At 42.4% G+C, this 57,671-nt stretch carries 48 protein-coding genes, 1 tRNA gene and 1 riboswitch (2 of these 50 cut by a window edge); of the genes, 28 read left to right on the forward strand and 21 right to left on the reverse strand.

Going from position 1 to position 57,671, the window contains the following annotated elements:
• The 3 genes from Q4592_RS01035 to Q4592_RS01045 form a co-directional block, all read left to right on the forward strand.
• Positions 1 to 329, forward strand: partial view of a hypothetical protein gene (locus Q4592_RS01035; protein ID WP_303508658.1) — the end only. The gene continues 709 nt to the left of window position 1, outside the view; the window shows 329 of its 1,038 coding nt (coding positions 710–1,038); its start codon lies off the left edge, out of view; its stop codon occupies positions 327 to 329.
• 27 nt (positions 330 to 356) lie between these two features.
• Entirely contained in the window at positions 357 to 3,194 is a 2,838-nt protein-coding gene (locus Q4592_RS01040; RefSeq protein ID WP_303509134.1) for an ABC transporter substrate-binding protein, read from the forward strand.
• A gap of 64 nt (positions 3,195 to 3,258) precedes the next feature.
• Entirely contained in the window at positions 3,259 to 4,395 is a 1,137-nt protein-coding gene (locus Q4592_RS01045) for a DUF1835 domain-containing protein (protein ID WP_303508660.1), read from the forward strand.
• 38 nt (positions 4,396 to 4,433) lie between these two features.
• Here Q4592_RS01045 and Q4592_RS01050 read toward each other — a convergent pair whose 3' ends face one another.
• Positions 4,434 to 5,681, reverse strand: coding sequence for a catalase family protein (locus tag Q4592_RS01050; protein ID WP_303508663.1), 1,248 nt, complete (start codon positions 5,679 to 5,681; stop codon positions 4,434 to 4,436).
• A 1-nt stretch (position 5,682) separates the two neighbouring features.
• Entirely contained in the window at positions 5,683 to 7,794 is a 2,112-nt protein-coding gene (locus tag Q4592_RS01055) for a di-heme-cytochrome C peroxidase (protein ID WP_303508665.1), read from the reverse strand.
• Positions 7,795 to 8,242: 448 nt separating this feature from the next.
• Between Q4592_RS01055 and Q4592_RS01060 the strand changes: the two genes are divergently transcribed.
• The gene (locus Q4592_RS01060) at positions 8,243 to 8,692 is read left to right on the forward strand and encodes a DUF2846 domain-containing protein (protein ID WP_303508667.1); all 450 of its coding nucleotides are present in this window, start codon (positions 8,243 to 8,245) and stop codon (positions 8,690 to 8,692) included.
• A 92-nt stretch (positions 8,693 to 8,784) separates the two neighbouring features.
• Here the strand turns inward: Q4592_RS01060 and Q4592_RS01065 are convergent, their stop codons facing one another.
• From Q4592_RS01065 to pabB, 3 genes are all read right to left on the reverse strand, one after another.
• Positions 8,785 to 10,143, reverse strand: a complete 1,359-nt coding sequence (locus tag Q4592_RS01065) for an L-serine ammonia-lyase (protein ID WP_303508669.1) — start codon at positions 10,141 to 10,143, stop codon at positions 8,785 to 8,787.
• A 67-nt stretch (positions 10,144 to 10,210) separates the two neighbouring features.
• A complete protein-coding gene (locus Q4592_RS01070) occupies positions 10,211 to 10,777 on the reverse strand; it encodes a CoA pyrophosphatase (RefSeq protein ID WP_303508671.1) in 567 nt (188 codons plus the stop codon).
• A gap of 34 nt (positions 10,778 to 10,811) precedes the next feature.
• A complete protein-coding gene (gene pabB, locus Q4592_RS01075) occupies positions 10,812 to 12,182 on the reverse strand; it encodes an aminodeoxychorismate synthase component I (protein WP_303508674.1) in 1,371 nt (456 codons plus the stop codon).
• 204 nt (positions 12,183 to 12,386) lie between these two features.
• Here pabB and Q4592_RS01080 point away from each other — a divergent pair, with 204 nt between their 5' ends.
• A complete protein-coding gene (locus Q4592_RS01080; RefSeq protein ID WP_303508675.1) occupies positions 12,387 to 13,913 on the forward strand; it encodes a fumarate hydratase in 1,527 nt (508 codons plus the stop codon).
• 29 nt (positions 13,914 to 13,942) lie between these two features.
• Here the strand turns inward: Q4592_RS01080 and Q4592_RS01085 are convergent, their stop codons facing one another.
• The 4 genes from Q4592_RS01085 to Q4592_RS01100 form a co-directional block, all read right to left on the reverse strand.
• Entirely contained in the window at positions 13,943 to 14,398 is a 456-nt protein-coding gene (locus Q4592_RS01085) for a DoxX family protein (protein WP_235836183.1), read from the reverse strand.
• On the reverse strand, positions 14,382 to 15,161 hold the full coding sequence (locus Q4592_RS01090; RefSeq protein ID WP_303508688.1) for a DNA-binding domain-containing protein: 780 nt from the start codon (positions 15,159 to 15,161) through the stop codon (positions 14,382 to 14,384). Before Q4592_RS01090 ends, Q4592_RS01085 begins: the two co-directional genes overlap by 17 nt.
• Positions 15,154 to 15,996, reverse strand: a complete 843-nt coding sequence (locus Q4592_RS01095) for a DUF692 domain-containing protein (protein ID WP_303508690.1) — start codon at positions 15,994 to 15,996, stop codon at positions 15,154 to 15,156. The genes Q4592_RS01090 and Q4592_RS01095 overlap by 8 nt, the downstream gene beginning before the upstream one ends.
• Positions 15,997 to 16,069: 73 nt before the next feature.
• Positions 16,070 to 16,324, reverse strand: coding sequence for a DUF2282 domain-containing protein (locus tag Q4592_RS01100; protein ID WP_137672921.1), 255 nt, complete (start codon positions 16,322 to 16,324; stop codon positions 16,070 to 16,072).
• Between the two features lie 530 nt (positions 16,325 to 16,854).
• Here Q4592_RS01100 and Q4592_RS01105 point away from each other — a divergent pair.
• The 3 genes from Q4592_RS01105 (at position 16,855) to Q4592_RS01115 (ending at position 20,696) form a co-directional block, all read left to right on the forward strand.
• Positions 16,855 to 17,457, forward strand: coding sequence for a hypothetical protein (locus tag Q4592_RS01105; RefSeq protein WP_303508694.1), 603 nt, complete (start codon positions 16,855 to 16,857; stop codon positions 17,455 to 17,457).
• Between the two features lie 247 nt (positions 17,458 to 17,704).
• Entirely contained in the window at positions 17,705 to 18,331 is a 627-nt protein-coding gene (locus tag Q4592_RS01110) for a TetR/AcrR family transcriptional regulator (RefSeq protein WP_137672919.1), read from the forward strand.
• Positions 18,332 to 18,371: 40 nt separating this feature from the next.
• Positions 18,372 to 20,696, forward strand: coding sequence for an acyl-CoA dehydrogenase (locus tag Q4592_RS01115; protein WP_303508698.1), 2,325 nt, complete (start codon positions 18,372 to 18,374; stop codon positions 20,694 to 20,696).
• 275 nt (positions 20,697 to 20,971) lie between these two features.
• Here Q4592_RS01115 and Q4592_RS01120 read toward each other — a convergent pair whose 3' ends face one another.
• Positions 20,972 to 21,820 (reverse strand): MurR/RpiR family transcriptional regulator, encoded by an 849-nt coding sequence (locus tag Q4592_RS01120; RefSeq protein ID WP_016401844.1) that lies wholly within the window; start codon positions 21,818 to 21,820, stop codon positions 20,972 to 20,974.
• 327 nt (positions 21,821 to 22,147) lie between these two features.
• On the opposite strand from Q4592_RS01120, the gene Q4592_RS01125 reads away from it, so the two are divergent.
• A complete protein-coding gene (locus Q4592_RS01125; RefSeq protein WP_303508710.1) occupies positions 22,148 to 23,113 on the forward strand; it encodes a glucokinase in 966 nt (321 codons plus the stop codon).
• Positions 23,114 to 23,291: 178 nt separating this feature from the next.
• Positions 23,292 to 23,379 (forward strand) — tRNA-Ser (locus Q4592_RS01130).
• A 399-nt stretch (positions 23,380 to 23,778) separates the two neighbouring features.
• Here the strand turns inward: Q4592_RS01130 and Q4592_RS01135 are convergent.
• From Q4592_RS01135 to Q4592_RS01150, 4 genes are all read right to left on the reverse strand, one after another.
• Positions 23,779 to 25,215 (reverse strand): hypothetical protein, encoded by a 1,437-nt coding sequence (locus tag Q4592_RS01135; RefSeq protein ID WP_303508712.1) that lies wholly within the window; start codon positions 25,213 to 25,215, stop codon positions 23,779 to 23,781.
• Between the two features lie 71 nt (positions 25,216 to 25,286).
• Positions 25,287 to 28,361 carry an efflux RND transporter permease subunit gene (locus Q4592_RS01140; RefSeq protein ID WP_303508713.1) on the reverse strand — a complete coding sequence of 1,025 codons (3,075 nt, stop codon included), beginning with the start codon at positions 28,359 to 28,361 and terminating at the stop codon, positions 25,287 to 25,289.
• A gap of 48 nt (positions 28,362 to 28,409) precedes the next feature.
• Positions 28,410 to 29,480: an efflux RND transporter periplasmic adaptor subunit gene (locus tag Q4592_RS01145; RefSeq protein WP_303508714.1), complete on the reverse strand. Its 1,071-nt coding sequence runs from the start codon at positions 29,478 to 29,480 to the stop codon at positions 28,410 to 28,412.
• Between the two features lie 29 nt (positions 29,481 to 29,509).
• A complete protein-coding gene (locus tag Q4592_RS01150; protein WP_303508715.1) occupies positions 29,510 to 29,812 on the reverse strand; it encodes a hypothetical protein in 303 nt (100 codons plus the stop codon).
• A 381-nt stretch (positions 29,813 to 30,193) separates the two neighbouring features.
• Between Q4592_RS01150 and Q4592_RS01155 the strand changes: the two genes are divergently transcribed.
• The 5 genes from Q4592_RS01155 (at position 30,194) to Q4592_RS01175 (ending at position 37,228) form a co-directional block, all read left to right on the forward strand.
• The gene (locus Q4592_RS01155) at positions 30,194 to 30,625 is read left to right on the forward strand and encodes a TetR/AcrR family transcriptional regulator (protein ID WP_303508717.1); all 432 of its coding nucleotides are present in this window, start codon (positions 30,194 to 30,196) and stop codon (positions 30,623 to 30,625) included.
• Between the two features lie 588 nt (positions 30,626 to 31,213).
• Complete coding sequence (gene aspT, locus Q4592_RS01160; protein ID WP_303508720.1) at positions 31,214 to 32,926, forward strand: aspartate-alanine antiporter; 1,713 nt, start codon at positions 31,214 to 31,216, stop codon at positions 32,924 to 32,926.
• 581 nt (positions 32,927 to 33,507) lie between these two features.
• Positions 33,508 to 35,094, forward strand: coding sequence for a bifunctional aspartate transaminase/aspartate 4-decarboxylase (locus Q4592_RS01165; protein WP_303508722.1), 1,587 nt, complete (start codon positions 33,508 to 33,510; stop codon positions 35,092 to 35,094).
• Positions 35,095 to 35,170: 76 nt separating this feature from the next.
• Complete coding sequence (pdxY, locus tag Q4592_RS01170) at positions 35,171 to 36,028, forward strand: pyridoxal kinase PdxY (RefSeq protein WP_303508725.1); 858 nt, start codon at positions 35,171 to 35,173, stop codon at positions 36,026 to 36,028.
• A 30-nt stretch (positions 36,029 to 36,058) separates the two neighbouring features.
• Positions 36,059 to 37,228 (forward strand): patatin-like phospholipase family protein, encoded by a 1,170-nt coding sequence (locus Q4592_RS01175; RefSeq protein ID WP_303508727.1) that lies wholly within the window; start codon positions 36,059 to 36,061, stop codon positions 37,226 to 37,228.
• Positions 37,229 to 37,248: 20 nt separating this feature from the next.
• On the opposite strand, the gene Q4592_RS01180 is transcribed toward Q4592_RS01175, so the two are convergent.
• On the reverse strand, positions 37,249 to 38,148 hold the full coding sequence (locus Q4592_RS01180) for a LysR family transcriptional regulator (protein ID WP_303508729.1): 900 nt from the start codon (positions 38,146 to 38,148) through the stop codon (positions 37,249 to 37,251).
• A 97-nt stretch (positions 38,149 to 38,245) separates the two neighbouring features.
• Between Q4592_RS01180 and Q4592_RS01185 the strand changes: the two genes are divergently transcribed.
• The 6 genes from Q4592_RS01185 to Q4592_RS01210 all read left to right on the forward strand — a co-directional run bounded on the left by Q4592_RS01185 (position 38,246) and on the right by Q4592_RS01210 (position 45,565).
• On the forward strand, positions 38,246 to 39,577 hold the full coding sequence (locus Q4592_RS01185; RefSeq protein WP_303508732.1) for a serine hydrolase domain-containing protein: 1,332 nt from the start codon (positions 38,246 to 38,248) through the stop codon (positions 39,575 to 39,577).
• Positions 39,578 to 39,659: 82 nt separating this feature from the next.
• Positions 39,660 to 39,905, forward strand: coding sequence for a DUF1656 domain-containing protein (locus Q4592_RS01190; RefSeq protein ID WP_303508735.1), 246 nt, complete (start codon positions 39,660 to 39,662; stop codon positions 39,903 to 39,905).
• Positions 39,906 to 39,921: 16 nt separating this feature from the next.
• A complete protein-coding gene (locus Q4592_RS01195; RefSeq protein ID WP_303508738.1) occupies positions 39,922 to 40,797 on the forward strand; it encodes an HlyD family secretion protein in 876 nt (291 codons plus the stop codon).
• Positions 40,798 to 40,814: 17 nt separating this feature from the next.
• The gene (locus tag Q4592_RS01200) at positions 40,815 to 41,822 is read left to right on the forward strand and encodes an FUSC family protein (protein ID WP_303508740.1); all 1,008 of its coding nucleotides are present in this window, start codon (positions 40,815 to 40,817) and stop codon (positions 41,820 to 41,822) included.
• A gap of 578 nt (positions 41,823 to 42,400) precedes the next feature.
• A complete protein-coding gene (locus tag Q4592_RS01205) occupies positions 42,401 to 44,029 on the forward strand; it encodes a hypothetical protein (protein ID WP_303508743.1) in 1,629 nt (542 codons plus the stop codon).
• 66 nt (positions 44,030 to 44,095) lie between these two features.
• Positions 44,096 to 45,565 carry a phosphatidylserine/phosphatidylglycerophosphate/cardiolipin synthase family protein gene (locus tag Q4592_RS01210; protein ID WP_303508745.1) on the forward strand — a complete coding sequence of 490 codons (1,470 nt, stop codon included), beginning with the start codon at positions 44,096 to 44,098 and terminating at the stop codon, positions 45,563 to 45,565.
• A gap of 3 nt (positions 45,566 to 45,568) precedes the next feature.
• Here the strand turns inward: Q4592_RS01210 and Q4592_RS01215 are convergent, their stop codons facing one another.
• Positions 45,569 to 46,042: an SRPBCC family protein gene (locus Q4592_RS01215; RefSeq protein ID WP_303508749.1), complete on the reverse strand. Its 474-nt coding sequence runs from the start codon at positions 46,040 to 46,042 to the stop codon at positions 45,569 to 45,571.
• A gap of 324 nt (positions 46,043 to 46,366) precedes the next feature.
• On the opposite strand from Q4592_RS01215, the gene Q4592_RS01220 reads away from it, so the two are divergent.
• Complete coding sequence (locus Q4592_RS01220; RefSeq protein ID WP_303508751.1) at positions 46,367 to 47,557, forward strand: BamA/TamA family outer membrane protein; 1,191 nt, start codon at positions 46,367 to 46,369, stop codon at positions 47,555 to 47,557.
• A gap of 3 nt (positions 47,558 to 47,560) precedes the next feature.
• On the opposite strand, the gene Q4592_RS01225 is transcribed toward Q4592_RS01220, so the two are convergent.
• A complete protein-coding gene (locus tag Q4592_RS01225; RefSeq protein WP_303508754.1) occupies positions 47,561 to 48,181 on the reverse strand; it encodes a LysE family translocator in 621 nt (206 codons plus the stop codon).
• Positions 48,182 to 48,470: 289 nt separating this feature from the next.
• Here Q4592_RS01225 and Q4592_RS01230 point away from each other — a divergent pair, with 289 nt between their 5' ends.
• A complete protein-coding gene (locus Q4592_RS01230) occupies positions 48,471 to 48,953 on the forward strand; it encodes a peptidylprolyl isomerase (RefSeq protein ID WP_303508757.1) in 483 nt (160 codons plus the stop codon).
• A gap of 10 nt (positions 48,954 to 48,963) precedes the next feature.
• On the opposite strand, the gene Q4592_RS01235 is transcribed toward Q4592_RS01230, so the two are convergent.
• On the reverse strand, positions 48,964 to 50,511 hold the full coding sequence (locus Q4592_RS01235) for a phospholipase D family protein (RefSeq protein ID WP_303508759.1): 1,548 nt from the start codon (positions 50,509 to 50,511) through the stop codon (positions 48,964 to 48,966).
• Positions 50,512 to 50,688: 177 nt separating this feature from the next.
• On the opposite strand from Q4592_RS01235, the gene Q4592_RS01240 reads away from it, so the two are divergent.
• Positions 50,689 to 52,824 carry a YgiQ family radical SAM protein gene (locus tag Q4592_RS01240; protein ID WP_303508762.1) on the forward strand — a complete coding sequence of 712 codons (2,136 nt, stop codon included), beginning with the start codon at positions 50,689 to 50,691 and terminating at the stop codon, positions 52,822 to 52,824.
• A 42-nt stretch (positions 52,825 to 52,866) separates the two neighbouring features.
• Here the strand turns inward: Q4592_RS01240 and Q4592_RS01245 are convergent, their stop codons facing one another.
• Genes Q4592_RS01245 through Q4592_RS01255 form a run of 3 tightly spaced genes read right to left on the reverse strand, consistent with a single transcriptional unit; the run spans position 52,867 to position 55,445 of the window.
• Positions 52,867 to 53,097: a hypothetical protein gene (locus Q4592_RS01245; RefSeq protein ID WP_303508765.1), complete on the reverse strand. Its 231-nt coding sequence runs from the start codon at positions 53,095 to 53,097 to the stop codon at positions 52,867 to 52,869.
• Between the two features lie 9 nt (positions 53,098 to 53,106).
• Positions 53,107 to 53,742: a two-component system response regulator NarL gene (gene narL / locus Q4592_RS01250; RefSeq protein WP_137672910.1), complete on the reverse strand. Its 636-nt coding sequence runs from the start codon at positions 53,740 to 53,742 to the stop codon at positions 53,107 to 53,109.
• Positions 53,743 to 53,756: 14 nt separating this feature from the next.
• Positions 53,757 to 55,445: a histidine kinase gene (locus Q4592_RS01255; RefSeq protein ID WP_303508768.1), complete on the reverse strand. Its 1,689-nt coding sequence runs from the start codon at positions 55,443 to 55,445 to the stop codon at positions 53,757 to 53,759.
• A 100-nt stretch (positions 55,446 to 55,545) separates the two neighbouring features.
• Positions 55,546 to 55,686, forward strand: a riboswitch (molybdenum cofactor riboswitch).
• Here Q4592_RS01255 and moaA point away from each other — a divergent pair.
• The 4 genes from moaA to napA form a co-directional block, all read left to right on the forward strand.
• On the forward strand, positions 55,675 to 56,649 hold the full coding sequence (gene moaA, locus Q4592_RS01260) for a GTP 3',8-cyclase MoaA (protein WP_137672908.1): 975 nt from the start codon (positions 55,675 to 55,677) through the stop codon (positions 56,647 to 56,649). It overlaps the preceding riboswitch by 12 nt.
• Positions 56,650 to 56,819: 170 nt before the next feature.
• On the forward strand, positions 56,820 to 57,308 hold the full coding sequence (napF, locus tag Q4592_RS01265) for a ferredoxin-type protein NapF (protein WP_137672907.1): 489 nt from the start codon (positions 56,820 to 56,822) through the stop codon (positions 57,306 to 57,308).
• On the forward strand, positions 57,305 to 57,571 hold the full coding sequence (locus Q4592_RS01270; RefSeq protein WP_137672906.1) for a chaperone NapD: 267 nt from the start codon (positions 57,305 to 57,307) through the stop codon (positions 57,569 to 57,571). The genes napF and Q4592_RS01270 overlap by 4 nt, the downstream gene beginning before the upstream one ends.
• On the forward strand, positions 57,568 to 57,671 hold the beginning of the coding sequence (napA, locus tag Q4592_RS01275) for a nitrate reductase catalytic subunit NapA (RefSeq protein WP_137672905.1). Its footprint extends 2,386 nt past the window's final position; only the first 104 of its 2,490 coding nucleotides appear in the window; it begins with the start codon at positions 57,568 to 57,570; its stop codon lies beyond the right edge, outside the window. The genes Q4592_RS01270 and napA overlap by 4 nt, the downstream gene beginning before the upstream one ends.

Below are 57,671 nucleotides of genomic sequence, written 5' to 3' on the forward strand. Positions count from 1 at the left end.
GCGGCGAGGGTGAAGAGTTTGTATCTGCCAAAGATGTCGCACAATGGACCGAACAACATTCGCCTTTACCAATAATTGGTATTAATGCCTTTAATTCAGAAGACGGCATGATGCTGTCTATTGGCGCTTCTCCATTCGAGCAAGGAGAAGTCGCATTTACTCGCGCGATGCAGTTGGTGGATAAACCCTCTAATTTGGCACAAATGCCAGTAACAGTATCTAAGCAATACATTGTCGCGCTGCGCCGCGAGGCATTGCTTAAACGTGAAATCCAAGTGCCTAAAGTATTAGAGGCATTTGCGCGTGCTACCGATAATTATTTTGAATAAAAATAGCAAAGGAAGACTATTTTGACGATGAGATGGACCTTACGCAGACGCATGTTAGTACTGGGCTGCTTAGTGGTGTTAATCAGTGCTGTAGTGACCAGTTACGAAAACTTACAGCATTGGTTGAGCAACAGCAGTACCAACACTCTGGTATTAGCTGTTGTTGGGCCAATGACTGGGCCTGAAGCCGACAAAGGCTTGGCCATGGTGAGAGGCGCTGAACTATTTGTTAAACAATACAATCAGCAACGTTTAGACAGCCAAATAGCGCTGTCTGTTCAGCAGTACGATGATGCTAATAACATCGCCAAAGCTGAGCAAATAGCCAATCAATTTGTTAATAGCTCCAATGTTATAGCGGTTCTTGGCCATCGCGATTCTGATACCTCAGTTGAGGCAGCCAAAATCTATCAACGTATTGGTATGCCAATGATTGGCGCTTCCGCCACCGCACCTGAAATTACTCAAAACAATGATTGGGCGTTTCGCGTTATTCCAGATAACAAGCTACAAGGGCGTTTCGTAGCCGATTACATTGCCAGTTTGGCCAAAGACAAAGTTGTAATGATTTTTAGCAACGATAAATTTGGCGTATCCCTGGCCGATGCATTTTTAGCTCGCACCGACCTGTTTGGTATAGAAACTAAACCCTTTATGGTTGAACCAAGCAGTAACATTGAGAAACAGGCCCACAAAATAAGCCGAGAAATTAGTCAATTTGGCCATACCGGCGCGGTGTTTTTAGCGGTAGGCGATGTTCAAGGTGAAGTATTAGTTAGCCAACTAAAACATCAACATCCTAACTGGACGTTTATTGGTAGCTCATCAATCGGTAAACAGAGTTTTCCAGAGCGGTTTAAACAGCGTAGCCAAGAGCAAGAAGTGTCTGGTTACTTCACTAATGGCATGTTAGCGGTTAGCCCCATGTTGTTTGATGTGGCCAGTGAATCTACTCAGTTGTTTTATCGCAATTTTCATCAAGATTTTGGGTATGAACCCAGCGGTGTGTCTGCAGCGTATTTTGACGCGACTACTATCGCCTCTGCAGCCTTAAGCGCAGCCATTGTTGATGTTGGCGGAACAGAGCTGTTTAGCCAAAAGAGCATATCAAGCCAACGTGCAGCGGTAAAAAATAAACTGGCAAGTTTTAACTCTCAAAGCGCGTCTGTACGGGGGCTAACTCATTCCTTGTATTTTGACCATCAAGGAAATGTTCAGCGCCCCATGCAAGTAGGACTATTTAGTGGTGGGGCGTTTGTATCAGCGCCACTGCAGTTGCAAATTTCTCCCGAAAGTCAGCTCAGCACTCGCCGAACCGATGTGGTGTATACCGGAGTAGAGATGCAAAGCATTAATCAGTTCTCTACGCTAGACATGACTTTTCAGGCGAAATTTAAAATCTGGTTTAGAAATACTCCTGGTGTTAAAGCTGAAGACATCGTATTTCTAAATTCCGTGGGTGAGCTGGAGCTGTCTAAACCTATAGAATCTTCGTACACCAGTTTAAGTACTTACCAACTCTATCAAGTTGAAGGAACGTTTATTGCCGATGCAAAACCTGGCAGAGCAGCTTTTGGTGAGTATCAATTAGGAGTGAGCTTTCGCCACAAAACGCTGCCTAGAAGCGAACTCATTTATGTTTCAGATATTGTTGGCTTAGGCCAAACAAGCCTTCACAAAAACGTGAAAAACCAGCACAAGGTTCAATTCGATAATAGCCAATGGCGTCAAAAAGCATCACTGTCATTTCAAGATACCCTGCGTAAGCGAAGCTTGGGAGATCCAAAGTATCTGCACTCAGACAGACAAGCTGTGGAGTTTTCTCGATTTAACTCGGTAACGCCAGTTTATGAAAACGCCCTTAGCCTGCGCGGACGTATTCCTGCCCAATGGCAGCAAATCATCTTTTATACCAGTGTACTAGCATGGTTGTTATACGCTCTAGTACTTGATTTTAAGATACTTGGTCAGTTGTCGAGAGCCTACGGCTTGGGCAATAAGCTACTTTACGCCTTATTTATCGCCTCGGCAGAACCGCTATTTTTAGATTGGTTGGCACAGGCTTATCCAAATACTAATCAATTATTTGCTAGCAACTGTTTTGATGTGCTGTGGTGGCTATTGTTCGCCTCAACTTTAGCGTTGTTAGTGGATGTATTGTTGTGGGATCCCATCGAGCGACGCAGTGGCCGCCAAGTGCCAAAAATTATGCGCCACTTTACACGAGGCATTACCTATATAGGTGCTGTATTTGCGATTTTGTCCTTCGTATATCAACGAGAGCTCACCAGCTTGTTGGCGACCTCTGGTTTGGTGGCAATGATTCTCGGTTTGGCATTGCAGTCAAACCTGGTGAATATATTTTCTGGGATTGCGATTAGTTTAGAGAAGCCGTTTAAGTTAGGAGATTGGATTAGCCTTGGTAGCTCTGGTGGGCCAATAGTGGGCGAAGTAATTGACATGAATTGGCGAACCACCAAAGTGAAAACAGCCGACAATACTTTGTATTCTATTCCAAATAATACCTTGGCAAATGCGAATTTAAACAATGTGAGTAGTAGTGGCCAAATTGTAACTGGTGGTTTTTCAATGTCGGTGAGTAAAGAGATTGAACCTCTTAACGTAATCCCTAAGATCGAAGCCGCTTTAATCGCCATTGATGCGGTAAAACGTGTCTATACCGATGTATCTAATATTGGCTTTGACACGGTTGATTACCAAATGAAATTGGTACATGGGGTAGACGACACCGCGCAAACGACCGACTTAGTGTGGCAAGCAATTTGGCGATTAGACAGTGAGCTAAAGAAAGAGTTAAGCGGCAACTCACTGCTTATCGATAATCAAACCGCTGAACAAGGCTAAGCTGATTGTACTTAAACAGGCTAGCTTGCTAAAGTAACTCGCCTGTTTAATTAGGAGTTTCGTCGTGCAATTACATATTACCAATGGCGACTCTGTTGGCGACATGCTTGCTGAGTTATCATTACTTGATGGCCAAGTGCTTTGCTGGCGAGATGTCCTTCACGATGGTCCTATCATCGCTGCTGAAGGTGAAACTCACCTTCAGGCTCGAGCTGATTTCATTTATCAGACTATGTTGTTAGACAGTCCATTTCCTCTAACAGAACTGACTAAAAATCAGATCTTGGAAAGCTTTCAACAGCGCCAGCAAGTATTAGATAAACTCGATAGTTTTAGCGAGATAGTGCTGTGGTTTGAGCATGATCTCTACGATCAGTTGCAGTTGGTTGAATGCCTGTATCACCTGGCTAAGTCGCCGTCACTTATAGATAAAACGCAATTGATCTGTATTGGAGAACACCCAGATACTCGCTACTTTCATGGTTTGGGTAATCTCAATATTGCCCAGTTGGAAGCGCTATATCCTCAGCGCACTGCATTAACCAAGGCGCAATTAAATTTGGGTAAACGGGTTTGGCTCGCAATCACCGAGCAATCCCCTCATGGTATTACAAATCTTTTGAATGAAGATCTAAGATGTTTGCCGTTTATGGAAGAAGCATTGCTGCGTTTTGGCAAAGAGTATCCTTCTAGCTTAACCGGCTTAACCTTGACTCAACGCTATATTTTGCAATCGTTAGCCTCGCCATTCGCTGAGTTACCAATATTACTGGCTAACTTTGAAAGCAGTGAAAGCGAAAAACTAAAAGCTAGCCAGGTAGAAACCACTACGCCGAGCGCAGCTGAGCGATACCAACAAGTTATGGCTAACCCTGATATTGGCTTAGCACGTTTGTTTGTTAATGTTCAAACTTTAGAAAAGGCCACGTTCTTAGGGGATACTTGGTTGTGCAAAGACATTTTGTATCTCGCTAACTTGCAACCTGCATTCCTTACTATCGTTAACGCTAATTCGTCTCGATGGGATAATCATTCAAGTTATAAAATTACCGATGCAGGTAAACAAGCTTTAGCGGGTAAGCGGACTGTGCCTGCGGAGCAAATAGGCGAGATTTGGCGGGGAGGGGTAGCGATAAACCCGGCTAATAATTGGCGCTGGAATGACCATAAAAATTGTTTTGAGAAGATTCAAATACTCTGAATAAAAAAGCCTGATTAATATCAGGCTTTTTTATGGGTCTAGTAAGCTTGTTGTTTGCAATCGCTAGCGAGAGTTTCGCCATCGATAGATTTAGCGTTTTGGTCAAAACAGCGCGGTAATGGCCAGCTAGGTTTACTAACAATTAAGCCTTGGTTCTCGTCACACGCTTCACCATTTTCGCTTATACACCAAGAGCTAGGTTCTGGTGTAGGCACTTTATTTTGGGAATGACGATACTTAGACACCGCTTGATAAACCACGCGCCGAGCCTTGTTTAAACTGCTTAAAGGTTCCCAGCCTTCTACTGCACGCCAAGGGTTCATAGAAATGTTTTCACAAAACTGTTGCTGCTGATCCGAGTATAAATACTGCGGAGGAATATTGATGGTGGCTACAGTGATAAACGGTGAGGCCTTTTCAGACCAAATGGCGGTGGCATCATCTACTGGCATGTAATGGCCAGGTACTTTCTCTTGAAGCATAAATTCAAAACAAGCTCCGCCGCTGGCCAGTTGAGTCTCTAACTGTTTACTTAAATAATCAGGATTCGATTTATCTACTTTGTTAGGGAAACTCATGCCAGAGCAGGGTTTAGTCGAGAATTTAATAGTGCTCTTACCGAGTTGGTAGGGCAGCATCGAGAAATATTGTGCATTCAGTGGGGTATCAATCACTGATGAAACCGTCTGAATGGCGCGATAAAATTGCTTAGGGTGTAAGCGTGGCGGAAAGAAACTAATAAACCACTTGGTTCTTTCAAACTTAGCCAAATACAACATGTCATCAGCATAATCAAAGATGTTTCGATTAAAGAACGCAGGGGTATTGGTCATGATGAAATCTTGGTTGTGACTTTCGCCTAGCTCTGGAGCAATGGCTTTGCCGGGCACGCCCATCACCTTAACCGCCATGCCTCGCGCATCGCCTTTACTATCGGCTTGCACTAACATGTCTCCGTTAGAAAATCGGATCCATGCTTGGTACTGCTTATCAGCGTCGGCAAACATACCGGCTTTAAAGCGCTCTGGTATATCTGGGTTGATTGAGAAAGTGGCTCGAGCACAACCGGTTGCTTTTGCATGAGCATCACGACGGTAGGGCAAGCCGTTATATTGCTCAGCACGTTTAGAGATTTCTCTCGCTGAGTTAATCGCCGACATTATTGCTTCTTGCTCGGGCTTGGTAATGCCCATTTCTTGGTACAAATCAGTCGCCGTTGCGCTGTTTAATCCAATAGCCAGTAAGCTCGCTGCAATTGTGCACTGAATGATAGGAGTCTTTTTCATCTTAATGCACCTTCACTGGGTTGTTTTTAGCAGCACTGAAACTGTCTAAACAGGCTTGCTGTTCTGACGCAAAAGTGGGCGCTTGTGTATAAGCTGACCAATCTAAAGGATCGCCGCCTAAGCGTTGAGTAAAGTCTGGATTACCCATCACTTTTAAGTATTCAAGAATGGCTGCTCGTTCTTCTACGCTGAGTAAGCGACCGATGCGACCGGGCATATCTACGTCGGTAAATAGGTGACCGTGATTACTGTTGCCCTTAATGTTGGTGTCGTGTTTAAAACTGCCAGGGCGTTTATCTGTGACAAAACCTAAACGCTGAGGGTTATATTCTCTATCCCCCACATAAAACTGTTTAGGGCGCTCTCTAAGTGGCGAGAGTAGGTCATACAAAGTCGGCACAGAACCGTTATGTAAGAATGGCGGAGTTGCCCATACGCCATGCAATGGGCGCGGTTTGTAGGCGCGCATATTAGCAATACGGAAAGGCACGTTTAAACCGTCGTAATCAGCCACTAGTTCTTTGCTTATACCATTATCTTGATACAGTTTAGGCACAAGACGATTGAGCAAAATCTGCAAGCCATCACCCGCATTAACGGGCTCTGAACCAGGAATGATTTTGCTGCCATCGTAGCGGTGATCCATGTAATTGTCGGCCGCAGTAGGATCGGTGCCGATAACACTGGTTTTCACCCAAGGCATTGCCCAAATTACTTTACGCCAGTCTTCTCGTACAGCCTGTTGACCAATGAAAGTAACATCGCCATCCATATCCCATTGCCAGTTAACGTCTATTTGATTATCTGGGTTCTGTCCTGCCTTACTGGCGACTTTCCACTGGTAAGGTTCAACTTTATGCGGGCCATGGCAGAACTGACATTGATCTAAGAAAAGCTCTTTGCCGTGAGTCGCTTTATCGAGGTCAATATTGCCGAGAATATCTTCTGGCCAGCTAGGGGGCTCTAATGAACGCAGCGTACCTTCAATACAATGCATACCTGCTAAATCGATGACCGATTCACCAAATTCCTCTGTTGTGAGCAGTTCACCTTCATCATTTACTAGCTTAATTGGCGCTAACACTCCGAGACTCTCGCCTACGTTGCGCGCCATCGCTTGGTTAGTAAAGCCGGTGTATTGCACCCAATCAAAGCGCCAAATGTCCCAAAGGAAGGGGTAACTTACCGGGGCGTTTGCTACACGGTAGTTACTCGGCTCATCTAAGTCGTAACCAAACACAACGTTTGCAATACGTCCAACTGCATCGGTTCGGCCTCGGCCTTCTTCAGTTGGGTAATATTTAGAGGCTCCAGCACCAGTAACAAACTGCTTAATGTTGCCTAAGAAGCCCCAAATCTGTTTGCGTAGTTGTTTTCGTAGTTCTGGGTCTTGGCCAACGACTCTGTCAGCAAAGCGATTCCATTTAACCGGATTAATATAAGTGGCTACCACCGAGGCTGCTAAGGTTGTAATGAATTCGCCGCGTTTCGCATTTGAGATACTTTGAACTGCCTGTCCGCCATCAACTCGCAAGGCATTGCCTTTATAATGAAGCTCGCCGGTATGGCACATCGCACAGCTAAGATCTAAGCGCTCTTTACCCGATTTAGGGTCAATATGGCGACCTAAACCAACCGGCAAATTACCCGGATTTAGCGTAGTGGCCTGTTGCCCTGGAGATACAATAAAGCCCCAGCCACGCATGTTGTCTGGGCTTGTCAGTAAATCTTTAGATAAAGGCAACTCTAAGTTAACGAACCAGTCGTATTCTAAACCTAATAGTTCGGTGCCTTGGGGGGTGTAGTAGTAACGTTCGCGCTGCTCATCGCTCCAGCCTTTATTGAGGTAATGAACCTGATTTACCGTTTCTAAGGTTAAATTAGGTTTGAGAAAGGCTTTTAAAGAGAAATAGCCAGCGAGCACAATAGCAATGCTTAGAAAAGAATAACGTAACCATCGTGGGCCAAGCGCTAACCAAACTTGCCATAGGGCTTTTAGTAATCCCGATACCCAACGTATTATCGCCATGATCCCTTTAATGATGAGCTTAAAAGGAAAGGCCACAATTTTTAACACGAGCAAAAATAGCCCAGAGAGGAGCTGTAGTAGCATAGTTTCAAATCCATTTGTAATAATGCAAGCGGCCTGCATAGATGCAGGCCGATATGTTGTACAAATGTTATATTCTTTTAGTGCCAATTGCACTTAACTATTACTAAAACAAAGAATAGTTACTATTAAACGACCTAAATCAGAGACACCGCTTCCCATTGTTTCAGCAATGTTGAATGAATAAGTTACGAACTGGTTAATTTTTTACTCATATAGTAGGCAAATAACGCGGATCTCCATAGATGACTTATCAAAAAGTAACTATCACTTTGGAACATAATTCAGTGTCCAAAAATCTGTTTGTGCATCGTTGTCTTTTCATTATATTGAACAGACCAGTTTAATCTTTCATCTATTGAGATTAAGATTATTAAAAAGCTAAAGCATTTATGTTAATTTGATTTTGTAGTTAATTGAGCTGCAATTTTCGTTAAAATATGGATGTGATATGAAATTTAGATTTATAGCAATGGCATTTCTGGCATTTACCCTAACTGCCTGTACTAGTTCTACATCGGTAGTATCTTCAGGAAACTTTGAGGGTTTAAGTAACGCAGAAGCTGAGAAAGGAACAATATTCGTTTACCGAGACAGTTCTTTTGCGGGTGCAGCTAATCAATACGACGTCATGCTAAATGGAGAGTTAGTCGGCTCTTTACCTAATGGTTCTTTTTTTAGTTTAGAACTTGCTCCAAGTGAAAACAAAATAGAGCCAAAAACCTTAACTTCAACAGGTTTTGGCAAGGGGACCGAGCTAAGTATTGAGAAAGGTACAGTACAATGCCTAAAATTAACGCTTAACTTTTGTTTATCCTGCAAAAGCGCTGATATAGATTTAGTAGAACAGCCACAATGTGAAGCTGAGATTAAATCACTGTCAAAAGTTAGCTTACGATAAGGATGACTCAAATATAAGTTAGTGCAGGCATTGTTGGTTGTTACATTATGTTAATGTTTGCTGACAAAGCCTGCTTTATACAGATTTACTGGCTAGCACTCGATAATGTTTACTGCTAAGCCACCGCGCGCGGTTTCTTTATATTTACTCTTCATATCACATCCTGTTTCCCACATAGTTTTGATGGCTTTATCAAGCGAGACCTTGTGTTCGCCGCTACCGCGCAGAGCAAGACGAGCAGCATTGATAGCTTTTAGCGCCCCCATGGCATTACGTTCGATACAAGGAACCTGTACTAAACCGCCGATTGGATCGCAGGTTAGGCCCAAGTTATGCTCTATGCCAATTTCAGCGGCGTTTTCTATTTGCTCAGGATTACCGCCAAACATGGCAACCAAGCCTGCGGCAGCCATTGAACAAGCAACACCCACCTCACCTTGGCAGCCCACCTCAGCGCCAGAGATAGATGCGTTGGTTTTATAAAGAGAGCCAATGGCGGTCGCAGTTAAGAAAAACTGATTAATCGCGTCTTGGTCGAGTTCTTGTACAAAGTTGTGATAGTAGTGCAACACCGCAGGAATGATTCCTGCTGCGCCATTAGTGGGGGCGGTAACTACTCGGCCGCCACCGGCGTTCTCTTCACTCACCGCTAGGGCATACAAGTTTACCCAGTCCATTACGTTTAAAGGGTCTGAACTTAAGTTTTGTTGGGAGGCCAGTTGGCGCTTCAAGCTTGGAGCTCGACGTGCGAGTTTTAAACCGCCAGGTAAAATACCTTCTTCACTTATGCCTCGTGCTACACACGCTTGCATAGTGTTCCAAATTTGCAGGGTATATTGGCTAATGGTGCGAGTAGAGCAGTGAACTTGCTCGTTGGCTGACACTACCGCCGCAATACTTTTGCCGCTTTCTTTGCAGCGAACTAGCAGTGACTCGGCGCTATCAAAGGGGTAGGGATAATTGTGCTGCTCAGCGCTATTCGATTCGCCTTCTTCAATAATGTAGCCCCCACCAATAGAATAGTAAGTTGCAGTTACGGCTTTTCCGTTATCTAAATGCGCATGAAAACTTAGGGCGTTACTGTGTGCTGGCAAGTGTTTACGGCGGTGAAAAACAATGGCGCCGCTGTTACCAAAATTAACCAGTTTCTTACCAAGCAAATTAAGCTCTTCAGATTGTTCAACTTGCTGAAGCAAAGCATCTACTTTATCAACGTCTATGGCTTCTGGGGATTCACCCATTAAGCCCAAAATTACTGCTTTGCCTGTACCGTGACCTTTGCCAGTTGCGCCTAAGGAGCCAAATAGTTCTACTTTAAGATAATCTACGCGGGCTAGCTCTTGTTGAGTTTCTAAACGCTCAGCAAACAGTTTTGCGGCTTTCATTGGGCCAACGGTGTGTGAACTAGAAGGACCAATCCCAATGGAAAAAAGGTCAAATAAACTTACCATTTCTAATCCTACTGCTAAGGCATGAATGTGATTAAGATGTTAATTCTGAGATTATAAGTATATTCAGTTATCTGCAACATTGAATGGCAAAATCACGCAATATTTTAGCGGTAGCTCCCCAAATTACGTGTTTATCTACTTTTATAAAATAAACCTGCTCTTTATGGCCATTTCGCGTAAAGCGGTAGCTGTGGTAGTTAGTTAACTGCAGAAATGGGCGTAGCGGTAATACCATTACTTGGGCTACTTCATCTTGGTTCAGCTTAAACAATAACTGTTCTGATGTGGTGGCTATAAAAGGGCGTACTGCAAAATTGCTCACTGTGGTTTGCCGTGGTAACTGACCATGCAAGGTGAATACGTGCGCGGGAATACCAATTTCTTCTTCGGTTTCCCTTAATGCTGTATGAGCGAGGTTTATGTCTTCGGGATCTTGTTTGCCGCCAGGCAAACTTATTTGAGAGGGGTGGTGGCGTAAGTGTGCGCTGCGCTCGGTAAGCACAATCCGATCTTCTTCTCCTTGTTGGGAGATAATTGGTAACAACACGGCGGCAGCATGTTTTGCGCTTCGTTGGCTATCGGTATTGGCAAGTTGAAGTAGAAACCGCTGTAAATAATGTTGCATAACAGGCATTGGTGATAACTTCTCCTATTGGCTTAGAACAGTGTTACTCCAATACTGGTAAGATACGACTGAGTTTGTCAAAGCTCTCTTGGTATTCACTGTCTACATTTGAGTCTACCACCACTCCGCCACCAGCCCAGCAGTATATCTTTTGATTTTCGCAAACGAGGGTGCGAATAGTGATGTTAGTATCCATATCGCCGTTGGCTGATATATAACCAATCGCCCCACAGTAGGCATTTCGTCGATTAGCTTCCAGCTCTTCAATGATTTGCATCGCCCGTATTTTTGGCGCGCCAGTAATAGAGCCACCCGGGAAACAAGCTGCTAACAGCTGCTCTGCTGAATATTGCTCCGCTAACTCTGCACGAATAGTACTAACCAAGTGATGAACCGCAGGAAAAGACTCTATGTCGAATAGTTTGGGAACAGATACGCTACCGGGTTTTGCTACGCGACCTATGTCGTTGCGCAACAAATCCACAATCATTAGGTTTTCTGCTTGGTCTTTCTCTGCGGCCTTTAACTCATCGGCAAGTTGCTTATCTAGAATGAGATCGCTACTTCGAGGCCGTGTTCCTTTAATTGGCTTGGTTTCTATTTGACCTTGCTTAAGGCTAATAAATCGCTCCGGGGAAACACTTAATACACAACTTTGTGGAAGTCGCAAAAAAGCTGAGAACGGGGCTTGATTAGCCGCAATGAGACGTTGATAAGCATCTAACTCGCTGCCTTGATAACTGGCTTCAAAACGTTGAGTCAAATTGATTTGATAACAATCGCCACTGAGCAAATAACGCTGCACTTGCGCAAACTTAGCTTGGTACTCAGCTTGGCTTGTATTACTGCGCCATGAACTGCTTAAGTTAAAAGCTGGTGTTTCTTGGCAGGTTTGAATACTTAACCACAAAGCACGTTCTTCTAAGCGCGCTTCTGCTTGTATTTGATCGCCAAGATCATGCCATTGAATGAGTGTAGTCTGTTGTTTTTCATGGTCAAAGATAAGAGCCCAGTCATAAAAACCAACGGCCATATCTGGGGTATTAAGATCTTGAGCGATTTGCTCAGGAAGCGTTTCCAAACTGCGGCCTAAATCGTAAGACCACAAGCCCATTGCGCCACCAACAAAAGGAAATTCTGTGTCGTTTGTTTGCGCATTGGGAAACAGTTGTTCTCGCAGCTCTTCTAATAATTCAAAGGGGGCTTTTGTACTTTGATAGTGTTGCTCGCCGAGGCTTACCTGTGAAACGCCTGCTTGATAAGCAATAGTGGCGATAGGATCGGCCACTAGAATATCGAAATGGTTATTCTCATGAGAATCTGCAGCCGATTGTAAAAAGCAGCACCATTGTTGTTGGGCGAGTTGCTCAAACACGATTTTTGGCTGAATAGGAAAAGTTTTACTAACAATCATATAGGCAGTTTAAGGTGACCGTTCACTAAAGGGTTTGTTGATGTAGAGAAAATGTAAAAACTTAGCTTAAGGTTATAGCAGGCTTAATGGCGCAAGGGTATCATAGGCGATGAAGGATAACGACTATAACCCTAACAGCCTTATAAGCAGCCTAAATAAAAGCTGTTGAAAATAAAGGCAATAATAAGGAAACGTGGAGACTTTATGACCATCATCCGTAAACAGGACTTCATTGACAGTGTTGCTGAATCACTGCAATTCATTTCGTACTACCATCCCATCGATTTTGTTACAGCCATGGCCGAAGCTTATGAAAAAGAGCAAAGCGTTGCTGCTAAAGACGCCATTGCTCAAATTCTTATTAACTCTCGTATGTGTGCTCAAGGCTTACGACCGATCTGCCAAGATACTGGCATTATTACCGCGTTTGTAAAAGTAGGCATGAATGTACAGTGGGAAAGCGATTTAACGGTTCAAGAAATGGTGGATGAAGGCGTTCGTCGCGCGTATACCAACCCAGACAATCCTTTACGTGCGTCGATTGTTGCCGACCCTAATGGCGCGCGTAAAAACACCAAAGACAATACCCCAGCAGTGGTTCACATAGATTTGGTAGCTGGTGATAAAGTAGAGATTATGGTGGCTGCGAAGGGTGGTGGTAGCGAAAACAAATCGAAGATGGTGATGTTAAATCCTTCTGATTCGGTGGCTGAATGGGTGCTTAAAACACTACCTACTATGGGCGCAGGCTGGTGTCCGCCTGGTATGGTTGGTATCGGTATTGGCGGTACGGCTGAGAAAGCCGCTGTGATGGCGAAAGAATCGCTAATGGATCCGGTAGACATTCAAGATTTAATCGCAAAAGGCGCAGAGAATGCAGACGAAGAACTGCGTTTAGAATTAATGGATGGCATTAATAAACTGGGCATTGGTGCTCAAGGTTTAGGCGGCCTAACCACAGTATTAGACGTTAAAGTTAAATCTTGCCCAACACACGCTGCGTCTAAGCCTGTGGTGATGATCCCTAACTGTGCGGCAACTCGCCATGCACATTTCCACTTAGATGGCAGTGGCCCAGCAGTGCTTACCCCTCCTAAGTTAGAAGACTGGCCTGAAATTACTTGGGATGTTGGCGACAACGTGCGTCGGGTAGACGTAAACACAGTAACTAAGGAAGATATCGCTAGTTGGAAGATGGGTGAAACGGTATTGCTAAACGGCAAAATCTTAACTGGCCGCGATGCCGCCCATAAACGCATCAAAGAGTATTTGGAGCAGGGTAAACCATTCCCTAACGGGGTTGATTTCAACGGTCGCTTTATTTACTACGTTGGTCCTGTCGATGCGGTGGGTGACGAAGCGGTAGGACCAGCGGGCCCTACAACTTCCACTCGTATGGATAAGTTTACCGACATGATGTTAGAAGAAGCGGGCTTGTTAGGCATGATTGGTAAAGCTGAACGTGGCCCTGCTACTGTAGACGCGATTGCTAAACATCAATCGGTGTATTTAATGGCGGTAGGTGGCGCAGCTTACTTAGTGTCTAAGGCCATTAAAAAAGCAAAAGTAGTCGCCTTTGAAGACCTAGGTATGGAAGCTATTTACGAGTTTGAAGTTGAAGATATGCCGGTGACTGTGGCAGTTGATTCAGATGGAAACTCTGCTCACCAACAAGGTCCGGCCATTTGGAAAGCTAAGATTGAAGAGTTAGATGCAAAACTAAGCCAATAAACCCGCTTAGTTTTGCAAGGTAAAGCAGCTTAGGCTGCTTTTTTTTGTGCCATTTTTTTGTTTAATAAGTAATCGGCAGAGAAGGGGCCCGCTCCCCAGATTACGTTGATAAGAATCATTAAACCCCAAAGCTGGTGGTCGTAAAAACCGCCTGGCCACAATACTGGGTAAGACACCACCGCAATGATGTTAAAGAAGAATAATTTGAGGGCGAAAATACGAGTAAATAAGCCCAGCACCAAAAATATGGGCAGTATTAATTCTGCCGCAGTGCCCAAATAAGCCGCTAGCTCCCAAGGCAAAATAGGCACTTGGTATTCTTCTTCAAACAAATAGAGGGTGGAATCCCAGCTGCTAAATTTTAAGTAACCTGAGCGAAAGAATACGATAGCGACCCATATTCGAGTAAAAGTGAGTAATAAGGGAATAAGTACCGCTTGCATTAATGCTACGGCTTTTAAATAAAGGTTATAAATTGGCATCATGGGACTCTCCTATCGGCGATGCAAAACTAAAATGGGATATACACTGATGTTGAATTGCGTCGCCTAGCAAAGGTTCTAACTCTGCGAGGCAATCAGCCGGTAGCTGTCCAAGAGGCAGGCCTTGTTGGCTATGTTTGAGAAACGCAAAAGCAGTTGCTGAAACCTGTTCTATTTGCACTTCAAAATTGGCTTGTTTCGTTAGTAAAATATGATCGTGTTGTTCTAGCTCTACCTGTTCAACTTGGTCATGTTTCACCATTTGGTAGATGGTAAAGAGAGGGAATTCGCTAGAGAGTAAAGATTGATGAGGCGCTAGGTGCAATACTGTGTTGCCCAATTGCTCAGCCGTAATGCTTTGCAATTCGGCTATTGAGAATGTTGATGTGGGTATTGCTTGCCCAGCAGTTTGTTCGATATACCAATCTAACAAAGCAATATCAGGTAAGTAAGGCAATGCGTTTAGTGCTTCTTGAGCTTGTAAAAACGTGTTAAAACCTTCTCCAAACAAGTTTAGATCACCTTGGTTATGACCGTATTGCAAAACAAAGGCTTTAGCACAGTGTTTAAAGTAATCCTCACCTACCAGTTTTTCAACGGTTGGGTAGGTGGCGCTTAAAGCCTCGCTCAAACTCAACACATAGTTGTTTTGATAAATTTGAATAGATTCTTCGGCACTTAAGGCATTGGACGCCAGATCGTTACCTAACAGATTGTTTTCGCGGTTTAACGACTCGGCGAAGCGTGATTGTAATTGTTTAAGCACAATTCACCTCGTTAAGGCTTTGGTCGATACCTTTAGCGGTATTTACTTCATTTACTAATACGCTAAGCTCGGGAAAATCGCTGTCCCATTCAATAAGGGTAGGGATTGTGTTAGCAAAGTGCTGTTGAAAATAACGATAAAGTTGCCATACCTCTTGATGTACTTTTTGGTTATGACTATCAATGAGTACGGTTCTATCGCCAATAACTTTTGGCGTAAATCCAGCTAAATGAATTTCTTTTACCGCGTTAATATTTAACTGTTCAAAGTAAGCCTTAGTGTCCCACGCTAGGTTGTGCCCGCTAACATAAACGTTGTTAATGTCTAACAACAAACCGCAACCAGTAGCTTGTACTAATTGGTTCAAAAACTCAGGTTCATGAATATGACTTTCGTGGTAAGCCAAATATGCTGACGGATTCTCAATCAATAGCTGCCTACCCAAAAAGTCTTGAGCTTGATTAACTCGACTAATAAACAACGCTAAGCATTCTTCGGTGTAGGGGAGCGGTAACAGGTCGTTATAATAACGCCCATTAACACTGCTCCAGCTTAAATGTTCAGAAACGATAAAAGGATTAACATCATCGATTAATGCTTTTAGCTTTTCTAAATGGTGTTGGTTTAATGGATCGGTAGAGCCTAACGATAGACCAACGCCATGCACACTAATCGGGCTATGCTCAGCAATACGTTTGAGCAGATGATAATCGTAAGAGTGCGGGTTGAAGTAGTTTTCAGCATGGACTTCTAACCAATCAATATCTTGATTTTTGCTTAAAAGTTGCTCTGCATACGCCGAGCGTAAACCTAGGCCATATTGTTTTTTCATCATAGGGTATCGTTTAAAACAGAAGAGGAGGGAGGTGCTGCCAAACTAACCTAAGTTAGTTTGGCAGGGGAACAAATTAGCTAGACTCTTTGCTGCTTCCAGCTAATTTGTCACATAAACCTTTTGGTAACACTACAAATGCATCTGATTGGTTGTCAGACGTTGCAGTACCGGCACATGAACTGGTTTTAGTGGCACAGTCGTTTTTACCTGCTTTGGCTACTCCGTAGCATTTCTCTTTACCGGCCGCAACGGCAGGTGTAGCGGTAAGAGTACCCAATGCGATTAAACCAGTTACTGCTGTTGCGATTGCGATATTTGAAGTTTTCATAAGATTTCCTTTATCAGTAGTTGTTGCGCTTGTTACAACTTGTTTACTTAGTTGTAGCTAATGAAACCGTATTACTAAAGGAAAAATTTCACGCCATTTATAAAAAACTGACAATTAATATTTATTTAGTTGCTGTATTTATTCGTAAAAAATTGCTTAAGCCCAGTAATGGTGTGGGCTTTCACTATATTAATAAGAAGCCAATATTTTTTATGATTTGTCTCCCAGCTTTTTGTTGAGTGTGCAGTTGCTACCGAAAATTATTCAATTTTCAAGCCGCGCAACGTTACATATTTGTAATTAGTGATGAGACCATAAGAGCGCTCACCCGGTGTAAAAGAGGTGGTTCTAAATAAAGATGAATCTTTATAGGTATAACCGGTCTTAACTTGGTGAAAAAAGGCTGAACTACTCATTGATGCTAAGCCGCTGAAAGGAAATGATTAACCACCCGAAAATGTAACAATAATCGTGCTTTTTAGTTTCATTTAGTTAATCATGTCAACATACAAGCTTTATAGGTTTAATTCATGAAAAAAGTTCTTTTATTTAGTGCGGTAGCAGTGTTGATCAATGGTTGTGTTCCTGTTCCTGATGATAGCCAAGCGCAGCGCAGTGGGCAGCAATACCGAGACACCATTATTGTTAACTCTGAGCCTGGATTTTCCCTAAGCAAAAACCAAACTGTTTGCAGCCACCCTTTACTAGAAGAAGCCTTACGTAACCCTCAGCGATCTGATGTTCAAGCCTATGACAAAATACACGTGGCGCTAGAACAAAAATTTACCAGCCTAGGCATAAACTACCAAACCACTGCCAACCAAGACTGTGATTATTGGATGGCTTTTGCGTTGCCGACTAGCCAAAAACTAAGTGATGAACAGTTAATGACCTTGTTTGGTGTATCGCCGGGTTTAGCTGATGACGGTAATGACCAGTTTCAGCGTGCGACGTTAATGATGAGTTTGTATACCGCTCAATCTAATTACCAAATGTGGCAAGTGAGTTTGCAGGCGTTTGCTGAAGTTGAAGAGGATGAGATGGGGCGTCGAAAAATTGCGCTTAAGCCTGAAGGCGTGGACTACGCAATCAATCGCGTATTTACCTATTTAGAGATAAAAGACAGCGAGTAAACCGCAGACAAAAAAAAGCCCAGCTACAGGGGGCGCTGGGCGTTCAATTTAAGTATTTAATTGCAGTGGCATAGATTAAGACCCGGCGTTTCAAATATAGTTTCAAATTATTTGATTTTTTTCTTAAAAAAATACAAGTCCAGTTCTCGTTTTTAGTTTCACTCTTAAATTATCCACTGTGAATGATTGACATCTGCAGACCTTAAACGTAGATTTTAAACAGGTGTTTTATTTTTAAGGTGTCATAGTGAGACAAGGAACTAAAAGTAAGATCCTCGATGCGGCTGAACGCTTGTTCGCTGAACGGGGTTTTGCCGATACCTCATTGAGGTTAATTACTTCCCATGCTGAGGTGAATCTAGCTTCGGTAAATTATCATTTCGGTTCGAAAAAAGAACTTATTCAAGCAGTGTTGATGCGTTATCTCGAGCAGTTTATGCCTTTAGTAGATAAAGCAATGCAAGAACATATAGAAAGCGCTACGCCCCCCAATCTCGATCAAGTTTTTTCTTCATTCATCGATCCATTACTAGAAATGAACCAAGTGAAGAAACACGGTACCGCCATGTTCCTACTATTATTAGGACGAGGCTATACCGATAGCCAAGGGCACTTGCGTAAGTTTATTACTCATCATTTCGGCGAAGTATTAAGCCGCTTTCAAGATGCAGTTAGGCTGGCTTACCCAGAGCTTTCTGATAGCGACATATTTTGGCGTTTGCACTTTACCCTAGGCACGGTGGTATTCACCATGGCGTCGAGTACAGCATTAAAAGAAATTGCCAGCGCAGATTTTAACGAAGAATTGAACACAGAAGGTTTGATTCGAAAAGTAATCCCCTATCTGGCTGCCGGTGTCGGTGCGCCAACCTAAACAATAAAAACTATAAAAGTACGTGAAATAAGGAAGAGCCATGACTATTTTGTTGATGTTAGTAACTGCCCTGGTAGTGCTTTTGTGCATACCAGATACGCGCAAAAAACTGGTGACTAGACCGGCATTTAAAGTATTTAAAAAGATCTTACCGCCACTTTCTCAAACCGAGAAAGAAGCGATGGAGGCTGGCTCGGTATGGTGGGACGGCGAATTGTTTGGCGGTAAGCCAGACTGGAACAAACTGCACAGTTACCCAAAGGCAACGCTTAGCAAAGATGAACAGGCCTTTATGGATGTTCAGGTTGCTACTTTATTAGATATGCTTGATGATTTTGATATCGTGCAAAATCAACGCGACTTACCTAAGCAAGTATGGGACTACCTTAAAACCGAAGGTTTCTTCGCGCTAATTATTCCTAAAAGCTACGGCGGTAGAGAATTCTCTGCTATTGCAAACTCAACCATCGTAAGCACCATTGCTACACGTAGCCTTTCTGCTGCAGTAACCGTTATGGTACCTAACTCTTTAGGCCCCGGAGAGTTATTACTTCACTATGGTACTCAAGAACAAAAAGATCACTGGTTACCAGGTTTAGCCGATGGTACGCATGTACCGTGTTTTGCTCTTACAGGTCCTGAAGCGGGATCTGACGCTGGTGCCATTCCAGATAAAGGCATTATTTGTAAAGGTGAACATAACGGCGAAGAAGTAGTGGGTATTCGCTTAAACTGGAATAAACGCTATATTACCCTAGCGCCAGTAGCCAGCGTGCTTGGTTTGGCCTTTAAGCTATATGATCCAGAAGGATTAATTGGCGATAAAGAAGAACTTGGCATTACTTGTGCGCTAATTCCAACGGATCATCCCGGTGTTCGCACGGGTGATCGTCACTTCCCGTTAGGCCTAGCATTTATGAATGGTCCTACGTTTGGTGAAGAAGTATTTATTCCCCTAGATTGGATTATCGGTGGTGCAGATTACGCAGGCAAAGGCTGGCGTATGCTGGTTGAGTGTTTGTCTGCTGGTCGCGGGATTTCACTTCCTGCACTTGGCACCGCGGTTGGGCACATGAGCTCACGTACTACCAGTGCTTATGCGTATGTGCGTAAACAGTTTGGCTTATCTATTGGTCGCTTTGAAGGGGTAGAGGAAGCTCTCGCTCGTATCGGCGGAATGACCTACCAACTAGAGGCTGCTCGCCGCTTAACTGCCGGCGCCCTAGATCTAGACCAAAGCCCAGCAATTGTTACCGCAATTGCTAAATACCACATGACCGAAATGGCGCGTACTGTCTTAGATGACGCAATGGACATTCATTCTGGCCGTGCCATTCAACTTGGCGCAATGAACTATCTTGGCCATGCGTACAACGGCGTACCGGTGGCAATTACTGTTGAAGGGGCGAATATTCTTACTCGCAACTTAATGATCTTTGGACAAGGTGCCACTCGCTGTCACCCCTATGTGCTTAAAGAGCTACAGGCAGCCGCTAACCCAGATGAAGAAGCAGGTTTAGCCGAATTTGATAGCTTGTTATTGAAGCATATTGCTTTTGGTGCGGGTAACTTCGCGGGTAGCTTATTCCAAGGCTTAACCGGCGCTGCATTTAACTCAAGCCCTGTTTCTGGTGATACCGCTGTTTATTACCGCCAGCTAACTCGTATGAGCCGTGGTTTAGCGTTGTGTGCTGACATGTCTATGCTGATTTTAGGTGGAGATCTTAAACGTAAAGAGCGTATTTCTGCGCGCTTAGGCGATGTACTTAGTAACTTGTACTTAGCATCTGCAACCTTGAAACACTATGAAGACCAAGGTCGCCCTGCAGAAGATTTACCTTTTGTGAAATGGGCTGTAGAGCGTAACTTGCACGAAATTGGTATCGCCTTTGAAGGCTTCTTCCAAAACTTCTCAAACCGCGTAGTCGCTCGAGTGCTTAAAACTGTCGTGTTCCCATTTGGTAACCGTTTTAAACTTGCTGATGACCAAGTGGGTCACCAAATATGCGAAACGATGATGACGCCTGGAGCGGCTCGTGAACGCCTAAGTCATTTGTGTGTTACCAATGGTGGAGAAGGGGACGCGGTAGCGATTATCGAACAAGCCTTTTTGGCCATGTACAAAGTTCGTCCACTAGAGCGTAAGATTGCTAAGGCGCAAAAAGCCGGTCAATTACCGCGTAAAGTGGCCTTAGATGAAATTGTAGAAAAAGCATTAGCACAAGATGTGCTGACTCAAGAAGAAGCTACAAACCTACTTGAAGCAGATAAGCTACGTTATGCTGCTATTCAAGTGGATCACTTTGAACCTGGTGAATTAGAAGCTAAAAACGCACCGATTGAGTCGTCGGCTAATGTTGCCTAAGGCTAAACGTTAATCCTTAAACTCCGCAAAAAGGATGCTCAATGAGCATCCTTTTTTATTTGGTACATTGCTGGCTAAGCCAATCAAATGAGGTTGTGTGGTCTATTTCATTGAAACAGCATTACGCAGCTGCACTATAAAAACTTATCTTTGTAGTTAACTAAGCTTTTAAAAGAGGTGAGCGTGTTTAGTTACGCACAGTAGAGTATATAAGAGGTGTTATTTGAGCTACAAAAAAGCCAGCGTAAGCTGGCTTCTAGAATAGCGTTATAAACTTATAAAGACTTATCAGTTCGAGAATCTTTTAAGCTTTGTTTCACTTTACGTAGGTTTTCGCGAAACTTTTCACCGCGGCGTAAAGTAAAGCCTGTTGCAAGTACGTCAATTAAGGCCATTTGCGCAATACGAGATGCCATAGGCATATACACGTCTGTATCTTCTGGCACATCCATCGACAGCACTAAGTTACATTCTTTGGCTAATGGTGAGTCTTTACTGGTAATACCAATCACAGTTGAATCATTTTGCTGGGCAAGTACAGCAATATCAATCATCGCTTTAGTACGGCCAGTGTGAGAAATCAAAATGATTACATCTTCTTCAGTAGCCACAATGCAACTCATGCGCATCATTACTACATCATCAAAGTAGCTAACGGGTACGTTAAAGCGGAAGAATTTATTTAAGGCGTCTTGTGCAACCGAAGCAGAAGCACCTAAGCCAAAGAATGAAATCTTCTTAGCTTGGGTAAGTAAATCTACTGCTCGGTTAACCGCATTTGGGTCTAAACTGTTTTTTGCTGCTTCTAGGCTAGCCATTGACGATTCAAAGATTTTAGAGGTATAAGCCTCTGGACCATCTTCTTCATCAACATGACGGTTCACGTAGGGAGTACCGTTTGCCAAGCTTTGAGCTAGGTGCAGTTTAAAGTCTGGGAAGCCTTTAGTATCTAAACGACGACAAAAGCGGTTAACGGTAGGTTCGCTTACATCTGCCAACTTGGCCAGTGCTGCAATACTTGAATGGATCGCCGTTTGAGGGGAAGCGATAATAACTTCAGCAACCTTCCGTTCTGATTTACTGAAGTTCTCTAAATTTTTAGTTATTTTTTCAAGAGTATTCATAATATCCGTTATTTTTAGCGCATTTGTTATGTCGGCGTTGTCAAATGTAATAATTTTTCAACAGAATATATGTCATACAATTACATAGACAATTAGCTAAAACAAGCCGAATTATGAGCAATCATAGACCAGAGGGGGATTTTATAGTTTGAGCTATGTCTAAAATCTTTTAAAAGGCTTATACAATTGGTAATTTACTAACGAAATTCTAGTACAAAAGCGGTAAAATTCCACAACACAAATATACTAGAGCCATCTTAATGACTGTTTGTTAGGATGAGTAATGTTATTTTTCTTTTTTTTGAACTTGGTATGAAGGAAAACAAAATGGCCAGTTTTGGTTTAATTGCCGATGTAGGTGGTACAAATATTCGTTTAGCGCTAGTTGAGTTAAAAACAGGCGAAATTGGACGACTACAAAAATATTTGTGTGCAGATTACCCAAGCATTGCAGACGTGATTTCTCTCTACCTAAAAGAGCAGCAAGAAACTGTTACTCAAGCCTGTGTGGCAATTGCTTGTCCAACAGATAAAGATTGGATTGCCATGACTAACCATAGTTGGGCGTTCTCCAAGAAAGAAGTTCAAGAGCAACTAGGCTTTGAAAACTTTCATGTAATCAATGATTACACCGGTATCGCCATGTCTATTCCTACATTGACTGACGAGCAAAAAATTCAAATAGGCGGCGAGCCAGCTAAAAGTGGCAACCCAATTGCCGTTTATGGCCCAGGCACTGGTTTAGGTGTGGCTCACCTTATTCATCACGACAGCGAGTACCTATGTATTCCTGGCGAAGGCGGGCACGTAGAATTTGCGGCTAACGATGATAAAGAAGCCCACGTATTGAGCTTCTTACAAAAACGTTATGGCCACGTATCTGCAGAGCGTTTGTTATCTGGCCCTGGCTTGGTAAACATTTACGAAGGCTTAATGGACATGCATGGTAAAACAGCTGAAAGCTTTCAACCATCAGATGTTACCTCACGCGGTATAGACGGAAGCTGCCCAGTATGTGTTGAAGCGATGGAAGTATTTTGTCGTGCCTTGGGATCGTTTGGCGGTAATTTAGCGCTTAACATGTCTACCTTCGGCGGCGTTTACATTGCCGGTGGCATCATCACTCGTTTTATGGACTTCTTTAATAACAGCGAATTCCGCGCTCGTTTCGAAGATAAAGGCCGTTTTGTAGATTTTGTTTCTAAAGTACCTGTTTATATCATTACTGAAGAACAACCCGGTTTACAAGGTGCTGCTGCTTACTTACGTCAAAGCAACGGATACCGAATCTAAATAACCCCTTAAGATTTAGCCGTTAAAAAAAAGAAGCTTCGGCTTCTTTTTTTGTTAGTGCTGTTGAATTTGTTTAAGAACTCGTCAACCACGTAATTTTAGGTAAAAAGTAGTTGACCCTTACTAAGCCTATCCGTAATCTAGCGCCACATTATTGCCAAGCGCAGTAATTCTATTAGGTGACGTGTCCGAGTGGCTGAAGGAGCACGCCTGGAAAGTGTGTAAGGGGCAACCCTTCGAGAGTTCGAATCTCTCCGTCACCGCCATCTTCAAGTTTAAAGACGTCCAAGGACGTCTTTTTGCTTTCTTTATGTTTAATAAATTCAATGTCTTAGCGTCCATTGTTGTCCAGTAACGTCCACTGAAATCCACTGCTTTAAGTAATACCCTCTATTTGTTCAGAATATAATGAATTGAGAGTATTTTTGGAGACAAAAACTTAGCGTTAAGAGGCGTTAAAAAAGCCAAAGGAAAAACTGGCTTATAGTTAAAGTGCGATTAGTCATAAGTTTTGTTGATAACTTTTGAGCAGCCAATTTTGAGTTAACTTAAAGAAAATGAATACACCATAATCACTGATTTTAACGTGAACTTGGAGCTTGACTGATAGCCAAGTGAAACTAAGTGATTTAAATCCAAGTTCACTATACCCAATAAAATAGAGGTTATTTTGTAGACGTGCATTGGCTATCTGACATAGAAGTCTCTGAATCACCACATTCTAATTTATGCGTCCCATCATGATAAAATGTGTATTGCTCCCACTGTCCATAACTGTCATGAATCGTCATTACCTGAGCGGGTCTATCGGCGCTTTCACTGAAGTTATTCTTTGTTCTAGACCAATAGTTTGCTCCATGAGAGTCTTCGTTATAAAAATCAGAATTCACCTTCTCTCTTATAGGGGTTAAGTCTTCTTGTGTCACTGTATCCGTCACACCAATAAGGTAGCTAAACCCACTATCATTATTTGTATGGTAAAGGTGCTCTGTAGAGCTAGTTAATTCAGAACTGTTATAGTTTTTGGTAATTAAAGACTGTTCAACCTCACTACCTACGATCATTTGTGATTCACATTCTGTCCAGTCGTTTACGTCATAATAAACTGAGTTTCTAAGGCCTGAAGATTGCTGCAAAGTTGTTTCTAGCCATTCACTTATCGAGCAGCCATAGCCAAAGTCGGCATAGACCAAATTAACTGTTTTCTCTATATTTACACCGTCTCGCTGCACCGTTGTCATGGTGTTTTTATCAAATAAGCTCACTTTGGTATTGAGATCATCAGACATAATAAAAGTTTCGGAGGTAAAGTTACCATTAGATGATTGAATAAACTCATAACGGAACCAGTCGTCATATCGCGAATCATTGCTAGTTCGCCGCCCTAAAAAATACTCAACCCAAGCAAAATCCGCGTTTGGGTGTTCATCTAGTAATTGCTTAGTCTCTTCATAAGACTTTTGCAAACCGGGTACCAATTTTTGAGCAAGCTGATGAAGTGATTCATCGCCGGAGTGGATATAGTCTGCGTACAATTCGCTAACTGTAATGTTGTATCTATTAGCAATTCGCCATTCTTGTTCACGCAAACGATGCGCGATATCTTCTCTTAGTTCTTGTTCTGCAATAATAGACTGACAAGACAGATTTCCTGATTGATAAACGCGAAGCTCTTGCTCAACCTGTTTCCAAACAACTGAAGTTAACGGCGTTAGATTCAACAAGTCATGATTAGTTGTTAGTGCAAATGGGGGAGGGAGCACCATTGAATAAGCATATTCTATAGGCGTATCAACAAAATCAGTATCAATTGCACCCACTGGTACGTCTACAACTATAGGTACGTACTGAGCACATTGGCCGTAACGCGACGGAATAACTAGCTCAAATTCCCCCTCTTCTTGCGTCACAACACTGGGCTCACCGCTATCATGTAAACTGTTGAAGTTTAGATCTAAGAAAACAGTAGCACCGATGATGTAGCCATCAATCGCTTTTCCTTTAAAGGTTTTAACTGGGTTATCGTTGTCGGTACTACTGCCACCACAACTTACTATTAGGGGCAAAATAGAACAGTGTATTATGAGTTTAAATAGGCTCATTCTTAATCCTTATATACAGTGATCCATTCAGGCATGGCCTCACGCCTGAATGGATGTTTTAGTGATTCTTTTTAGAGGGTTAATTTAAGATTTTTTGTGCTTTCAGTAGCTTTAATTTTGAAGAACATTGCATAAAGTACTGGCACGATAATTAAGGTGAGTAAGGTTGCGAAAGTAAGACCAAATACCAATACAACCGACATTGATTTAAAGAATGCATCAAAGAACAAAGGAATAACCCCCAGCACTGTGGTTAATGCTCCCATCATTACCGGCCTAACTCGGCTGGCTGCGGCATCAACAACGGCATCGTGTCTTGGTTTCCCTTCAATAATTTCCAAATCAATTTGGTCAACTAACACAATGGCATTTTTAATCAGCAAGCCAGACAACGACAGTAGGCCCAAAATAGCCATAAACTCCATTGGTGTACCTGTGGCTAATAAGCCTGTAGATACTCCAATTATTGCCAAAGGTACTACCAGCCAAATAACTACTGGTTGCCTCACCGAGCCAAACAACACAAACACAGTAATCACCATCGCAATGAGACCTAGTGGAATGGTTGATGCTAAATTGTCATTGGATTCTTTAGAATCACCATGCTCACCGCCCCAATTCAAGGCATAACCTTCTGGAAGGTCAATCGCTTCAATCTTTGGTTTTATGCGATTGAATAGATCGGTTGTCAGTTCACCTGGAACGGGATCGGATTGCGCCTTAATTTCCCATTGGCGATCAACTCGCCTTACTAAACCATCACGCCATACCGTTCTATATCCGTTAGTGACTTGACCAATAGGTACGCTAGCCCCGGTGACAGAGCTGATAACCTGTAGGTTATTAATATCGCGAACGTTGTTACTCTCCGCTCTGGGGGCTTTAGCAATAATTGGAATTAGCTCATCGTTGTGGCGGTAAGTCCCTATTCTCATTCCTGAGAAGTTAGTTTCTAGTGCAGAGGCTAAGTCTTGTCTAGATACGCCAACTCTTTGGGCCGCTTGTGCTGCATAAACAGGCTCGATTACGCTAATAGCTTGTCGCCAGTCATCTTTAATCGATAAGGCTTTACCATCTTCGGCCATTATTGCTTTGGCTTGGTCAGCAAGGCGGTGCAATACTTTAGGATCAGGGCCACTAAATTTAGCTTCAATGCGTGAACCTCCGCCAGGCCCTAATACAAACTTCCAGGTTTTACCTTGAGCATCAGGGTATGAGTCATCGATATAGCGTTGAATATCGATCAGCAATTCATCGATAACTTTGTCATTTTTTGTGCGTATAAGTAGTTGCCCGTAAGCGGAGTTTTGTGACTCTGGGGCATATACAAGCATGAAACGCGGTACGCCTCCACCAATCGACGCTTGTACCGTTGTGACATCATCTAAAGACTGAATATGATTTGCTAGGCTTGCGATGTCTTTTTTGGTTTTAGTGATGTCGGTGCCTTGTGGTAGCCAGTAATCGACAACAAACATAGGAGTAGTGGAGGCGGGGAAAAAGCCAGGCTTAACAAACTGAAATCCCCACACTGAAGCACAAAACAACGTAACAATTCCCGCTACAACAATAAAACGTCGCTGAAGCGTGGCGTAAAGTAGCTTTTTATATAATGCCGAGAAGCGACTACCTGTTTGTTGGCTAACCTTGTCATCTGAAGACTCTTTGAATAGCCAGAAACAGAATAGTGGGGTTAAGGTAATGGCAAATAACCAGCTATACATTAAAGATATAAGGATTACCCAGAAGAGGTGACCCGTGTATTCCGCGGTCGATCCTGGGGCGAAGCCAATGGGAGCAAAAGCTATAATTCCTACTAATGTTCCCCCCAACAAAGGCCAAACCGAGCGTCTAACAATTTGTTTGGCAATGTCTAATTTCTTAATACCATTTAGTACACCCACTAATATTCCTTCGGTGACAACAATCGCGTTGTCTACCATCATTCCTAAGGCAATAATGAGCGCGCCTAATGAAATGCGATGCATAGGAATATCAACAAAATTCATCGTTGCAAGAGTTGCAAATATTGTTAGAAGCAAAATAGCGCCAATAACAATGGCTGACTTAAAGCCCATAAAAATAAGCAGTGTTACAATCACTATCACTAGTGCTGCAATCACATTTATTACAAAGTTTTCAACCGATGAATCGACTATTTTACCTTGGTGGTAAAACTCATGGAGTTCAATTCCTAGGGGCCTTAAGTTTTTGGTTTCAGCTATCTTGGTGTCAATATCTGAACCAATTTTAACGATGTTACTGCCTAGAAAGCCTGAAATACCTATAGCCACTGCAGGTTTACTGTTATACAGGTATTCTTTTTCTTCCGGCTCGCTATAACCACGCCAAACTCGCGCAATGTCTTTGAGATAGATAAGTTTGCCGTTTGCGTCGGTACTTATAAGGAGGTTTTGAATCGACTCAACCGAGTCAACAACATTGCTTGGGTCTATAACCAAGCGCTTATTACCCACTTTAACGTTACCTGATGAGACCACTGCATTCTGTTGAGACAGTAAGCTGACGATGTTAGAAATCGCTAATCCAAGCCTTTTTGCATCTTGATTGGATATTTCGACATAAATAGCTTCTTTTTGTAAGCCATCAAGGCTAACCCGAGCAACGCCGTTTACTTGAAGTAATGAGCTTTGTAAGGTTTTAGCATACTCTTTTAACTCAGTGTTCGAATAACCGTCGCCTGTTACAAAATAGAGCAAGCCAAACACGTCACCAAAGTCATCTGCCACATAGGGTTTACCTGCCCCTGTAGGTAAAGCTGACGATACGTCACTGATTTTATTGCGCAGTTTGTTCCAAACTAGCTGTAAATCACCTCGACTTTTCGATGAGTTATATCTTACCTCTACGTTGATTTCTGACTTACCGTAGGTTGAAACAGATTCAATCGTTTTAATTTCGGCTAATTGTTGAATCGCTTTTTCTAAAGGTTCGGTAATCTCCAGCGCGACTTGATGGGGGCTTGCGCCAGGATAGCTCGTAACAATAATAGCTTGCCTAATCGTAAATTCAGGGTCTTCAAATCTGGCCATGTTTTGATAGGCTTGCCATCCGCCAACAATCGTTAACAATATGACAATCACGCTAAACACAGTGTTTTTTATTGTAAATTCAGCAATATTCATTAGTACTCGCCTGCTTACTGTTAACTTTTACAAAAGGACTGAATAAGATTATTTCCATTCTCTTACCTTCATCTCTTCGTATAAGTAGGCTGCACCTGCACTGACTATTAGCTCGCCTTTTGCTATTCCTGATGTTGCTGCAAGCATTTCACCCACATTTTCTGCAATGTGTATGGCCCGTTTTGTTACCGTCATATCTTGGCTATTTACAATCCAAACATAAGTACCATTGCCATCACTTGTTATTGCACTTAACGGAATTAGGGGCAGTTTATTCGTATGATCTGCCAACGTTTCTATTTGGATGGTTGCATTCATTCCTGGCAGAACTAGCACGTCGCTGGGGGCAGTAAACTCAAATGTAATGTTATAAGTTTGTGTGGCGCTATCAGCTAATAGTGTGGCTTCTTGATAAGACGCTTCAATTTTCTTCTCGGGGGCAATATCTAAAACAATAAATGTGCTGGTGTTGTTTTGCTTGTATGTGCTTTTGTATAAGCTTGCTAAGTAGTTTGCTGGCATATCGATAGATGCTTCTTGGGTATCGCCGCCAATAAACTTCACAATTACTTGGGCGCCAGATACGGTTTGTCCGACATCGACCATTTTCTTAGCGATAACCCCATCAAACGGCGCGGTTAAAACAGAATCATTAACGGCTTGCAGAGCGCTGTCTAACTGAGATCTCTTAACGTCACGTTCAGTTAGACGTTCTTGTAAGGCTCTTTGGGAGATGGCATTATTTTTTGATAATTGAAGCGCTCTTTTATACTCAATTTGGGCACTATTATATTGAGCTTTAACTTGGTTTAAGCTGTTTTTCAGTTCGCGTTGATCCAGGCTTGCAATCACGTCTCCCTTTTTAACGAATTGAGCATTTTTAACAGGAAGTGAAATAACTTTACCTCCCGATGTGAAGCTTAAATCAACAAGTCGGTTATCATTAATAACTGCTGGAAAGGTGGATGTTTCCAGGTTGTCACCAACTGAAATTTGCATTATCTTTACGGGACGAACACTTTCATTGAGAGGGTGTAACAAGCTCTCACTTTTACAAGCAAACAACCCTAAAACAAACACCGTCAGTGTAATTCGCCGAAAATAAGCACGGTCAAACATGTAAATCACCTTTAAATTAAATAGTTGTTTTATAGCCACTTGTTTTCGATAATGCCGCACATAATCGCCAGCTCTAATTTATTGGTGTTATCTAAGCGTCTGAACTCCTTCTTTTGTGCTTTTTTCATGTCTTTTTTCCACCAATGGTTACGACCTGCGATTTTGTACCTAGCAATTACTTTAAAGTTTGCTGCATCTTTATCGGATTTATCTATCTCACCAGCTAAATGGCAGGCGGTTATTTGCGCAAAGGTTTTCCCTGCGTCTTTGGGTTCACTGGCGTTAGCCAACATAGGTGTAGCTAATGCCAATAAAACAATAATTTTCTTCATTATTTTTTCCATATAGGCCAATCACTGTGGCCACTATTGAGTGAGAAACGTAAGACACCGTTCAGGGGTCTTACCAATGTTGACTTCGGGTTTCGTTATGCAAATAGGGCGATAAATTCCTTAGCTGCAAACGAAAAAGGACGCTGTCCTTTTTGCGGCTGGATAATAGATTGCTGACGAACTTGGGTCAACCAAATTTTTGACTGATTTTTACATATGGATTACTTTAATTTTATTCCGGTCAATTCAAAATGACCGAGTTCGCCAATAACTTAGCTGTTGCAATAAGCCTTAACGCATTCAATCATTTAGCCGCGCTAGCAAAGTAAATATTGCTAGTGCTACTATTGGAAAAACATCATTAAGAAGAGTTACAACAATATGCCGGCCAATTTAATGAACGAAAAATCGGAACGAACCAAGGCTAAGATTATTGATGCAGCCTTAAGAATCACCATGAGCGAAGGGTTTGATAAAGCTACATTTGTGCATATTGCTGAAACAGCGGGTATTTCTAAATCTGGTATCAATGCTCATTTTAAGAGAAAATCTGACATAGCTGCTAAGCTGGCTCCTATTTACATTCAATTGATCAAAGGGCCTCTCAATTTTAACTCTACAGCTGCATTTTATGATTCTTGGGTAAATTCCTTTAATACAAATGCTCAATTTAGAGCTGCCATATTATCGGTAGGACCCATCATTCCAAAACTAGATGGTGTAAAGGGGTTATTCGACGCAATCAATGGACAACCTGAAGATGTTAGGCGCTGTGTGTATATGTGCATTGGTTTTTCGGTGTTAAACAGCTAATTTCATTATATTCACTCAGCTTACTTCCCTATATGTACCCGGGTAGCTTGCTTGCAAGCTGACAAAAGCAAAACCTTCTCAAACATGGTTTCTGTAAGTCACTAGTCTACATATCAGTATTACAAAACGTCTATGAATAAACTCTGATTAGAGCCTTTGTAAACTAAAGCGCGAACGCCTAAAGTATTTAGAAGCCGTACTCTCCCTCGAAATATCTTCTCTATTTATTCTGCCACACCATTTATTAGCATTTTCATATAGTTGATTACCTATTTTCTAAGCTACTGACTATTTGAGCTTATCTTTTAATTCGATAGTTAAGCTATTAACCCTTGTTTGCTAGCAATCCACTTTCGAGCCCGACACCATTTATATTGGCTACTTCGACATTGCTAAGAAAAGTGGTTTGATGGATACCGTCCTCCAACTGCGATTAACTGCTATCTGTAAGCTTACTTAATATACCTCCATCGCAATACTGCGTGTTTATTTAGAGGTAGATATGTTTCATTCATACATTAAATTCGGTTTGCAAGTCAGCGTATCTACGTCGATTTTCGCATCGCAGCATACATGCGGAGGTGCGTTATGAGCATCGCGCAACAGCTTATTCAAAACTCCCCTTATATTGCTTTGTTCGTAACCTTAGCTTTAGGTTATCTAGTCGGTAAAATTACCATTGGACGCTTTGTGCTTGGCGGTGTTGCTGGCACGCTTTTAATGGGCGTATTGGTTGGTCAACTTGGAGTTGATATAGACCCAGGTGTTAAAAGCATCTTCTTTGCCTTGTTTATTTATGCGGTGGGTTTTCAAGGTGGTCCGCAGTTCTTTGGCGCACTAAATCGTAAAACAGTTAATGTGATCCTCTCTGCCGTAGTTATGACTACTGTAGGTCTGTTGGTGGTGTTAGGTGCTGCTTGGATGTTTGATCTTGATCGTGGTACTGCCGCGGGTCTAGCTGCTGGTGGTTTAACTCAGTCTGCAATTATTGGTACCGCAGGTGATGCCATTGGTAAGTTGGGCGGAATCAGTGAGCAAGCTAAAAGCTTAATGCAAACCAATGTGGCAGTAGGGTACGCAGTAACTTACATTTTTGGTTCTTTAGGCCCAATCTTAATGGTGACTTGGATTATTCCTACACTCATGAAGTGGGACATTCGTAAAGAAGCAATTGAGTTAGCTGAAAAGAATAATAACGGCAAAGTTGAATTGGGTGCTGGTGAATTTAATGCCATCACTGCTTTAGATTCTCGAGCATATATTGTTAACAATAGTAGTTCTATCTTGAACCTTACCATTGCTCAAGCCAATGATTCGTTAATTGATACAGCGATTGAGTTAGTGCAACGTGAAGGTGAGCAGTTAGAAGTTAACGATGCACTTAGGTTCCAAGAACATGACGTAGTGGTAGTTACTGGTCGACGTAAAGCAGTTAAATTGCAAGCTAGTCAGCTAGGCGAAGAAATTGATTTGCCAAGTTCATTGGAACTGGTAGAAGAGAACCGACAACTCATTGCAACTAATTCAACACTAATTGGTAAAACATTAGGTCAAATTAAACAAACTGCACAAAAATCACTCACTCGTGGAGTTTATGTTACCGACATTGTTCGTGATGGAAATAGCTTAGAGATCACTGCTGACTTAGTGGTTAAAAAACACGATATTGTTCAGATCACGGGTAAAGCAGGCGATTTAAATCGCGTAGCTAATACCATTGGCCAGCGTTTGGGCTCAGCTTACGTTACCGACTTTGTATTGCTTGGTCTTGGTATGGCGGTTGGTTTACTGATTGGCCTTATTCACTTTGAAATTGCCGGTATTCCAGTCACTATTGGCTCTGGTGCTGGTTGCTTAATATCAGGCTTGGCAGTGGGGTGGTTGCGCAGTAAAAACCCTAAAGTAGCCGCATTCCCAATGGGCGCGTCTAACTTTATTCGAGACTTTGGTTTAGCAGTATTTGTAGGTATTGTAGGTTTACAAGCAGGTCCTCAAGCGATAGATGCAATTCGTGAACACGGCTTAACACTGCTTATGTTGGGTGTGGGGGTAACTATTATTCCGCAAATTGTTGCCTTCTTCTTTTCTTACTATGTGTTACGTGTAAGAAACCCTATTGAAGCCTTGGCTGCGGTAGCAGGTGGTAGAAGCGCTAATCCAGCATTTGCCGCCTTATTAGAAAAAGCCGGTAATCCAACACCTGTGTTTGCGTTTACCGTTACTTACGCTATTGCCAATGTACTGCTTACCTTATGGGGGCCAATTATCATCGGTATTATTACTACTAACGTAGCGATGTAAATTTGACTCGTGCCAGTACGAGGCTAAACATTCAGCCATCTTCTAGGAACTGAAAATGGCTGAGTTTAACTCTTCTTTGTAAGTAAACAGAAAGCGCCTAAAGGCGCTTTTTTAGTATGTAAAAGCAAACAATGAGTGCTGACCCTTTGGTTTAGTCAGAGTACGAGTTTTGTCTTAACTATCTTTGATGCGGCATGCAACGCTGGTCTGAAAGTTAGCGGTTTTGCATGCTCTTTGTTCGTCATCCACTTCTATCGCTATTTACTCTTTGTCTGTAAGTTTTTTGTTTTCCTAAAGAACCACAATCCCTCAAGTAATGGTTAGTTTTATAAAACGCCTTTCTTTCTATTTATATTTTGGTTGGATTTATACTTTTTAAAACAATTAGTTATGGTTGTTAAGATTGTGTGGTTTGGTTATGTGTCAGCGTTGGTAGCTCCCGATTGAGGCGCTAGCAGTAAAGTGAGGATGCAGTCCTACATAGGTGATTAACTCGATTTTCCTTCCTTATTTAATATACCTCCATCGCAAAGGCAGCAGCCTAGCGGGCAAACTTTAAGCAATATAAAAGGTAAATTATTATGTTAGATATCGACTTCACGCAATTCGCAGACCTAAGCCCATTTGAACTAAAAGATAAACTTATTGATTTAGCCAACACTGTTCCTGATCGTTCTTTACTAGACGCTGGCCGTGGTAACCCAAACTTCTTAGCAACCTTACCTCGTAAAGCATTTTTGCGTTTAGGTGATTTTTCGATTGAAGAAGCAGAGCGTAACTACGCTTACTTAGATGGTGGTTTTGGCGGTATTCCTAACGGTGAAGGGATTGTTGAACGTTTCGATACTTTTGCAAAACAATATGGCGCTAAAGATGGCGTACAGTTTCTTCAAAAGGCACTCAGCTACGCAAAAGACCGTTTAGGTATAGAGAAACACGATTTTCTTAACGAGCTAGTGTTGGCATTTTTAGGTTGTAACTACCCTGTGCCTTCTCGCATGCTTACCAACATTGAAAAAGTAGTGAAGCAATATATTGGCGAAGAGATGTACGGTTCTGTGCCAATGACCACTAATTTTGACTTGTTCGCTACCGAAGGTGGCACCGCGTCTATGACTTATACGTTTGCCACTATGTTCAACAATGGTTTGTTGAAAAAAGGCGACAAAGTGGCCTTAATTACACCTATTTTTACACCTTATTTAGAAATCCCGGAGTTGGCTGAATACGACTTAGAAATTGTTGAGTTGCGTTTGGACGAAACCACATGGCAATTACCACAATCTGAGATTGAAAAACTAGCCGATACTAGCATCAAACTTCTTTGTGTTGTAAACCCTGCTAATCCAGCATCGGTAAAAATGTCAGACGAAACATTGGCACTATTAACTGACTTTGTTAATACGCAACGTAAAGATCTATTTATTATTACCGATGATGTTTACAGTACTTTTGCTGACGACTTTGTATCGTTGTTCGCTACCTTGCCTTACAACACCTTGTGTGTGTACTCATTCTCTAAATACTTCGGCGCAACTGGCTGGCGTTTAGGTACCATTGGTATTCACGAAACTAATGTGTTTGATGACGCTATGCGCGCCTTGCCAGAAGCCCACCAAGAACGTTTAGACAACCGCTACAAAACGCTAACACCAACTCCACGCGACATTAAGTTTATTGACCGCATTGTTGCTGATAGCCGAGCAGTCGCACTAAACCATACCGCTGGTTTAGCTTTGCCTCAGCAAGTACAAATGGCGTTGTTTTCGTTAACTTGCCTTATGGACTTAGAAGACAACTACAAAGCGGCTTGTAAACGTATTATCCGTGAGCGCTACAAAACGTTATACGGCGCCATGGGTTTAGAAGTCACCGAAGATAAAGACCGTGTTGACTACTACACCTTACTTGAGCTTGACCAAATTGGCAGCCAACTTTACGGAGAAGACTTTGTTCGTTGGTTTAAAGAAACCGGTAAAGGCCAGTATTTCTTGTTCCGTTTAGCGCAGTCTACCGGCGTGATTCTTTTACCTGGTAAAGGCTTTGATACGGTTCATGCCTCAGTACGTGTTTCTTTAGCTAACTTAACTCACCATGAATACGAGTTGATTGGCCGTGAAACACGCAAAGTGTTAGACGAACATTTTGCTGAGTACAACGCTCAGTAACCACCAAAAAAGCAAGCGCTCAAGAGCGCTTGCTGTTGTTTAATCTTTCCAACTTATTTAACCGACGGTAGGCATTATGAAAGGCATTATTTCTATTCAATCACATGTTGTATTTGGTCATGCAGGTAATAGCTCTGCGGTATTTCCGCTACAGCGTATGGGGTTTGAAGTATGGCCAGTGCATACCGTTCAGTTTTCAAATCATACTCAATATTCGCAGGGGTGGACTGGCCAAAGCCTTAACGCTAATCAAGTCACTGATTTAATCAGTGGTATTGATGCGATTGGCCAATTAACACACTGCCAAGCAGTGTTGTCGGGTTATCTAGGCAGTGCGGAACAAGCGGCATCGTTAGTTGACATTGTGAATAGAGTTAAGCGGGTTAACCCTAAGGCCATTTACATCTGTGACCCGGTAATGGGGGACCCAGAAAAAGGCTGCATGTTAGCTGAGGGCGTGAGCGAATACCTAGTTGCTGAAGTGATGCCAAAAGCAGACGTTATAGTGCCAAATCAGTTCGAGCTTAGTCACTTTGTTAAACAAGAAATACACAATGTAGACGATGCGGTTATAGCTTGCCAGAAAGCCTTAAGCCTTGGTCCAAAAGTGGTTCTAGTAAAACACCTGCATAGTGTGTCTGAAATGCAATTTAGCATGATGTTGGCAGATGCTAGTGGGTGTTATTTAGTGACTCGGCCAAAGCTTGATTTTGCAAAGGCTCCAGTGGGCGTAGGTGATCTTATTTCAGCTTTGTTCACCGGTGGGCTACTAAAGGGGTGGCCACCCATTATGGCGCTTGAATATGCTAATAATGCCAGTTACGGCGTATTGCAAGCAACCCAGCAAAGTGGTGAATGGGAACTACAAACCATATTGGCGCAAGACCAATTTGAGTTACCCAGCTCTCACTATTCTGCGAGTAAAGTGGCTTAGCCGTTCTTCCTCTATATTTGAGTACTAATAATGAAAAAACTCTCGTTAGTGTTGTTTTGCTGCCTTGTGATCAGCGCGTGTTCAAGCAGCCATGGTTTAGACCAACGTGTACAGCAAAGCAATTATGAGCAGGCAGTATTTGGCGTTGCTGGCGTAAATACCTCTAATGAGCCATTCAGGTTTTGGGGAGGCGAAGCCCCCAACTTTTTATATAACCAAGAAACTAATAGCTCGCCATTACAGCCCAGCCCGCAAGGTTTGAATATATTGGTGCTATCTGGCGGTGGCTCTAATGGTGCATATGGGGCAGGCGTACTTAATGGCTTGAGGGATGCCGGCGCATTGCCTGAGTTTAGTATTATTACCGGGGTGAGTGCTGGAGCGCTGATTGCTCCATTCGTCTATGTTGGTGGCGACGAACTTACCACCATGAAGACGGTTATGTTGGACTTAAATGATAAGGCCATTTTAGGTAACCGAAATTTTTTAAACACCTTATTCAAAGATGCGTTTAGCAATGGGGAGGGCCTTTACGGTTTTATAGCGGCGACTTTTGATGACGCTATGATTGCTAAAATGGCCTTGGCTCAACAAGGTGGGAAACGTTTATTTATTGGTACCACCCATTTTGATTCTGGGCGGCAGGTCATTTGGAATGTTGGTGCAATAGCTAACAGTGAACTCCCAAATAAACAAGCATTGATACATCAAATTTTAACCGCTAGCTCTTCTATTCCTGGGGTGTTTCCGCCGCAATTTATCAAGGTAGATATGGCAGGTGAAATGAGAGAAGAGCTCCATGTAGACGGAGGCTTAAGTGCTCAAATGTTTATGGATCCATCTGCCTATGATTATAGCCAAATTAGCCAATCCCTTGGAATTGAGCAATCGCCTCAAGTCTTTGTGGTGCGCAATGGGGCGTTAAAGATGCCTTATAAGCCATTAAAAGATAAAGGTGTAGAGTTAATCGGTCGCAGTGTGCAAAGTTTAACGGTTGCACAATCTAGGGGAGACCTATATCGAATGTTTTACTTTAGTGAAAAAAACGGCTTCAATTTACGCTTCTCGTTTGTAGATAGCGATTTTAATGCGCCTAAAAATAAAAAACTGATGTTCGATCAAGCTTATATGCAAGCCTTGTTTGACTATGGTTATCAAAAAGCCACACAACAACAGCTATGGCAAAGCGAGTTGCAGTAACTAGTAATAGTGCTGTTTGTTTAGGCTTTTAGTTCCCCAACAAACTCGTTTATTACTGCAGCAATATGTTTTTTTACCTCAAGCATCGGTTTTGAATGAGGCAGCCACAATGAGACAGGAAAACGGAAATAGTCTTTCATTTCGTCTATTTCTAGCTCGGTAATTTGCAGTACTTCAGTTAAGTGAATCACGTTAACCCGAGGTAACAGCGCCCAACCCACATCTTGTTGAACCAAGTTCATTAAAAGCGAGAGATCGTCTATCACTTCAACATCTGGAGATAGGGTGATTTTATCTCCTAAGTTATCTTCTAAGTAGGCGCTTAGTATTAACTGTTTACTGGTTTTTAACTTGTTGTACAAACGGTTTGCTGGATAGGACTGGAGTTCACTGCTAGTGGCGGCGTAAAGTGCAAATGATGCGTGGGCAACTACCGATGTATCAAAGCTGGTCATTGCCGTGCGGGTATCTACATTGACGATTCCTACCTGAATTTCATTGTTAATAAGTCCTTGCTTAACCTCGTCTTTACTCTTTATTACAAAGTTAACTTTCATATTTGGGAACGCGTTGAGTAGCCGGATTCTTATTCTGACCAAAGCTTCATTAGGAATGAAACTGCAATAGCCAATGGTAATTTCTTCTTGCTGACCAAAAGAGAGGCTTAAAGCGATTTTGTCGAACGAACTGGCTTGTTCAATGGTTTGTTTGGCATACCGGTAGAGTAGTTGTCCATCTTCTGTGGGTTTGGCGCTTCTGCCAATGCGCTCAAACAACTCAATAGCTAATTGATCTTCAAGGTTAGTTACAACTTGGCCAATCGTTGTTCGATGTTTACCGAGTTTTGCTGCCGCTTCACTAAACGACCCTTTCTCGAACACAGCTACAAAGGCTGCCAGTTGCTCAAGGCTAAATTGCATGAGGGTTTGATCCATCAAAAGAGAGTATGTCTTTGAAAAGGATAGCACTATTCTTAGCCGCTACAAATCTATTAGCGGCCTTAAGCCAAGAGTTGTCATGACAGAACTATCAAAACATACACGTAAAGCCGTTTCCGCAAATGCTACAACCATCGCGGCATCGATGAGTATGGGGAACTCAGCGCTAGCTCGTCAACGTAACCATCAACTAAAACACTTTATGCAGCCAGGTACTGACTCTTTGTTGCCTGTTTCAACGGCGCGATATGGTTTTTCATTAGCTCAATACCAGCAAGCACACCGCCTTTTTAGCCCTGCGCATTACCAAATGGGCGGCGACGATGCACTTATCTATAACTCAAAACTAAATGAGTTTTTGCCTTCATCGATGGTTAAACCATTAAGTGTAAACAACGTATTACCTCGAGAGATTAATGAACAAATTGCAATGTTGAGCTGCAAAAGTACTGGTGGAATGAAACAAAGTTTAAGTGAATATATCGCTATGCCAACTAGCCGAATACAGGGAGTCATGATTGTTCAATCGGGAACGATTGTATTTGACGATTATCCGGGCATGGATCCAGATGACAAGCATGTATGGATGGAGTTATCTAGGAACACTGTTGGCATGGTGTTCTCTCAATTTATTAGTGAAGGTATCGTCGCCTTAGACAAATCTATCAGCGTGTATCTTCCTGAGCTCTTAGGAACCGATTGGGACTTGGTCAGTGTGCGTGATGCCTTATGTCATAAAACAGGGCTTAATGTTACCCATAACATACAAACACTGTTTGATCCGAAATCTAATATTGCTCGTTTCTTGGCCGCAGAGTTTGGCCAAGCAGTATCCAATGCAGCACCAAAGGAGCACTGGCTTGATGTGGTTAAGCAAATAGAGAGGGTTCCGGGGACAAAAGCAGGAGAGTGCACTTCCCACAGTGCTATCACGGTTGCGGTGTTAACCTACATGGCAGAACGCATAGATAACGTGCCTTGGACAACATTATTTCAAACGCGAGTGTGGGGGCATATTAAAGCCAAAGCGCCTATGTTGGTTTCTCTCGCGCCCGATGGTAGTGCTATTTCTCATGGTTTAACGCTTTCTACACTGGAAGACGCAGCCCGATTTGCCATGTTGTTTACGCCAAGCTGGAAGAGTATTGCCGTTAAACCAGGACTTCCCTTGCAATGGCTCCAAGCATTTTCTCGGCCGTTACAGCCCGCCAAGTTTAAGTCGACTGATGTTTTTCAGGTTAATAAGGTATTTGAAGATGGCGCTCGTTATCTGCAAGGTGCATTTGGGCAGGGGATGTATGTCGATCCCAAACGTGATTTTGTCGCTGTATATTTTTCATCTCAAGATAACGCATATGGGGACGAAGATAACGCCATGATGAGGTATTTCCGTTTAGCGTCAAGACTCTGATTCACCTTAACTAAAAACAAGTGAGGATTTGATCCATCAAAGGTGATTAACGGCTTACAGTGCTTATGTATAAGCTAGCCCAATGTCTAACAACCTAAAAGATTTAGCTATGTTTGAGCACTACTTACCAAAAGAGCTTGTGATTGGAGAGGTGTATTTCCCGCCATTATTAATTGCTTTCGCTTGTGCCTATTTTGCAGCCACGCTGACCATTAGTGGGCTAGGTAAACTGGGGTGGCTTAAATATTTGTACGCCCCCACTCTAGTAGAATTATCGTTAATTGTTATTTATGCGGTATTGCTTAGCACTTACGTTTTCCCCGGTTAATACCTAAGGCCTCTTTATGAAAACCAAATTAGTTACCATTGCTTTAATTGTTATTGCCGCTGTACTAGCAGGCATTAAATACCAACACTATATTTCACAACCGTGGACTAGAGATGCGCAGGTACGGGCGAATATTATTGAGATTACTCCTAGGGTGACAGGGCCCGTAACTCAGATTTATGTTAACGACAATCAACGTGTAAGGGCTGGTGAATTGTTGTTTGAAATTGACGACAGTGTTTATTTAGCCGCCAGTCATCAAGCTAAGGCGTCTTTAGCGCAAGCTAAAGTTGTGTTGTCGCGGGCCAATAATGAACTGAAAAGAATGAGCGCATTGGAGAAACGTACGCCAGGGGCGGTACCAGTGATTACGCTAAATAACCTACTCAACGATGTAGAGTCGGCTAACGCTAATTTACAGGCTGCAGTTGCTGTTTTAGATAATGCAGAGCTAAATGTAAAATTTACTAAAATCTACGCAAGTAAAGATGGTTATATCACCAATTTTAACATTGCAGAGGGCGCCCACGTTGTTGCTAATCAACCAGTGGTTGCACTAATAGATGAAGCGAGCTTTTGGGTAGAAGGCTTTTTTAAGGAAACAGACATTCAAGCAATGCAGCAAGGAGATACCGCTAGCATTACCCTCATGAGTTATCCAAACAATCCTTTAACAGGAACTGTAGTTAGTATTGGCTATGGCATTGCCCAAAGCGATGGAAGTACGAGTACTAACCTGTTACCCAACGTAAATCCTAATTTTGAATGGATTAGATTAGCCCAGCGTTTGCCGGTAAAAATCGCTGTAAATGCTTTGCCAAAAAATGTTCAATTACGAGTAGGCACCACAGCATCGGTGATGATTAATCAACGTTCAGTGAGTGCAGGCTAATGAATGAAGCAAGCAAAATGGCAATCAAAGTTGCCGCGAGCCTTGCCTTAACCATATTTTTGGCATTGAGCTTTGGCTGGGATAAGCCTTACTGGGGAGCTGTAACCGTTATTGTTATGGCAACAACGGAAAGTTATGGCCATGCTATTCAAAAAGTTAGCCATAGATTATTCGGCACAGTGATTGGTGCTGTAGTGGGTTTCACCCTAATTTCTTGTTTTGGTCAACAGCGCGAATTGTTCTTTTTAAGTGTTTTGAGTTTAGGCGCTATTTCATCTTATATGTCGGCGCGAAGTGCCAATGGCTATGTTTACAAAATGGCGTTTATTGTTGCCATCATTGTGAGTTTGGCTGGTGGGCTAAGCGAGGGTTACAGTTTTCAATTAGCAGTTATAAGGATACAAGAGACTTTATTGGGGGCGGTGTGCTTTTCGCTGGTATTTAGTTTGCTGTGGCCTGAATCTAATGCTGCTCGCGTTAGTCGTAAGCAACTTGCTGTGCAGTCAAAGGAGGCTATAGCCAGTAAACGTGAGGGTGTGTTTAGAGCCATTAAGTTTATTTTTATCACCATTGTTAGCTGGGCGCTATGGATTTACCTGTCGATTCCTGATGGATTCATGTTCCCACTTCTTGCCGCTACCTTGGGGGTGAGTATGGTGGAGTTTAGTTCGAAGTTGATGAACAAGATGTTGGGGCTTATCTATTTATGGTCGGCGATTATTTTACTTGAGTATGTGTTTATTTTACCCATGTTAGAAACTGGTTGGCAGTTAGCAGCATTCTATTTCATCAATTGTTTTGTAATTTGGCGGCTATTCTACCGGCCTGAGCATTTGGTGGTACGTATGTTAGGCGGGCAGTTTTTAGTATTGATGACTATGACCGCTCAATATTTAACCCCCGTATACGACATCAACTCGCCGTTACAGATGCTGCTATTTCTGAGCCTAGTATTGATTACTGTAAAAATGGTATCGCAACTGGTTGAGGAATTATTACAACACCGCCTATGCAATAGTGATTAGAGAAGCCTATTACAAAGACTTCTCTATAAACTGTTATCAAATAGTAGCTTTTTCACTTAGCTAAAAGCTTACTAGAGCCTCTAATCGAACGCATAGTTAAGTGCTCTAGTGAAGAGTGAACGTATACCCAAAATACTATTCACTCTCAATTTATTCGACATTATTGTTTACGTCTCGAATCTCTTTCTAGGGTTAGTGTGGCTACTCGCTAATCACTCCCCATTCTTATCTTTTCTATTCAAGGCATATAGCATCTTGAATGCTTTCAAGCCGATTGCATATAAGGTACTGAGCTACGCGGTTAATCTACAAGTTACAGTTGCTGTTCACACTCATCGGCAGATAAACATAAAAGCCTTAATGCTTGCTTAGCATTTTAGTTATCCAATGAAGTGAGGATTTGATCCATCAAAGTCGATTAACTCTTATTACGCTTTCCTCTTATTCTACGTCCAACTTAAGAGCAGGGCGTAGTTACCTTCTCATTTTCTTGGTCGACCTAACGCAATAGTTAGATATGGACGTTTGCTGATTCGTTTCGTTGATAAGCCTTTAAAGTTTTTCAATTTGGAACTGTAATGACGATATTTAACAAAAAAGCTTCTCTAAGCTGGCTTAAAGCGACACTTGCATCATGTGTATTAATTACTGCTCCTGCTGTAGCGGAGCAGGGAGATACTGCTGATTTAGATAATGCGGCAGAGTTTAAAGAGCTAAGAGATTTGAATATTCCGGAACACCTTCCTGGTCTTGCATTAAGTGATTTAGGCCAGACCGACCACTTTATAGAGCACGTAACTAAAACCTTTAAAGGAAAACATGGCACCGACACTACAGAGTATTTTTTAGTTCATAGTACCGACCTAAAAGGCCGAATGAACTTAAATATTCGCTATAAAGAAAAAAGCCTAAAACACCGTAAGAACTTACTTAAAGACATCGAAAAGTTAGCGATGACAGAATACAAATTACGCCAATACGCGAGCACTTACGATAAAAGCTCGCTACAAGTAGACCAAATGCCTGATGGCAGTGCGGCGGTGAGTTTTAACTTTTCTAAATTCGCCTTACCACAAGACTTAGCATTTTTTCGCTTTATGCAGGTAAAAATGACCGTGAGAAATGGCTTAGTGAAACAGATGGTGATTACTAACAGTGAGCCCTTCAAGCATGACTTAGGCAAAGTTAATCAATATCGACAAACATTGAAGTTGGAAGTACTTAACACTGGCGAATACGTGATTAAACATAAAACGATTAATGCTAAAGGTGTCTGTAAAGGCCATGACTGCGAACTGAATATGGAGATCAAGCCGGTCGCTTTTTTTGACGATGCAGCGGGTGCGATTATTAAGGATCAGCAGTTGCTGTCAGAGATGTCAGACCCTCGTGTTCGCGAAGAAAACGTAAAATTAGAGAATGTTCTTCCATTTTTTGGCGATACCTTACGTAGAAAGGGCATCGACTTGCCAAAACCCTATGGGTTTTCTATGGCTTACCGTAGTCAAGAGACTAACTTCGATTTTACCAGCTTTAGTGTTTTTGGTTTAAGCCCAGCACTTTTAGAAGCTTTCTTTGACCCAGAAAAAACCCATGCGGTAGTAAATACCGAGAGCTTTACCCTTCGTGGAGATGCCTACATTTTGCCATTTTGGAATGTATTTGGCTTGGTAGGAAAGCTAAATGTGGATGCCGATGTTGAGGCCCATTTTAAAGGTATCGACCAGTGTATTGGTTTGGTGGTTGGAGAAAAATGTTTAGGTGAACACATTTATGTTCCATCTGGTGACTTTAACGTTCCACTTCACCTTGAATACGACTTACTTGGCGCGGGTACTACTTTGTCTATCGGCTATAAGAACTTGTTTGCTTCGCTAACTGGCACTGTAACGAAAACAAAAATGAAAGGTGCAGATGATTGGGGTGGCAGCATTTTTACCGCGCAACCAATGCTTGGTTATCAGTTCCAGCAGCAGCGAGCTCAAGTGTTTATTGGTGCTGAATATCAGGGATACGATGACTACATGACCGGCACTGTGCGTTTCAAAGATATTGAGATGGATTATAACGTAGGTATTCGCAGTCAACGTTGGGCTGGCCTCATTGGCTTTAATAAAGAGCTAGACAAAAACTTCAATATCACTGGCATTGTTAACATAGGTAAAGATCGCACTGCAGCTACACTAAACCTCGGCTACCGTTTCTAAGCTACCCCTCGGGCATGGATGCCCTTAAGAACCACATTCTTTTATCTATTTATTCTAGGTCTTGTTATGTACTTTTTTACTAAACCTGTAGCCCTTCTACAGCGCTATGTTTTGCGTATTCAATACTTAACGGTTTTAGGCTTGTTTAGTTTTTTAATGGGCTGTTCTAGTGCTCCTCCGCCTATAACTGAAGACTTAACCAGCGACTGGCAGCTCGAGACTGTGCCTGCTCAAGTCTATTTAATACCTAATGGGAAAGAGGCGTTGGCTCATCGTATAGCTGCGGTTCGAAACGCTAAGTCTTATGTATTGCTGGAGTATTTTACTTGGGACCATGACCTAAGTGGTGCCTACTTATACAGAGAGCTAAGAATGGCCGCCGACAGAGGTGTAAAAGTAAAGTTAGTTCTTGATGACCTACTTGAATTTAATGACATGTGGTTAAGAACATTGGCCGCTCACCAAAACATTGAAATACGCATTTTTAATCCTTTTGAAGCACGTCAACTGGGCTGGTTTAGCCGCATGTTTGATTTTCAGATCCATAAAAACAAACGTAATCATCGCTTACATGAAAAGCTACTGCTAGTAGATGGTGATTTAATGATTACTGGTGGACGCAATATCGGTGATAGTTATTTTGAATACAGTAAAAAAGCAAACTTTTTCGATTTGGACTTGTTGGTAAAAGGCGCTGTGTTAGCAGCCTTTGAGAAAAACTTTAATCAGTTGTTTCAGAGTGAGAGTGCGGTTGATGTTCAAACCTTAGTGGGGACACCAAGGGCAGAAGAGCGCGACTATTTTTTAGTGGGTTTTACCAAGCTTGCCAACAAATATCCATTACAGCTAGCTGCGATCGCCGACAGTGTATTGGCTATCGCTGAACCAGAATACACTTCTGTTGAAGCGACCGCTTTGTTTGACTCACTTAATAAACTTGAAGACAAACAACCTTATCATCGAGAGCGCTTGTCTAAAACTATGCAGCAGAAGCACAAGCAGATTGAACAGTTAGTTATATCTACACCGTATTTATTGCCTAAGGCCGTTGGAGAAAGTGATATACAAAGATTCAAGCAAGCTGGTGCAGAGGTAACGGCTATTACTGCTGGTAAAACGGGCAGTGATTCAGCGTTTGTTGGAGCGTATTATTCACCCTATCGAAAACAGTTATTACAACAAGACGTTAAGCTCTATGAGTTTGCTCCAGACAAAGAGAAAGGGCGCGCTAAGGATTATTACCACGTGAAAGCGTTGGTCGTGAATAAGCAGTGCAGTTATGTTGGGTCCTCTAATTTTGATCCGCGTTCTGATCATCTTAATCTCGAGTTTGGTTTGTACCTATGCGGAGAAGGCTTTGCTGAACAGTTAGAAGACTATTTGTTCCAAGATCGCGATACCCATTTGTGGCAACTTGGATTGAATGAGAAAGGGGAGACTATTTGGCAGCAAGGAAAACAACAGCGCATTAAGGCTTCAGGGAGCAAAATAAGCGATGCGATATATCGCTCACTGGGCTTAGTTTACGATCTCTAAGTTTTAACGGGCTTGTTGTTGCAGTTCTTCAAGCCAATGTTGATGATAGCTATTAATTTGCTTGGGAAGAAAAAACTTGGCGAGCCAGCTTATTCCATTACGTTGGGTTGTCTCAGTAATAATTGAACAGCCGTCTGCTTGGTAGTCTAACTTCCAAGCATGGTACATATCTATACCGCCAGATTTGCCTTTCCAAGCGATTTTTTTATTGGGAACAAACTCGACTACTGTACATTCGAATTGAAGCTTTTTAGTTTTCCAAAGAAAGACCGTGCCTTTTTCTAACTCTAAGCCGTTACCGTTTAACAGTTGCACAGAGGTCGCTTTATTCTTCCAGGTTGGCCAACACGGCGCCTTTATTAAACATGCCCAAACTCGCTCTGCAGGGACTTTGCTGGGCACAGCATTTTTAACATGAATTTGCGCGTTTCGCGGATGATAGTAGTCTGGCCAGTTAATCTTTGTTTCCTCGAACATTCGCTTCACCATAATGAGTAAACAAGCAATATCGACATAAAAGAGCTTACATTTATATATTGTAGCGCAGGGTGCAGCTAGCTCTTGTTTGGTTCGCATATATTGCGTTTCAACAATATTGCAGAGTTAGCCAACATTCTCCAACTAAGCAAATAAATACGTCTATCCAATAAGTTATATCGATACTACTTTGACGGATTTAGTCCTACAAACAGGAGTTAGTACTACGCCAAAGTAAGCTTAAAGTAGCGTAATTCCTTCTACAGCTGAATTTATCAGTTTTAGTGTTAAACAAACAACTAAGTAATTAAACAAAGGTTATCAATGAAGACTACATGGGCGGCGATGGCGCTGTCGGCTTTGTCTATTAGCATTTATTCAACCGTTAGCACTGCGTCATATTTTGACGAAGTTGATGGACAGTTTGATTTGGGGCATCACCTTGCAGAGAATGCCTATGGCTTTTTGCCTATTCCTATTCTAATAACTGAACCTGCTGTTGGCGGCGGTGGTGGTGCTATGGGACTATTTCTTCATGAGACTGAAGAAGAAAAAATAGCCCGTAAGAAGCTGGCGATGTCATCACTAGATGGTGGTGCGCAGTTGATACCCTCGGCAATTACCTTAGTGGGAGCAGCAGGCACCGAGAATGGTACTTGGTTTGCTTTTGCCGGGCATCGTCATTCATGGATGAAGGATTCAATCCGCTATACCGGCGGAGTGGGCTTAGGGAAAGCTAATCTGAATATTTATAAAGATTTGTCTTTAGGCGATTTTACTAAAAGCATGCAGATGGGTACTAAAACCGAAGGCGCTTTAGCTCTGCAAAAGCTTCAGTTTCGTATCGCTGATACTCCTCTGATGTTGGGGGCTAAGCAAGTTGTAGGTGTAAGCAAGGTAACGATTGATACTGGTAATTCTAACGCGGATAAGCTGCTAAATGGTTTGTTAGGTCTGGTGTGGGGGGATGAGTCGATCACTTCTGGTCTAGGCTTTATTGCCGAATACGACACCAGAGACAATATTTTTTACCCAACTAGAGGGTATAAACTAAACGCTGATTACATGATTTACGATAAAAAATTGGGTAGCGATTGGGACTACCAAAATTTGAATGTGGATGGAGAGGTGTATCTTCCATTAGGTAGAAAATGGAACCTAGCTTTTGCTGGCAATTATCAGCTCTTCAGCTCTGATGAATTGTTTTTATCACCCACAGCACGACCCTATGTAGGGTTGCGAGGGGTATCCGCCTATCGTTATCAAGGCGACGAAATTCATACTATACAATCACAACTTACTTACTCGATTGATCACCGTTGGACTATCTCGGCTTTTTATGGTGCTGGACAAGCTATACAGGAAAGTAAGTTAGCTACAAATGAAAGCGTACAGTCTGTGGGCGCAGGTTTTCGTTATCAAATCGCCCGAAGATATGGCCTGCGCCTAGGGATGGATTTTGCTTACAGCGGCGAGGAAAGTGCTGTGTATTTCCAAGTAGGAAGTGGTTTTTAAGCACTAGGTGGATACTAACCAAATTCCCACTCCAATCATGAGCGTTCCGGAGATGCGGTTTAACAATCGTACGTTGCCGCTTTTGTTTAAGAATAACCGTAAGGTTTTTCCACCGGTTGCATACAGTGTCATACAAATAAACTCAGAAATTAGAATTATGCCCACCAATACGCTTAGTTGCAGGGGAAGGGCTTTGTCTGTTTGAATGAAAGGCGGTAACAACGAGATCATAAAAGCCCAACCTTTAGGATTTGCTATTGCTGTTACCAGCCCCTGAGTGGCTAATTGCCAAGGGCTAACTTGTGCTTGCTGTTCAATTTTTTCGGGTATGGCCATCTTTCCGCGAGAGCGCCACATTTGGATTCCTAAGTAACCAAGGTAGCTGCCGCCAACCCATTTTAGCAAGGTAAACACATCCGGGTAACGCAGCATAATTGCAGCAACACCAAGTACTGCAAGCACCGCAACGATGCCTACTCCTATCATTTCACCTAGCATCATCCAAAAGGTGCGGCGCAGCCCAATGGTCATACCCAATGTCATGGCTAAGGTCATACACATTCCGGGGGTAATAGAGACAAAGAAAAAGGTGGGAATGAAAATGAGAAGAATGGAGAAGTCCATAAAGATAAATAACCGTCTTAGAAAAAATGCGATTTTACACCCTAAATAGGCTTACCGCATGATTTAAATCAGCGAGGCTTATTTCGTTAGAACATCTTTAATTAAAAGATAATTCGAGAAACATTTACCCGTAGCAGCACCCTTTTATTTATTCCATTATTGATTAGTTTTATCGAGAGAGTATCAAGGTTGCGAGACAATTTTTTGAAGCGTTGGCAATTTCCATAACGAAGCTTTAGAATTAGCCGTTTCGCGGCATAGCTGCAAATATTAACTAAAGGAATCTTTAATGATTATCGCAAAAGACGATGTTGCCATTTTCGAATACACAGTAACCGCGAACGGTGAACAATTAGATACGTCTGAAGGTAAAGAACCTTTAGCAATTATTGTTGGTCACGGCCAATTGGTGCCTGGCTTAGAGCAAGCATTAATTGGTAAACAAACTGGCGATAAGTTTGAAGCTGATATTGCCGCTGCAGATGGCTATGGCGAGCGCAATGACAACCTTGTTCAAGCTGTTCCACAATCAATGTTTGGCGATGTTGAAGTAGAAGTGGGCATGCAGTTTCGTGCAACTACCGATGAAGGTGAGCAATCAGTTATCATCATTGGTATGGAAGAAGACGAAGTGATTGTTGATGGTAATCACCCTCTAGCGGGTATTGATTTAGCCTTTAGCATTGAAGTAACCGAAGTGCGTAAAGCCACTGAAGAAGAATTAGCTCACGGTCACGTTCATGCGGCTGGCGGTTGTGGTCACCAGCACTAATAGCGCTTACTTATAGTTGGTCTTCTAAGGGTAGTAGGCCAACTATCCAAGCTTGAAACTTTCTCCAAGCACTTGCCTTAGGTTCCTTGTTGTAGCGTATCTCTTCTTGTTCTCTTCTTTTTTCTATCCATTCTAAATCTTGCTGTTGATCTAAAGCTAACAAATAGCTCTTGTAGGGCAGTTCTTCATATACCGAACGATGAATCAATTCGGCTAAGTTAGGGCAGGTGAGTAGTAAGCCCATTTCTGTATTTAAGTTTATAGAGCGCGGATCCCAATTGAACGAACCAATAAACAGTTTCTCTTCATCAATAATAAACATTTTGCTATGCAGGCTAGCCCGTGATGCGCCTTTTCCAAAAAATGCGAGGCGTTCTTTTTGTTTGGCGTCGGGTTTTACTTCATAAAGAAAGACGTTTCCTTCTACCAGACGTTTACGGTACTTTTTATAACCCGAGTGAACCGCTGCAACATCCGTAGCGGCTAAAGAGTTGGTGATTACACTCACATCTATGCCTTTATTAGCGAGGGCTAATAAACCTTTGGTACCTTCTTCTCCTGGCACAAAGTACGGAGAGCTGAGCATAATGCTTTGTTCTGCCTTGCTTAAGGCTACTCCCAAGTTGCTCGAAACGTCTGAAGGGTATGCTGGGTCTTTACCCGGATGGTCAACCAGTAAGCGTCCATCACACCAATAAAGGTGATCTCTAAAATCTTGGTTAGCCAGCAATTGTTGGTAACGCTGATGGGCAACGATGAAAGACTTCACGCTATTTTTAAAGATCTGTTGTTCTAGGCGTCGATATTGACTTTGCTGATCTATATCGTGTGGATTTAGTGCCTCAATCGGGTAAGCTCTGAAACCGTTCCAGTATAAATCAAAGGCTTGGCTTACTTCTTTTACCACTGGGCCCAGTGCAATGGCATCTAAATCTGCGAACTCTAATTCCGCTTTAGCACTAAAATATTCATCACCGATGTTTCTGCCACCGACCACCGTAATTACACCGTCAATGGTGAGTGACTTATTGTGCATTCGGCTGTTTAAGCGATTAAAATCGCCGACCATATTGGTGCCACGAAAGGTACGGTCGTAAAAAGGATTAAAGATCCGGACTTCTATATTATGATGCAGTGATAAAGCTTTAAGCACGTCATCGTAGTTAGAGGTATTAATGTCGTCGATAAGCAGTCTTACACGTACTCCGCGATCAGCCGCCTTTAGTAAGTTCCCTAAGAAAATAGCACCGGTCATGTCTTCTTTAATCATGTAGTACTGAGCATCAATACTTTGCTCTGCTTGCTCGATTAGAGCGATACGAGCAGCAAAGGCGCTAATACCGTCTGCGAGTATCGCTATCCCGGTTTTACCCGGCTGATACTGAGTAATATGATCAATTTTTAACTGGTTAATAGAATCTTGTGGGAGCGTTAAGGTGTAACTCGCTTGCTTGTGCTGCTCAATCAATTCGTTGCTAGGGCGCTGCGCGCAGGCCAATAAGGCTTGAGAGACAAATAGAATAACAACAATACGTTTAACTTGAATGAGCAAATCCATTTGACTAACTGTCTACCTAAGCAACTAAATATTATGAGAAATTTTAGACTAATTCCAATCACCTAGCTAGCTGTAACGTAGCTAAGACAGGCCAATTTGTTAACTCTGTGTTAATCCGTTTCCTACTCAGTCGGATAACGTATATAATGCCGCGCTTACTTTTTTGAGACTTTGTATATGCACACAGCTGAAACCCTGTTTAAACCTGAAACTTGCGTAAACCGACAGCGAGCCGCTGCGCCGTTTTTGCCAATGTCTCGTAAAGAGATGAAAGCCTTAGGTTGGGACAGTTGTGACATCATCTTAGTGACTGGCGATGCCTATGTGGATCACCCTAGTTTTGGTATGGCGGTTATTGGCCGTATGCTGGAAGCTAAAGGGTTTAGAGTGGGTATCATTGCTCAACCGGAGTGGACCAGTAAAGACGCGTTTATGACGCTTGGTAAGCCTAATTTATTTTTTGGCGTAACAGCTGGCAACATGGACTCAATGATCAACCGTTATACGGCTGATCGCAAATTGCGTCATGATGATGCATATACGCCAAATGATGAAGGCGGAAAGCGGCCAGATCGCGCTGTGATTGTGTATTCTCAGCGCTGTAAAGAAGCCTATAAAGATGTACCCGTTGTACTGGGTGGTATTGAAGCTAGCTTGCGCCGGATTGCCCACTATGATTACTGGTCAGACAAAGTTCGCCGTTCAGTATTGTTTGATGCAAAAGCAGAATTACTAATCTATGGAAATGCTGAACGTCCGCTTGTGGAAGTGGCCTATCGCTTGAGCCAAGGTGAGGACATTGCGGATCTTTATGATGTGCGTGGTACTGCCATTATTCGTAAAGAAGCGCTGCCTGGATGGAGCGGATTAGATTCTAGTCACCTCGATAAACCAGGAAAAATCGATCCTATTCCTAGCCCTTATGCCGAAATTGAAGAAACTTGCTCAAGCAAAGAGGACGCTCCGGTAGAGTCAGATTCACAGCAAGCTAAACCAATTGTTGTGCAAATGGAAAAAAAGCGTCCTTGGGAAAACGTATATATTAATTTGCCTGCTTACGAACAGGTAAAAGTTAACCAAGTGCTTTACGCGCATGCTTCTCGTATTTTCCACCTTGAGACAAACCCAGGGTGTGCGCGAGCATTAGCTCAGCGCCACGGTGATCGTTACATATGGCTTAACCCACCTGCGTTACCATTAAGTACCGAAGATATGGATGGCGTGTTTGGTTTACCTTATCAGCGTATTCCGCATCCTAGTTACGGTAAAGCGAAAATCCCGGCTTACGACATGATTAAGTTCTCAATCAATATCATGCGTGGTTGTTACGGGGGCTGTACATTCTGTTCTATCACTGAGCACGAAGGGCGAATTATTCAAAGCCGTTCAGAAGATTCTATTATCAATGAGATCGAGCAGATCAGAGATCAAGTGCCTGGATTCACTGGTATTATTTCTGATTTAGGCGGGCCGACGGCGAATATGTATCGCTTAAATTGTAAAAGCCCGAAAGCTGAAGAAACCTGCCGCCGTTTATCCTGTGTTTACCCAACTATTTGTCATCATATGGATACTGACCATACGCCGACTATTGATTTGTATCGCAGAGCCCGAAAAGTGGAAGGCATCAAAAAGATCTTGATTGCTTCTGGTGTTCGCTACGATTTGGCCATTGAAGACCCGCGTTATATTAAAGAGCTAGCGCTACACCACGTGGGCGGGTATTTAAAGATTGCCCCAGAACATACCGAAGAGGGTCCATTGTCTAAGATGATGAAGCCGGGTATGGGTACTTACCACAAGTTTAAAGAGCTATTCGACAAATATTCTAAAGAAGCGGGTAAGAAACAGTATTTGATTCCTTATTTCATCTCTGCGCATCCAGGCACAAAAGATGAAGATATGGTGACCTTGGCGCTGTGGCTTAAAAAGAATAAATTCCGCTTAGACCAAGTGCAAAACTTCTATCCATCGCCATTGGCTAACGCTACAACTATGTATCACACCGAGCGTAATCCGTTACATAAGGTGAGCCATACTAGTGAAAAAGTGTCGGTAGCGAAGAAGGGGCGTCAACGTCGCTTGCATAAAGCTTTGCTACGTTACCATGATGAGAAGAACTGGCCGTTAATTCGTGAAGGCTTAACGAATATGGGCTTAACGAAATTAATTGGTAATGGTTTGCACCATTTAGTTCCGGCCGACAGCCGAAGAGGTGGCCGCGGTGCGGCGAACCGTGGTTATAAAGGTGCTAAAAACAGTAATTTTGCTGCAACACGGTTTACCAACAAACAGTTTAAGCAAAAACGATAACGTAAAAAAAAGCGGCTTGTTAGCCGCTTTTTTATTGCTTGTTTATAACCAATGCCTTAGCAAATCTAACAACACGGTTAATACCAGTAAATAAACAGACCTACGTATTAGCTGGTACTCATTAGGGCTTAAATCGTTGACTGGTTTAAAGAAAATCCGCAAAGGATTAAACCAATCGTTATGTTGTCTAGCATGCCCCCACATCGCTTTGCTAACAAAGCTTAGCGCTAAAAGTATACATAGCGCTTCTGCAACCAACACCAGATTATTCATTGTTTAAGTTTAGGCCATATGCTCTAAGTACATGACCGTAAGTTCTACTCGAGACTTGGCATTTAATTTACGCAATAGGCTTTTAACGTGAACCTTCACAGTGCCTTCAGTTATTTTTAAACTAGAGGCAACTTCGCGATTACTAGCGCCTTTAGCGATTTCATTCAGCGTTTGTAATTCACGTTTGGTTACCGTGGCTAACTTCTCTGCAAACTCATCATTTTCATGTAGGCAGTTTAGATAAGGCAAGAGCTCTTCGCTTAATACTTGTTTACCTGCCGCTGCTTGTTTGAGTTGCTCGTGTAATTGCTCTGGCTCCATATCTTTTAACAAGTAACCATCGGCGCCAGCGTTAATGAGCTTGATGACGTCTTGTTTAGAATCAGAAACTGTAAGAATAATGATGGTTGAAGAGACCTGTTTTTCTCGCAACAGTTTTAAGGTATCTAAACCCGATAAACCCTTCATATTAAGATCTAGTAATACAACATCGGGTTCTAATTCGGTGCAGAGTTCTACTGCTTGTGCGCCACTGCCTGCTTCTGCAACTACGTTAAAATCTGGCTCTATGCTTAAAAACTGCACGATACCTTTTCGCATTAGCGGGTGGTCGTCTACAACAATAATGTTGATTGGGTCGCTCATAGCTTAAAGAATCCTTAATTACTCTTAGTAGGGAAGGTTAGTTTTACCGATACGCCACCAGTTAAAGACTGCTCGAAACGTATTTCGCCATCTAAACGTTGCGCACGTTCTTGCATAATCTGTAAGCCGTAATGATCGTTAACCTGTTTTAATTTATTGCCTTGCAATCCATTGTCGGCAATTTCAACCGATATTTGCTCTGGGTCGCCAATACATGTTACCGAAATTTTATCACAGTCAGCATGTTTTAAAGCGTTTATGATCGCTTCTCTCACAATTTGAATAATGTGAATTTGCTTGTCGGCTTCCACCATATCGTTGGAAATGTCTGTATTTAACTCAATAGTTTGTTGGTGCTGAGCATTAAGCTCTTCTATTAATACTTGTAAAGAATCTACCAGCAAAGCGTTTTTAATGGTTAACCTAAAGGTAGATAGTAGCTCACGCAACTGTATATAGGCTGAGCTTAAAACACTTTGTATCTCGTTACTTATCTCTAAGCTTTTAGCACCGTCTGTAGGTGACTGCTTTAGTTGCCTTTGTAACAAGCTGTTTTGAATTTTAAGGTAAGAGAGGCTTTGAGCTAAAGAGTCATGTAGTTCGCGTGCAATGGTGGCGCGTTCTTCCATGAGTAACAGTTTTTGCTTTTGCAATAAGCTTTGTTCAAAGCGCAGTACTTTGGTTACGGTGCGGCAGTAGCTGGTCACAATCGCCGCTCTATCTTCAGGAATAGCAGGGAGCAGCAAAGAGCCGTATTGTTCTTGGTTTAGTTCTAGCGGAATGGGGGTTGCAAATTCACTTATTTCGGGCTCAATGTCTATCGCAATATCCAGCTTCTCGATATACAGTTTTGCGCCTTTTATGCCGAGAGTGTCGCACAGTAACTCTAAGGATTGGGTGAGGTGTTGTTGATTCAAATTGTTATTAAAGAGAGTTTGTTCAAGATTGTATAAAAAATTGAGGTCGCGGTTGGCACGACGTAATTCCTTGGTTTTATCTTTTACTTGGTTCTCTAAGTTTTGATATGAGCGCTCTAAATCTTGCGACATGGATACAATAGCTTTGGCTAAAGTTTCCATTTCAATGCTGGCGTAAGTGGTGGAAATAGATATTTTGAAATCGCCGTTTTGAACTTGTTTTGCGGCCTCAACCAAGCGGTAAATTGGCCGAGAGATATTACGTTGCATGTACCACAATGTATAAACTGCAATCATGGTAATGATGGCAAAAGCGATAAGTTGAAGCAGGGTTAATTGGAATACTTTTGCTTCAGACCCATATTGAGTATGTGCAACAAAATCGTCGATTAGGTCGACAAAACCCACAATCTGTTGGTCAAAACTAGCGATGTCTTTGTTTTGAACAAATGGCTTTAATTGCTCCCAACGGTGTTTTACTTTCTGATAGCGCTGATTAATGGTGTCGTCTTGCTGGGCTACTTTCATCAAGGCAGGGCTAGAAAGGGATTTCTCAAATTGGTCGATTTTCCTAGGAAGTGCAGTGTCATAAACATTTAGCGCGTGCGCCATTCGGTAGCTTTGCATGCGTAAAGAACCAGCAACATTTATTGCTTCTGCATCATTTAAGCTATTCACTAAAGTAGTTAAGGAGCTAATAGCGACCAAGGCGAATAAAAACATCATTAAACTTAAAAGGCGAATAACAGCGGTGCCAATGGAGCGTTTGCTAAAAAAACGTTTCAAGCGGAAATCCTTGTATTTACGAAAGTTTTAATACAATCAAATTGCCATCAAATTGTAACTCTTTAAGAAAGCACTTAACAAATGTTGTTTTGTTGCATAACATTAAAAGCATCACCGAAGTCTAAAACGACCTACGTCACAATGATATGGCGTTTAGACCCTTAGCATTAGACTAAGCAGGGTAGAGTTCAGAAATGGCTTTGCCTCCCGCATTTGGAAAGGTTGATTTATGTTATCGGATTCATTTTCCCGAAAATTTTTCTATTTGCGTCTGTCACTGACCGACGTCTGTAATTTTAAGTGTAACTATTGCTTGCCCGATGGTTACCACTGCGACACTCCTCATACCAACCTTAGTTTGTCTGAAATAGAGCAGTTAGCCACGTGTTTCTCTCGGTTAGGTACTAACAAAATCCGTCTTACTGGTGGCGAACCCAGTCTGCGTAAAGATCTTGTAGACGTAATGAACATTTGCTCGAACACCACGGGCATAAAGCAGCTAGCCATGACCACCAACGGCTTTAAGTTAGCAACACATGCAAAACGTTGGAAAGAGGCAGGTTTAACTCACGTTAATGTGAGTGTAGATAGCCTAGACCCACGCCAGTTTGAGTTAATAACCGGCACCAAAACATTTGAAAAAGTGATGGCCGGAGTTGATGAAGCTTTGGCGCAAGACTTTACTGCAGTGAAGCTAAATGCGGTTCTGATCAAGCATATGGCTAAGCAAAATTTTCGTAAGTATCTTGATTGGATTAAAGACCGTCCAGTTGAAGTTCGTTTTATCGAGCTGATGCAAATGGGTGATCACCCTGAGTACTTCGATAAACATCATATTGCAGGTGATGGTTTTAAACAGCTCCTGTTAAATGAAGGCTGGGAGCAACAAATAAGTGCACACAATGCAGGCCCCGCTCAGGTTTTTCATCACTCAGATTACGCCGGCAAAATAGGCTTAATCATGCCTTATTCAAAAGACTTTTGTGCAAGCTGCAATCGTTTACGTGTTTCTTCACAAGGTAAATTACATTTATGCCTGTTTGGAGAAGAGGGCGTAGACTTGCGAGATTTGTTGCAAGACCCTATTCAGCAAGCTCAACTTAGCCAACGAATTGAAACCGCTCTTCAGACTAAAAAAGTCAGCCATTTCCTTCACGACGGTAATACCGGCGCTACTCCTCACCTCGCTTCTATAGGCGGATAAGTTTTAGTGCGTGATGCAAATCACGCACTATACTTGATCTAAATCAATCATTTGGACAAACACCTCTTTCGAGGTATGTTTTTGAATGTTAATAGAAATTACGCTTAACCCTAAGAAACCTAGGGTGGTTTTACCAGTTTGGCTAAAGCCTGATTTCGTAAGGAAAATTGATGTCTGTAGACCTGTCTAAACGTCGTATGTTTAGTCCCAGCGATACGATTCGCAGTAAGCAACATCACTCATTACCTTGGCTAAAACAATCAATCGAAGATGGTTGTAGCCAGTGTGGTGAATGCATCAAAGCGTGCCCCGAGCAGATTATTGTTAAAGGCAGCGGTGGTTTTCCGGTGGTTGATTTCACTAAAGGTGAATGCACATTTTGTTACCAATGTGCTGCAGCTTGCCCAGAATCTTTGTTTCACCCTCAGCAGCAATCTGCTTGGTCTAATTCAGTTAACGTTAACGATTCTAAGTGTTTGGCTCAAAACGGCGTTTATTGCCGTAGTTGCAGTGATACTTGTGAACAACGAGCAATAACAATTAAACCTTTATTGGCAGGTAAAGCAGAGGTCAACGTAGACTCGGAGCATTGTAATAGTTGCGGTGCTTGTATCTCAGTATGTCCAAGCCAAGCTATTGAAATAAAGGAAGTTGGATGAACGAAGAGTACCATATTAGTAGCGCAGTGGTGATGTGTAATCCTGACCGTATCACTGAAGTTATTGACCAAATCAGCGGACTTTCTGGTTTAGAAGTTCACGGTTTTAACCCAGAAGGGAAAATTGTGATCTCTATTGAAAGTGAAATGCGAAACAACATCGTAAATACCCTAGAAGACATAGGAAAGTTGGAAGCAGTGCTAAGCAGCAACTTAGTATTCCACCAATTTGAACCAGCTAATGCTAATGAGGAAGTATCATGAAATGGACTCGCCGACAGTTTGTTAAAGCGAATGCAGTAAGTGCCGCAGCCACCGTTGCCGGTATTAGTTTACCTGCAAGTGCCACCAACCTAATTACTTC

This window comes from Agarivorans sp. 1_MG-2023, from assembly GCF_030548385.1.
In the GTDB taxonomy this organism is placed as follows: Bacteria; Pseudomonadota; Gammaproteobacteria; order Enterobacterales; family Celerinatantimonadaceae; genus Agarivorans.

What these genes read in the sequence shown, in the direction of transcription:
- Q4592_RS01270 (WP_137672906.1), top strand. Translation starts at nt 57,305, where the DNA reads ATGAACGAAGAGTACCATATTAGTAGCGCAGTGGTGATGTGTAATCCT.
- Q4592_RS01055 (WP_303508665.1), bottom strand. Translation starts at nt 7,794, where the DNA reads ATGCTACTACAGCTCCTCTCTGGGCTATTTTTGCTCGTGTTAAAAATT.
- Q4592_RS01065 (WP_303508669.1), bottom strand. Translation starts at nt 10,143, where the DNA reads ATGGTAAGTTTATTTGACCTTTTTTCCATTGGGATTGGTCCTTCTAGT.
- Q4592_RS01095 (WP_303508690.1), bottom strand. Translation starts at nt 15,996, where the DNA reads ATGATGAAAAAACAATATGGCCTAGGTTTACGCTCGGCGTATGCAGAG.
- napF (WP_137672907.1), top strand. Translation starts at nt 56,820, where the DNA reads ATGTCTGTAGACCTGTCTAAACGTCGTATGTTTAGTCCCAGCGATACG.
- Q4592_RS01210 (WP_303508745.1), top strand. Translation starts at nt 44,096, where the DNA reads ATGTACTTTTTTACTAAACCTGTAGCCCTTCTACAGCGCTATGTTTTG.
- Q4592_RS01165 (WP_303508722.1), top strand. Translation starts at nt 33,508, where the DNA reads ATGTTAGATATCGACTTCACGCAATTCGCAGACCTAAGCCCATTTGAA.
- Q4592_RS01120 (WP_016401844.1), bottom strand. Translation starts at nt 21,820, where the DNA reads ATGAATACTCTTGAAAAAATAACTAAAAATTTAGAGAACTTCAGTAAA.
- moaA (WP_137672908.1), top strand. Translation starts at nt 55,675, where the DNA reads ATGTTATCGGATTCATTTTCCCGAAAATTTTTCTATTTGCGTCTGTCA.
- Q4592_RS01245 (WP_303508765.1), bottom strand. Translation starts at nt 53,097, where the DNA reads ATGAATAATCTGGTGTTGGTTGCAGAAGCGCTATGTATACTTTTAGCG.
- Q4592_RS01190 (WP_303508735.1), top strand. Translation starts at nt 39,660, where the DNA reads ATGTCTAACAACCTAAAAGATTTAGCTATGTTTGAGCACTACTTACCA.
- Q4592_RS01215 (WP_303508749.1), bottom strand. Translation starts at nt 46,042, where the DNA reads ATGTTCGAGGAAACAAAGATTAACTGGCCAGACTACTATCATCCGCGA.
- Q4592_RS01155 (WP_303508717.1), top strand. Translation starts at nt 30,194, where the DNA reads ATGCCGGCCAATTTAATGAACGAAAAATCGGAACGAACCAAGGCTAAG.
- Q4592_RS01060 (WP_303508667.1), top strand. Translation starts at nt 8,243, where the DNA reads ATGAAATTTAGATTTATAGCAATGGCATTTCTGGCATTTACCCTAACT.
- Q4592_RS01240 (WP_303508762.1), top strand. Translation starts at nt 50,689, where the DNA reads ATGCACACAGCTGAAACCCTGTTTAAACCTGAAACTTGCGTAAACCGA.
- aspT (WP_303508720.1), top strand. Translation starts at nt 31,214, where the DNA reads ATGAGCATCGCGCAACAGCTTATTCAAAACTCCCCTTATATTGCTTTG.
- Q4592_RS01050 (WP_303508663.1), bottom strand. Translation starts at nt 5,681, where the DNA reads ATGAAAAAGACTCCTATCATTCAGTGCACAATTGCAGCGAGCTTACTG.
- Q4592_RS01125 (WP_303508710.1), top strand. Translation starts at nt 22,148, where the DNA reads ATGGCCAGTTTTGGTTTAATTGCCGATGTAGGTGGTACAAATATTCGT.
- Q4592_RS01150 (WP_303508715.1), bottom strand. Translation starts at nt 29,812, where the DNA reads ATGAAGAAAATTATTGTTTTATTGGCATTAGCTACACCTATGTTGGCT.
- Q4592_RS01115 (WP_303508698.1), top strand. Translation starts at nt 18,372, where the DNA reads ATGACTATTTTGTTGATGTTAGTAACTGCCCTGGTAGTGCTTTTGTGC.
- Q4592_RS01195 (WP_303508738.1), top strand. Translation starts at nt 39,922, where the DNA reads ATGAAAACCAAATTAGTTACCATTGCTTTAATTGTTATTGCCGCTGTA.
- Q4592_RS01185 (WP_303508732.1), top strand. Translation starts at nt 38,246, where the DNA reads ATGACAGAACTATCAAAACATACACGTAAAGCCGTTTCCGCAAATGCT.
- Q4592_RS01220 (WP_303508751.1), top strand. Translation starts at nt 46,367, where the DNA reads ATGAAGACTACATGGGCGGCGATGGCGCTGTCGGCTTTGTCTATTAGC.
- Q4592_RS01230 (WP_303508757.1), top strand. Translation starts at nt 48,471, where the DNA reads ATGATTATCGCAAAAGACGATGTTGCCATTTTCGAATACACAGTAACC.
- Q4592_RS01080 (WP_303508675.1), top strand. Translation starts at nt 12,387, where the DNA reads ATGACCATCATCCGTAAACAGGACTTCATTGACAGTGTTGCTGAATCA.
- Q4592_RS01085 (WP_235836183.1), bottom strand. Translation starts at nt 14,398, where the DNA reads ATGATGCCAATTTATAACCTTTATTTAAAAGCCGTAGCATTAATGCAA.
- Q4592_RS01105 (WP_303508694.1), top strand. Translation starts at nt 16,855, where the DNA reads ATGAAAAAAGTTCTTTTATTTAGTGCGGTAGCAGTGTTGATCAATGGT.
- Q4592_RS01235 (WP_303508759.1), bottom strand. Translation starts at nt 50,511, where the DNA reads ATGGATTTGCTCATTCAAGTTAAACGTATTGTTGTTATTCTATTTGTC.
- Q4592_RS01225 (WP_303508754.1), bottom strand. Translation starts at nt 48,181, where the DNA reads ATGGACTTCTCCATTCTTCTCATTTTCATTCCCACCTTTTTCTTTGTC.
- Q4592_RS01140 (WP_303508713.1), bottom strand. Translation starts at nt 28,361, where the DNA reads ATGAATATTGCTGAATTTACAATAAAAAACACTGTGTTTAGCGTGATT.
- Q4592_RS01145 (WP_303508714.1), bottom strand. Translation starts at nt 29,480, where the DNA reads ATGTTTGACCGTGCTTATTTTCGGCGAATTACACTGACGGTGTTTGTT.
- Q4592_RS01200 (WP_303508740.1), top strand. Translation starts at nt 40,815, where the DNA reads ATGGCAATCAAAGTTGCCGCGAGCCTTGCCTTAACCATATTTTTGGCA.
- Q4592_RS01040 (WP_303509134.1), top strand. Translation starts at nt 357, where the DNA reads ATGAGATGGACCTTACGCAGACGCATGTTAGTACTGGGCTGCTTAGTG.
- Q4592_RS01135 (WP_303508712.1), bottom strand. Translation starts at nt 25,215, where the DNA reads ATGAGCCTATTTAAACTCATAATACACTGTTCTATTTTGCCCCTAATA.
- Q4592_RS01180 (WP_303508729.1), bottom strand. Translation starts at nt 38,148, where the DNA reads ATGCAATTTAGCCTTGAGCAACTGGCAGCCTTTGTAGCTGTGTTCGAG.
- pabB (WP_303508674.1), bottom strand. Translation starts at nt 12,182, where the DNA reads ATGATTGTTAGTAAAACTTTTCCTATTCAGCCAAAAATCGTGTTTGAG.
- Q4592_RS01070 (WP_303508671.1), bottom strand. Translation starts at nt 10,777, where the DNA reads ATGCCTGTTATGCAACATTATTTACAGCGGTTTCTACTTCAACTTGCC.
- Q4592_RS01100 (WP_137672921.1), bottom strand. Translation starts at nt 16,324, where the DNA reads ATGAAAACTTCAAATATCGCAATCGCAACAGCAGTAACTGGTTTAATC.
- Q4592_RS01175 (WP_303508727.1), top strand. Translation starts at nt 36,059, where the DNA reads ATGAAAAAACTCTCGTTAGTGTTGTTTTGCTGCCTTGTGATCAGCGCG.
- Q4592_RS01205 (WP_303508743.1), top strand. Translation starts at nt 42,401, where the DNA reads ATGACGATATTTAACAAAAAAGCTTCTCTAAGCTGGCTTAAAGCGACA.
- pdxY (WP_303508725.1), top strand. Translation starts at nt 35,171, where the DNA reads ATGAAAGGCATTATTTCTATTCAATCACATGTTGTATTTGGTCATGCA.
- narL (WP_137672910.1), bottom strand. Translation starts at nt 53,742, where the DNA reads ATGAGCGACCCAATCAACATTATTGTTGTAGACGACCACCCGCTAATG.